Annotated in this window: 65 protein-coding genes (2 of these 65 running past the window's edge); 54 read left to right on the top strand and 11 right to left on the bottom strand. The window is 63.2% G+C overall.

Annotation, left to right across the window (positions count from 1 at the left end; genetic code table 11):
• From rplB to RFM41_RS10845, 33 genes are all read left to right on the top strand, one after another.
• Positions 1–322 carry the end of a 50S ribosomal protein L2 gene (rplB, locus tag RFM41_RS11005; RefSeq protein ID WP_126084116.1) on the top strand. Its footprint begins 512 nt before the window's first position, so the window shows 322 of its 834 coding nt (coding positions 513–834); the start codon falls outside the window, past its left edge; it ends in the stop codon at positions 320–322.
• A gap of 16 nt (positions 323–338) precedes the next feature.
• Positions 339–617: a 30S ribosomal protein S19 gene (rpsS, locus tag RFM41_RS11000; protein ID WP_006205463.1), complete on the top strand. Its 279-nt coding sequence runs from the start codon at positions 339–341 to the stop codon at positions 615–617.
• A 2-nt stretch (positions 618–619) separates the two neighbouring features.
• Complete coding sequence (gene rplV / locus RFM41_RS10995; RefSeq protein ID WP_006205462.1) at positions 620–1,009, top strand: 50S ribosomal protein L22; 390 nt, start codon at positions 620–622, stop codon at positions 1,007–1,009.
• Positions 1,009–1,743 (top strand): 30S ribosomal protein S3, encoded by a 735-nt coding sequence (gene rpsC, locus RFM41_RS10990; protein ID WP_112129139.1) that lies wholly within the window; start codon positions 1,009–1,011, stop codon positions 1,741–1,743. Before rplV ends, rpsC begins: the two co-directional genes overlap by 1 nt.
• Positions 1,744–1,770: 27 nt before the next feature.
• Positions 1,771–2,184 carry a 50S ribosomal protein L16 gene (gene rplP / locus RFM41_RS10985; RefSeq protein WP_027170364.1) on the top strand — a complete coding sequence of 138 codons (414 nt, stop codon included), beginning with the start codon at positions 1,771–1,773 and terminating at the stop codon, positions 2,182–2,184.
• Between the two features lie 12 nt (positions 2,185–2,196).
• Positions 2,197–2,397 carry a 50S ribosomal protein L29 gene (gene rpmC / locus RFM41_RS10980; protein WP_040983026.1) on the top strand — a complete coding sequence of 67 codons (201 nt, stop codon included), beginning with the start codon at positions 2,197–2,199 and terminating at the stop codon, positions 2,395–2,397.
• Positions 2,398–2,408: 11 nt separating this feature from the next.
• Entirely contained in the window at positions 2,409–2,648 is a 240-nt protein-coding gene (gene rpsQ, locus RFM41_RS10975; RefSeq protein WP_023675136.1) for a 30S ribosomal protein S17, read from the top strand.
• A gap of 83 nt (positions 2,649–2,731) precedes the next feature.
• Positions 2,732–3,100: a 50S ribosomal protein L14 gene (rplN, locus tag RFM41_RS10970; protein ID WP_006205457.1), complete on the top strand. Its 369-nt coding sequence runs from the start codon at positions 2,732–2,734 to the stop codon at positions 3,098–3,100.
• Positions 3,101–3,112: 12 nt separating this feature from the next.
• Positions 3,113–3,427 carry a 50S ribosomal protein L24 gene (rplX, locus tag RFM41_RS10965; protein ID WP_040983021.1) on the top strand — a complete coding sequence of 105 codons (315 nt, stop codon included), beginning with the start codon at positions 3,113–3,115 and terminating at the stop codon, positions 3,425–3,427.
• Positions 3,420–3,998 carry a 50S ribosomal protein L5 gene (gene rplE, locus RFM41_RS10960; RefSeq protein ID WP_320245250.1) on the top strand — a complete coding sequence of 193 codons (579 nt, stop codon included), beginning with the start codon at positions 3,420–3,422 and terminating at the stop codon, positions 3,996–3,998. Before rplX ends, rplE begins: the two co-directional genes overlap by 8 nt.
• 26 nt (positions 3,999–4,024) lie before the next feature.
• Complete coding sequence (rpsN, locus tag RFM41_RS10955; protein WP_042642199.1) at positions 4,025–4,330, top strand: 30S ribosomal protein S14; 306 nt, start codon at positions 4,025–4,027, stop codon at positions 4,328–4,330.
• 12 nt (positions 4,331–4,342) lie between these two features.
• Positions 4,343–4,741 (top strand): 30S ribosomal protein S8, encoded by a 399-nt coding sequence (gene rpsH / locus RFM41_RS10950; RefSeq protein WP_042642201.1) that lies wholly within the window; start codon positions 4,343–4,345, stop codon positions 4,739–4,741.
• Between the two features lie 90 nt (positions 4,742–4,831).
• On the top strand, positions 4,832–5,365 hold the full coding sequence (gene rplF / locus RFM41_RS10945) for a 50S ribosomal protein L6 (RefSeq protein ID WP_042642203.1): 534 nt from the start codon (positions 4,832–4,834) through the stop codon (positions 5,363–5,365).
• 138 nt (positions 5,366–5,503) lie between these two features.
• Positions 5,504–5,866: a 50S ribosomal protein L18 gene (gene rplR / locus RFM41_RS10940; RefSeq protein ID WP_140802997.1), complete on the top strand. Its 363-nt coding sequence runs from the start codon at positions 5,504–5,506 to the stop codon at positions 5,864–5,866.
• 127 nt (positions 5,867–5,993) lie between these two features.
• Complete coding sequence (rpsE, locus tag RFM41_RS10935) at positions 5,994–6,563, top strand: 30S ribosomal protein S5 (protein ID WP_027046810.1); 570 nt, start codon at positions 5,994–5,996, stop codon at positions 6,561–6,563.
• Between the two features lie 25 nt (positions 6,564–6,588).
• Positions 6,589–6,786, top strand: coding sequence for a 50S ribosomal protein L30 (gene rpmD / locus RFM41_RS10930; RefSeq protein WP_027170355.1), 198 nt, complete (start codon positions 6,589–6,591; stop codon positions 6,784–6,786).
• Between the two features lie 22 nt (positions 6,787–6,808).
• Positions 6,809–7,282 carry a 50S ribosomal protein L15 gene (rplO, locus tag RFM41_RS10925; RefSeq protein ID WP_320245249.1) on the top strand — a complete coding sequence of 158 codons (474 nt, stop codon included), beginning with the start codon at positions 6,809–6,811 and terminating at the stop codon, positions 7,280–7,282.
• A gap of 254 nt (positions 7,283–7,536) precedes the next feature.
• Positions 7,537–8,877, top strand: coding sequence for a preprotein translocase subunit SecY (gene secY, locus RFM41_RS10920; RefSeq protein WP_320245248.1), 1,341 nt, complete (start codon positions 7,537–7,539; stop codon positions 8,875–8,877).
• The gene (locus tag RFM41_RS10915) at positions 8,874–9,464 is read left to right on the top strand and encodes an adenylate kinase (protein ID WP_320245247.1); all 591 of its coding nucleotides are present in this window, start codon (positions 8,874–8,876) and stop codon (positions 9,462–9,464) included. The genes secY and RFM41_RS10915 overlap by 4 nt, the downstream gene beginning before the upstream one ends.
• Positions 9,465–9,719: 255 nt before the next feature.
• The gene (gene rpsM, locus RFM41_RS10910; protein ID WP_027170351.1) at positions 9,720–10,088 is read left to right on the top strand and encodes a 30S ribosomal protein S13; all 369 of its coding nucleotides are present in this window, start codon (positions 9,720–9,722) and stop codon (positions 10,086–10,088) included.
• A gap of 158 nt (positions 10,089–10,246) precedes the next feature.
• Positions 10,247–10,636 (top strand): 30S ribosomal protein S11, encoded by a 390-nt coding sequence (gene rpsK, locus RFM41_RS10905; protein WP_006205444.1) that lies wholly within the window; start codon positions 10,247–10,249, stop codon positions 10,634–10,636.
• Between the two features lie 97 nt (positions 10,637–10,733).
• On the top strand, positions 10,734–11,744 hold the full coding sequence (locus RFM41_RS10900) for a DNA-directed RNA polymerase subunit alpha (protein ID WP_040994640.1): 1,011 nt from the start codon (positions 10,734–10,736) through the stop codon (positions 11,742–11,744).
• Positions 11,745–11,848: 104 nt separating this feature from the next.
• Positions 11,849–12,280 (top strand): 50S ribosomal protein L17, encoded by a 432-nt coding sequence (rplQ, locus tag RFM41_RS10895; protein ID WP_320245246.1) that lies wholly within the window; start codon positions 11,849–11,851, stop codon positions 12,278–12,280.
• Positions 12,281–12,471: 191 nt separating this feature from the next.
• The gene (locus tag RFM41_RS10890) at positions 12,472–13,959 is read left to right on the top strand and encodes a DegQ family serine endoprotease (RefSeq protein WP_320245245.1); all 1,488 of its coding nucleotides are present in this window, start codon (positions 12,472–12,474) and stop codon (positions 13,957–13,959) included.
• 47 nt (positions 13,960–14,006) lie between these two features.
• Positions 14,007–15,317 (top strand): replication-associated recombination protein A, encoded by a 1,311-nt coding sequence (locus RFM41_RS10885; protein ID WP_320245244.1) that lies wholly within the window; start codon positions 14,007–14,009, stop codon positions 15,315–15,317.
• Between the two features lie 211 nt (positions 15,318–15,528).
• Positions 15,529–16,356: an aspartyl/asparaginyl beta-hydroxylase domain-containing protein gene (locus tag RFM41_RS10880; RefSeq protein ID WP_320245243.1), complete on the top strand. Its 828-nt coding sequence runs from the start codon at positions 15,529–15,531 to the stop codon at positions 16,354–16,356.
• 176 nt (positions 16,357–16,532) lie between these two features.
• Entirely contained in the window at positions 16,533–17,501 is a 969-nt protein-coding gene (locus tag RFM41_RS10875; protein WP_320245242.1) for a GAF domain-containing protein, read from the top strand.
• 160 nt (positions 17,502–17,661) lie between these two features.
• A complete protein-coding gene (adh, locus tag RFM41_RS10870) occupies positions 17,662–19,179 on the top strand; it encodes an aldehyde dehydrogenase (RefSeq protein ID WP_320245241.1) in 1,518 nt (505 codons plus the stop codon).
• A gap of 64 nt (positions 19,180–19,243) precedes the next feature.
• The gene (locus RFM41_RS10865; RefSeq protein ID WP_320245240.1) at positions 19,244–19,609 is read left to right on the top strand and encodes a DUF779 domain-containing protein; all 366 of its coding nucleotides are present in this window, start codon (positions 19,244–19,246) and stop codon (positions 19,607–19,609) included.
• Positions 19,610–19,730: 121 nt separating this feature from the next.
• Positions 19,731–20,711: an RluA family pseudouridine synthase gene (locus RFM41_RS10860; RefSeq protein WP_320245239.1), complete on the top strand. Its 981-nt coding sequence runs from the start codon at positions 19,731–19,733 to the stop codon at positions 20,709–20,711.
• Positions 20,712–20,755: 44 nt separating this feature from the next.
• On the top strand, positions 20,756–21,631 hold the full coding sequence (locus RFM41_RS10855) for a DMT family transporter (RefSeq protein ID WP_320245487.1): 876 nt from the start codon (positions 20,756–20,758) through the stop codon (positions 21,629–21,631).
• 103 nt (positions 21,632–21,734) lie between these two features.
• On the top strand, positions 21,735–22,526 hold the full coding sequence (locus RFM41_RS10850; RefSeq protein WP_320245238.1) for an ATP12 family chaperone protein: 792 nt from the start codon (positions 21,735–21,737) through the stop codon (positions 22,524–22,526).
• Between the two features lie 185 nt (positions 22,527–22,711).
• Positions 22,712–24,601, top strand: a complete 1,890-nt coding sequence (locus tag RFM41_RS10845; protein WP_320245237.1) for an MFS transporter — start codon at positions 22,712–22,714, stop codon at positions 24,599–24,601.
• Between the two features lie 79 nt (positions 24,602–24,680).
• On the opposite strand, the gene RFM41_RS10840 is transcribed toward RFM41_RS10845, so the two are convergent.
• Positions 24,681–24,875: a DUF2735 domain-containing protein gene (locus tag RFM41_RS10840; RefSeq protein ID WP_320245236.1), complete on the bottom strand. Its 195-nt coding sequence runs from the start codon at positions 24,873–24,875 to the stop codon at positions 24,681–24,683.
• A 312-nt stretch (positions 24,876–25,187) separates the two neighbouring features.
• Here RFM41_RS10840 and RFM41_RS10835 point away from each other — a divergent pair, with 312 nt between their 5' ends.
• Complete coding sequence (locus RFM41_RS10835) at positions 25,188–26,228, top strand: glutamine synthetase beta-grasp domain-containing protein (protein WP_320245235.1); 1,041 nt, start codon at positions 25,188–25,190, stop codon at positions 26,226–26,228.
• Positions 26,229–26,412: 184 nt separating this feature from the next.
• Here RFM41_RS10835 and glnA read toward each other — a convergent pair whose 3' ends face one another.
• Both glnA and RFM41_RS10825 read right to left on the bottom strand, forming a co-directional pair.
• A complete protein-coding gene (glnA, locus tag RFM41_RS10830; protein ID WP_320245234.1) occupies positions 26,413–27,822 on the bottom strand; it encodes a type I glutamate--ammonia ligase in 1,410 nt (469 codons plus the stop codon).
• A gap of 42 nt (positions 27,823–27,864) precedes the next feature.
• A complete protein-coding gene (locus RFM41_RS10825) occupies positions 27,865–28,203 on the bottom strand; it encodes a P-II family nitrogen regulator (protein WP_320245233.1) in 339 nt (112 codons plus the stop codon).
• A gap of 348 nt (positions 28,204–28,551) precedes the next feature.
• On the opposite strand from RFM41_RS10825, the gene RFM41_RS10820 reads away from it, so the two are divergent.
• Positions 28,552–30,069 carry an NAD(P)H-hydrate dehydratase gene (locus tag RFM41_RS10820; protein ID WP_320245232.1) on the top strand — a complete coding sequence of 506 codons (1,518 nt, stop codon included), beginning with the start codon at positions 28,552–28,554 and terminating at the stop codon, positions 30,067–30,069.
• 72 nt (positions 30,070–30,141) lie between these two features.
• Here RFM41_RS10820 and waaF read toward each other — a convergent pair whose 3' ends face one another.
• The 3 genes from waaF to RFM41_RS10805 are packed head-to-tail and all read right to left on the bottom strand — an operon-like array spanning position 30,142 to position 33,717.
• Positions 30,142–31,164 (bottom strand): lipopolysaccharide heptosyltransferase II, encoded by a 1,023-nt coding sequence (gene waaF / locus RFM41_RS10815; RefSeq protein ID WP_320245231.1) that lies wholly within the window; start codon positions 31,162–31,164, stop codon positions 30,142–30,144.
• Between the two features lie 59 nt (positions 31,165–31,223).
• On the bottom strand, positions 31,224–32,165 hold the full coding sequence (locus RFM41_RS10810) for a glycosyltransferase (RefSeq protein WP_320245230.1): 942 nt from the start codon (positions 32,163–32,165) through the stop codon (positions 31,224–31,226).
• 19 nt (positions 32,166–32,184) lie between these two features.
• Entirely contained in the window at positions 32,185–33,717 is a 1,533-nt protein-coding gene (locus RFM41_RS10805; RefSeq protein WP_040982977.1) for an acyl-CoA carboxylase subunit beta, read from the bottom strand.
• A gap of 389 nt (positions 33,718–34,106) precedes the next feature.
• Between RFM41_RS10805 and RFM41_RS10800 the strand changes: the two genes are divergently transcribed.
• The gene (locus RFM41_RS10800) at positions 34,107–35,546 is read left to right on the top strand and encodes a DEAD/DEAH box helicase (RefSeq protein ID WP_320245229.1); all 1,440 of its coding nucleotides are present in this window, start codon (positions 34,107–34,109) and stop codon (positions 35,544–35,546) included.
• A gap of 60 nt (positions 35,547–35,606) precedes the next feature.
• Here RFM41_RS10800 and RFM41_RS10795 read toward each other — a convergent pair whose 3' ends face one another.
• Together RFM41_RS10795 and RFM41_RS10790 are read right to left on the bottom strand one after the other, a co-directional pair.
• Complete coding sequence (locus RFM41_RS10795; RefSeq protein WP_320245228.1) at positions 35,607–36,596, bottom strand: alpha/beta hydrolase; 990 nt, start codon at positions 36,594–36,596, stop codon at positions 35,607–35,609.
• Positions 36,597–36,664: 68 nt separating this feature from the next.
• On the bottom strand, positions 36,665–37,513 hold the full coding sequence (locus RFM41_RS10790; protein WP_320245227.1) for an SDR family oxidoreductase: 849 nt from the start codon (positions 37,511–37,513) through the stop codon (positions 36,665–36,667).
• A 192-nt stretch (positions 37,514–37,705) separates the two neighbouring features.
• Here RFM41_RS10790 and RFM41_RS10785 point away from each other — a divergent pair, with 192 nt between their 5' ends.
• From RFM41_RS10785 to RFM41_RS10760, 6 genes are all read left to right on the top strand, one after another.
• Positions 37,706–38,740 carry a cysteine synthase A gene (locus RFM41_RS10785; RefSeq protein WP_320245226.1) on the top strand — a complete coding sequence of 345 codons (1,035 nt, stop codon included), beginning with the start codon at positions 37,706–37,708 and terminating at the stop codon, positions 38,738–38,740.
• On the top strand, positions 38,740–39,483 hold the full coding sequence (locus tag RFM41_RS10780) for an alanyl-tRNA editing protein (RefSeq protein WP_320245225.1): 744 nt from the start codon (positions 38,740–38,742) through the stop codon (positions 39,481–39,483). The genes RFM41_RS10785 and RFM41_RS10780 overlap by 1 nt, the downstream gene beginning before the upstream one ends.
• Positions 39,484–39,573: 90 nt before the next feature.
• Entirely contained in the window at positions 39,574–40,425 is an 852-nt protein-coding gene (sseA, locus tag RFM41_RS10775) for a 3-mercaptopyruvate sulfurtransferase (protein ID WP_320245224.1), read from the top strand.
• Complete coding sequence (locus tag RFM41_RS10770) at positions 40,425–40,988, top strand: GNAT family N-acetyltransferase (RefSeq protein WP_320245486.1); 564 nt, start codon at positions 40,425–40,427, stop codon at positions 40,986–40,988. Before sseA ends, RFM41_RS10770 begins: the two co-directional genes overlap by 1 nt.
• Positions 40,989–41,129: 141 nt before the next feature.
• Positions 41,130–41,687 carry an OmpA family protein gene (locus RFM41_RS10765; protein ID WP_320245223.1) on the top strand — a complete coding sequence of 186 codons (558 nt, stop codon included), beginning with the start codon at positions 41,130–41,132 and terminating at the stop codon, positions 41,685–41,687.
• Between the two features lie 146 nt (positions 41,688–41,833).
• Positions 41,834–42,301, top strand: coding sequence for a DUF1203 domain-containing protein (locus RFM41_RS10760; protein ID WP_320245222.1), 468 nt, complete (start codon positions 41,834–41,836; stop codon positions 42,299–42,301).
• Between the two features lie 440 nt (positions 42,302–42,741).
• Here RFM41_RS10760 and ald read toward each other — a convergent pair whose 3' ends face one another.
• The gene (gene ald, locus RFM41_RS10755; RefSeq protein ID WP_320245221.1) at positions 42,742–43,857 is read right to left on the bottom strand and encodes an alanine dehydrogenase; all 1,116 of its coding nucleotides are present in this window, start codon (positions 43,855–43,857) and stop codon (positions 42,742–42,744) included.
• 212 nt (positions 43,858–44,069) lie between these two features.
• Here ald and RFM41_RS10750 point away from each other — a divergent pair, with 212 nt between their 5' ends.
• Positions 44,070–44,543 (top strand): Lrp/AsnC family transcriptional regulator, encoded by a 474-nt coding sequence (locus RFM41_RS10750; RefSeq protein WP_040994689.1) that lies wholly within the window; start codon positions 44,070–44,072, stop codon positions 44,541–44,543.
• A gap of 141 nt (positions 44,544–44,684) precedes the next feature.
• A complete protein-coding gene (locus RFM41_RS10745; protein ID WP_320245220.1) occupies positions 44,685–45,035 on the top strand; it encodes a hypothetical protein in 351 nt (116 codons plus the stop codon).
• A gap of 98 nt (positions 45,036–45,133) precedes the next feature.
• On the opposite strand, the gene RFM41_RS10740 is transcribed toward RFM41_RS10745, so the two are convergent.
• Entirely contained in the window at positions 45,134–45,793 is a 660-nt protein-coding gene (locus tag RFM41_RS10740) for a 5-formyltetrahydrofolate cyclo-ligase (RefSeq protein ID WP_320245219.1), read from the bottom strand.
• 174 nt (positions 45,794–45,967) lie between these two features.
• On the opposite strand from RFM41_RS10740, the gene RFM41_RS10735 reads away from it, so the two are divergent.
• From RFM41_RS10735 to RFM41_RS10700, 8 genes are all read left to right on the top strand, one after another.
• Positions 45,968–47,233, top strand: coding sequence for an NAD(P)/FAD-dependent oxidoreductase (locus RFM41_RS10735; protein ID WP_320245218.1), 1,266 nt, complete (start codon positions 45,968–45,970; stop codon positions 47,231–47,233).
• A 141-nt stretch (positions 47,234–47,374) separates the two neighbouring features.
• Positions 47,375–49,363, top strand: coding sequence for a bifunctional 2',3'-cyclic-nucleotide 2'-phosphodiesterase/3'-nucleotidase (locus RFM41_RS10730; protein WP_320245217.1), 1,989 nt, complete (start codon positions 47,375–47,377; stop codon positions 49,361–49,363).
• Positions 49,364–49,492: 129 nt separating this feature from the next.
• Entirely contained in the window at positions 49,493–49,621 is a 129-nt protein-coding gene (locus tag RFM41_RS10725; protein ID WP_263497950.1) for a hypothetical protein, read from the top strand.
• Between the two features lie 102 nt (positions 49,622–49,723).
• Positions 49,724–50,014 carry a Dabb family protein gene (locus RFM41_RS10720; RefSeq protein WP_042642267.1) on the top strand — a complete coding sequence of 97 codons (291 nt, stop codon included), beginning with the start codon at positions 49,724–49,726 and terminating at the stop codon, positions 50,012–50,014.
• A gap of 69 nt (positions 50,015–50,083) precedes the next feature.
• Positions 50,084–50,971 (top strand): VOC family protein, encoded by an 888-nt coding sequence (locus RFM41_RS10715; protein ID WP_320245216.1) that lies wholly within the window; start codon positions 50,084–50,086, stop codon positions 50,969–50,971.
• Entirely contained in the window at positions 50,968–51,813 is an 846-nt protein-coding gene (kdsA, locus tag RFM41_RS10710) for a 3-deoxy-8-phosphooctulonate synthase (RefSeq protein ID WP_320245215.1), read from the top strand. The genes RFM41_RS10715 and kdsA overlap by 4 nt, the downstream gene beginning before the upstream one ends.
• Positions 51,814–51,899: 86 nt before the next feature.
• On the top strand, positions 51,900–52,106 hold the full coding sequence (locus RFM41_RS10705) for a dodecin family protein (RefSeq protein WP_073986887.1): 207 nt from the start codon (positions 51,900–51,902) through the stop codon (positions 52,104–52,106).
• A 71-nt stretch (positions 52,107–52,177) separates the two neighbouring features.
• Positions 52,178–52,543, top strand: coding sequence for a PRC-barrel domain-containing protein (locus tag RFM41_RS10700; protein ID WP_320245214.1), 366 nt, complete (start codon positions 52,178–52,180; stop codon positions 52,541–52,543).
• 57 nt (positions 52,544–52,600) lie between these two features.
• Here the strand turns inward: RFM41_RS10700 and RFM41_RS10695 are convergent, their stop codons facing one another.
• Positions 52,601–52,723 carry a hypothetical protein gene (locus tag RFM41_RS10695; RefSeq protein WP_320245213.1) on the bottom strand — a complete coding sequence of 41 codons (123 nt, stop codon included), beginning with the start codon at positions 52,721–52,723 and terminating at the stop codon, positions 52,601–52,603.
• A 200-nt stretch (positions 52,724–52,923) separates the two neighbouring features.
• Between RFM41_RS10695 and eno the strand changes: the two genes are divergently transcribed.
• Together eno and RFM41_RS10685 are read left to right on the top strand one after the other, a co-directional pair.
• Entirely contained in the window at positions 52,924–54,198 is a 1,275-nt protein-coding gene (eno, locus tag RFM41_RS10690; protein ID WP_320245212.1) for a phosphopyruvate hydratase, read from the top strand.
• 157 nt (positions 54,199–54,355) lie between these two features.
• A protein-coding gene (locus tag RFM41_RS10685; protein ID WP_095818097.1) for an FtsB family cell division protein crosses the window boundary here: on the top strand, positions 54,356–54,363 show its 5' end (the start). 316 nt of this gene lie beyond the right edge of the window; only the first 8 of its 324 coding nucleotides appear in the window; its start codon is at positions 54,356–54,358; the stop codon falls past the right edge of the window.

Here is a 54,363-nt window from a genome sequence, read left to right as displayed (position 1 = left end):
GGCGATCCTGCGCCTGAACTCGGGCGAGCAGCGCGTCGTGCACGGCTCCTGCATGGCGACCGTCGGCGCGGTGTCGAACCCCGACCACGGCAACATCAATGACGGCAAGGCCGGTCGCACCGTATGGCGCGGCAAGCGCCCGCACAATCGCGGCGTGGCCATGAACCCGGTCGACCATCCGCATGGCGGCGGCGAAGGCCGCACCTCGGGTGGCCGTCATCCGGTTTCGCCCTGGGGCAAGCCGACCAAGGGCAAGAAGACGCGGTCCAACAAGGCGACCGACAAGTTCATCCTGCGCTCGCGTCATCAGCGCAAGAGCTAAGAAGAGGTAACGCCAAGTGACTCGTTCGATTTGGAAAGGCCCCTTCATCGACGGCTACCTTCTCAAGAAGGTGGACAAGGTTCGTGAAGGTGGTCGCAATGAGGTGATCAAGATGTGGAGCCGTCGCTCCACCATCCTGCCGCAGTTCGTCGGCTTCACCTTCGGTGTCTACAACGGCCAGAAGCACGTCCCGGTCTCGGTGAACGAGGACATGGTCGGCCACAAGTTCGGTGAATTCGCTCCGACCCGGACCTATTACGGTCACGGCGCGGATAAGAAGGCGAAGAGGAAATAATCATGGGCAAGGCCAAAGCTCCGCGCAGGCTTGCTGATAACGAGGCGCGCGCCGTTCTGCGCACGATCCGTATCAGCCCGCAGAAGCTCAACCTGGTTGCCGCGCTGATCCGCGGCAAGAAGGTCGCGACCGCGCTCTCCGACCTCGAATTCTCGGCCAAGCGGATTTCCGGCACGGTCAAGAAGACGCTGGAATCGGCGATCGCCAACGCGGAAAACAATCACGACCTCGACGTCGACGCTCTCATCGTGGCGGAAGCCTATGTCGGCAAGTCGATCGTCATGAAGCGCTTCCACGCTCGTGGCCGCGGTCGCGCCAGCCGTATCGAAAAGCCGTTCTCGCACCTCACGATCGTCGTTCGTGAAGTCGAGGAAAAAGGGGAGGCCGCATAATGGGCCAGAAAGTCAATCCGATCGGGCTGCGTCTCGGCATCAACCGTACCTGGGATTCGCGCTGGTTCGCGAACACCGGCGAGTACGGCCAGCTGCTGCATGAGGACCTCAAGATCCGCAAGTATCTCGAGAAGGAGCTCAAGCAGGCCGCGATCTCCAAGGTCGTGATCGAGCGTCCGCACAAGAAGTGCCGCGTCACCATCCACGCCGCGCGTCCGGGCCTGATCATCGGCAAGAAGGGCGCCGACATCGAGAAGCTTCGCAAGAAGCTGACCGAGATGACGAAGTCCGAGACGCACCTCAACATCGTTGAAGTGCGCAAGCCGGAAATCGACGCCACGCTGATCGCCCAGTCGATCGCCCAGCAACTCGAGCGCCGCATCGCGTTCCGCCGCGCCATGAAGCGCGCCGTTCAGTCGGCCATGCGTCTCGGCGCCGAAGGCATCCGCATCAACTGCTCCGGCCGTCTCGGCGGCGCCGAAATCGCGCGCATGGAGTGGTACCGCGAAGGCCGCGTGCCGCTGCATACGCTGCGCGCCGATGTCGACTACGGCACGGCCGAGGCGAACACGGCCTACGGCATCTGCGGCGTCAAGGTGTGGGTGTTCAAGGGCGAGATCCTCGAGCACGACCCGATGGCTTCCGAGCGCCGTGCAACCGAAGGCGATGCCGCGCATGGCGGCGGCGGTGCCGGTGGCGAGCGCGAACGCGGCCGTCGTCGCGAGAACGCCTGAGACATTTGAGAATTTGGAGTTAGAACGATGCTGCAGCCAAAGCGCACAAAGTTCCGTAAGCAGTTCAAGGGCCGTATCCACGGTACCGCCAAGGGCGGCACCAACCTGGATTTCGGCGGTTTCGGGCTGAAGGCGCTTGAGCCGAACCGCGTCACCGCGCGTGAGATCGAGGCGGCCCGCCGCGCGATCACCCGCGAGATGAAGCGCGCCGGCCGCGTCTGGATCCGGGTATTCCCGGATCTGCCGGTCACCTCGAAGCCGACCGAAGTCCGCATGGGTAAGGGCAAGGGCGCCGTCGACTATTGGGCGGCGCGCGTGAAGCCTGGCCGCATCATGTTCGAGATCGACGGCGTCAGCGAGGAGACCGCGCGTGAGGCGCTGCGTCTCGGCGCAGCCAAGCTCTCGGTCAAGACGCGCTTCGTGCAGCGCATCGCAGAATAAGGACAGGCGATCATGAAAGCCGAAGACATCCGGACCAAGACCCAGGATCAGCTGACCGACGACCTGGCGGCCCTCAAGAAGGAGCAGTTCAACCTGCGCTTCCAGAAGGCCACCGGCCAGCTCGAGAAGACCGCGCGCGTGAAGCAGGTCCGCAAGGACATCGCGCGCATCAAGACCATTGCCGCGGAAAAAGCCGCGGCCAAGAAGGCTTAAGGACGAGAACCATGCCAAAGCGCATCCTGCAGGGCACCGTCGTCAGCGACAAGAACGAGAAGACGGTCGTGGTCAAGGTCGAGCGTCGCTTCACCCATCCGGTGATGAAGAAGACCGTGCGTATGACCAAGAAGTACAAGGCGCACGACGAGAACAACGCCCACAAGGTTGGCGACCAGGTGTTTATCCAGGAATCGAAGCCGATTTCGAAGGACAAGCGCTGGGTTGTCGTCTCTTCGGATCAGGCTTGATCCGGGCGAACGAACCGAATTTTGGACAGACCGGGGAGGGGTGAAAGCACCCGTCCCGTTAGAAAAGAAGAAGGCGGCCAGTCATGATTCAGATGCAAACAAACCTCGACGTCGCGGACAATTCCGGCGCTCGTCGTGTCATGTGCATCAAGGTGCTGGGCGGCTCGAAGCGGAAGTACGCATCCGTCGGCGACATCATCGTGGTGTCGATCAAGGAAGCCATTCCGCGCGGCCGCGTTAAGAAGGGCGATGTGATGAAGGCGGTCGTGGTTCGCACGGCCAAGGACATCCGCCGCCCGGACGGCAGCGTGATCCGTTTCGACAAGAACGCGGCCGTTCTCGTCGACAATAAGAAAGAGCCGATCGGCACCCGTATCTTCGGACCGGTTCCGCGCGAGCTGCGCGCCAAGAACCACATGAAGATCATCTCGCTCGCGCCTGAAGTGCTGTAAGGAGCCGGACCAATGCAAAAGATCAGAAAAGGCGACAAGGTTGTCGTGCTTGCCGGCAAGGACAAGGGCCGTTCGGGCGAAGTCCTGTCGGTGCAGCCGAAGGAAGACACCGCGGTCGTCCGCGGCGTGAACCTCATTCGCCGTCACCAGAAGCAGACCCAGTCCCAAGAGGGCGGGATCATCACCAAGGAAGCGCCGATCCACCTGTCGAACATCGCGCTGGCCGACCCCAAGGACGGCAAGCCGACCCGCGTCGGCTTCACCATCCAGAAGGACGGCAAGAAGGTGCGCGTCGCCAAGCGTTCGGGAGAAGTCATCAATGGCTAAGGCTGAAACCAAGCAGGCGGCTGCCAAGAACGAGCCGCGCCTCAAGAAGGTCTACAACGAGACCATCCGCAAGGCGCTGCAGGAGCAGTTCGGCTACGACAACGACATGCAGGTTCCGCGCATCGACAAGATCGTGCTGAACATGGGTGTCGGCGAAGCGACCGCCGATTCCAAGAAGCCCTCGGTCGCGGCCGAGGATCTCGCGCTGATCGCCGGCCAGAAGGCCGTCGTCACCCGCGCCCGCAACTCGATTGCAGGCTTCAAGGTGCGCGAGAACATGCCGATCGGCGCCAAGGTCACGCTGCGCAAGGAACGCATGTACGAGTTCCTCGACCGCCTCGTGAACATCGCGCTGCCGCGCGTTCGCGACTTCCGCGGACTGAACCCGAAGAGCTTTGACGGCCGTGGCAACTACGCCATGGGCATCAAGGAACACATCGTGTTCCCGGAGATCAACTACGACAAGGTTGATCAGGTCTGGGGCATGGACGTCATCGTTTGTACGACGGCGAAGACGGACGACGAGGCGAGAGCTCTGCTCAAGGCCTTCAACTTCCCCTTCCGCCAGTAACGGCAGCGAAAAAGGAAAAATCTGAAATGGCAAAGACCAGCTCAGTCGAGAAGAACAACCGGCGCCGCAAGCTCGCCGATCAGTACGCCGCCAAGCGCACGGCGCTCAAGGCCATCATCATGGATCAGTCCAAGCCGATGGAAGAGCGTTTCCGCGCCCAGTTGAAGCTTTCGGCGCTGCCGCGCAACTCGGCCAAGATCCGCATCCGCAACCGCTGCGAAGTGACGGGCCGTCCGCGCGCCTATTACCGCAAGTTGAAGCTTTCGCGTATCGCGCTTCGCGATCTGGGCAATACCGGCCAGATCCCGGGCCTGGTCAAGTCGAGCTGGTAAGGAGACACTGAGATGTCATTGAGCGATCCTCTCGGCGATATGCTGACCCGCATCCGCAACGCCTACGGCCGCAAGAAGTCGAGCGTCTCGACCCCGGCCTCGCGCCTGCGCGCCCGCGTTCTCGAAGTGCTGAAGTCGGAAGGCTATATCCGCGACTACAGCCAGACCGATTTCGAAAACGGCAAGTCGGAAATCGAGATCGAGCTGAAGTATTTCGACGGCGCTCCGGTCGTGCGCGAAATCGAGCGCGTCTCGAAGCCTGGCCGCCGCGTTTATGTCTCTGCCAAGTCGATCCCGCAGGTCGCCAACGGTCTCGGCATCGCCATCCTTTCGACGCCGAAGGGCGTCATGGCCGACCATGAAGCGCGCGAGCAGAATGTCGGCGGTGAGATCCTCTGCCAGATCTTCTGATCGGCCAAGAGATTGATGAATGGGCTTCGGTTCTCGGGATCGCGCCCGGGAACTGGAACCTGAAACCAAAGAAGTGACGAGGACAACAAAATGTCTCGTATCGGAAAGAAACCCGTTTCGCTGCCGCAGGGCGTGACCGCTTCCGTCAACGGCCAGACCGTGACGGCGAAGGGCCCGAAGGGCGAGCTGAAGTTCGTGGTGAACGACGAAGTGCTGGTCAAGATGGAGAACAACGAGATCTCCGTCGAGCCGCGCGACCAGACCAAGACCGCCCGCTCCAAGTGGGGCATGTCGCGCACGCAGATCGTCAACATCCTGCAGGGCGTGAAGGACGGCTTCGAGAAGAAGCTCGAGATCACCGGCGTCGGCTATCGTGCGGCGTTGCAGGGCAAGAACCTGCAGCTCGCGCTCGGCTTCAGCCACGACGTGGTCTATGAGACGCCGCAGGGCATCACCATCACGGTGCCGAAGCCGACCGAAATCACGGTCTCGGGCATCGACAAGCAGCAGGTCGGCCAGGTCGCCGCCGAGATCCGCGAATATCGCGGTCCCGAGCCCTACAAGGGAAAGGGCGTGCGCTATGCCGACGAGCGCATCGTGCGCAAGGAAGGCAAGAAGAAGTAATAGGCTTGGCCCCGAGAAGCTGCAGGCTTTTCGGAAGGGGCCAGGCTCGAGACGTGCAACGCCGCGGGGAGCGGCCGCGGGAGGCTTGGCCTACCGCACAGGGTTGCCCCCGTTTTCTGAAGGCAAGGAACTGACATTATGGCAAGCCCTAAAGAAACCATCCAGCGCCGCGCGCAGCGCGTACGCCGCCAGTTGAAGAAGGTCGCCGGCACGCGTCCGCGGCTTTCGGTGCACCGCACCTCGAAGAACATCTATGTCCAGGTCATCGACGATGCCAACGGCCATACGCTGGCTGCTGCCTCGACGCTCGAGAAGGACCTCAAGGGTTCGCTCAAGACCGGCGCCGACACCGCCGCCGCTGCAGCCGTCGGCAAGCTGATCGCCGAGCGCGCTTCGAAGGCAGGCGTCAAGGAAGTCGTCTTCGATCGCGGCCCGTACATCTATCATGGCCGCGTCAAGGCGCTGGCCGAAGCTGCCCGCGAAGGCGGTCTCAGCTTCTGATGCGTGGTCCCGAAAAGTTGCAGACTTTTCGGACAAGATCATGCAAAGGAAAAGTTCGCCGCCGATGACCCAAAGCGGCATCGGCAAACAGTAACCCGTGCTTCCGGAAAAGAACAAGGACTAGGATATGGCACAGGAACGTAGAGAAGGCGGCCGCGGCCGCGAGCGTGAACGCGAAGAGCGTGACGACGGCATGGTGGACAAGCTCGTCCACATCAACCGCGTCGCCAAGGTGGTGAAGGGCGGCCGTCGTTTCGGCTTTGCTGCTCTCGTCGTCGTCGGCGACCAGAAGGGCCGCGTCGGCTTCGGCCACGGCAAGGCGCGCGAAGTGCCGGAAGCGATCCGCAAGGCGACCGAATCGGCCAAGCGCGACATGATCTTCGTGCCGCTGCGTTCGGGCCGCACGCTGCATCACGACGTCGAGGGCCGCTGGGGCGCAGGGCGCGTTCTGCTGCGCGCCGCCAAGCAGGGTACCGGCATCATCGCCGGCGGCCCGATGCGCGCCGTCTTCGAGACGCTCGGCATGCATGACGTGGTCGCCAAGTCGATGGGTTCGTCGAACCCCTACAACATGGTTCGCGCCACCTTCGACGCGCTGAAGAGCCAGATGCATCCGAAGGATGTGGCTGCCGCGCGCGGCATCAAGTACTCGACCCTTCAGGCCCGCCGCGGCACCGCCGTTGCGGCTGAAGAATAGTCGACGCTGACCAGGGATTTCGACCATGGCCAAGAAAGCTACCAAGACCATCACCGTCGAGCAGATCGGCTCCCCGATCCGCCGGCCGAAGGAGCAGCGCGCGACGCTGGTCGGCCTCGGCCTGAACAAGATGCACAAGCGGCGCACGCTGGAAGATACCCCTTCGGTGCGCGGCATGATCGCCGCCGTCCAGCACCTCGTCCGCGTCGTGGACGAGGCCTGAACGGAAGCGCAGGAGAAGAATGATGAAACTCAACGATCTGCGTGACAAGGACGGCGCCACGCATTCCAGGAAGCGCCTCGGTCGCGGCATCGGCTCCGGCTCGGGCAAGACCGCCGGTCGCGGCGTCAAGGGTCAGAAGGCTCGCTCGGGCGTTGCCATCAACGGCTTCGAGGGTGGCCAGATGCCGCTCTACCGGCGCCTGCCGAAGCGCGGCTTCAACAATCTGTTCGGCAAGAGCTTCGCGGTTGTGTCGCTGGCCAAGATCCAGGCGGCGATCGATGCCAAGAAGCTCGACGCCAAGGCGGCCGTGACGGCCGAGACCCTGGTTGCCGCCGGCGTCATCCGCCGCGCCAAGGACGGCGTGCGCGTGCTGTCCGACGGCGAGCTCAAGGCCAAGCTCTCCTTCGACGTCGCTGGCGCCTCCAAGGCCGCTATCGAGAAGATCGAGAAGGCCGGTGGTTCGGTGAAGCTGCCGGAAGCGGCCGCCGCCGAGTAACGGCGATTTGAAGCGCGGCCGACCGGGATGATTTCGCATTTTCCGTCGAACCGCGCTTTGATCAGATGAATTGGGCGGCCGCGTCAACGCGGCCGCTTGCATGTTTACGGTCCGGAGCTTATCTCGTGAGCTTCGGTGACACGCGCCGCCTGAGCTGCGGCATCGAGCGTGACATGGAAATCAAAAGAAGTAGAGCATGACGTTGTCCGAAAACCGCTCCACACTTTTCGGCATGCTCTAGCGGAGAATCAGGCATGGCTTCGGCTGCTGAACAACTAGCCTCCAATCTGAATTTCGCGGCCTTCGCCAAGGCCGAGGATCTCAAGAAGCGCATCTGGTTCACCGTTGGCGCGCTTCTCGTCTACCGCCTCGGCACCTACATTCCGCTTCCCGGCATCAATCCCGACGCCTTCGCACAGGCCTTCTCCTCGCAGAGCAAGGGCGTGCTCGGCATGTTCAACATGTTTGCCGGCGGCGCCGTGCAACGCATGGCGATCTTCGCGCTGGGCATCATGCCTTACATCTCCGCCTCCATCATCATGCAGCTGATGACCTCGGTCATCCCGTCGCTTGAAGCGCTGAAGAAGGAAGGCGAGCAGGGCCGCAAGATCATCAACCAGTACACGCGCTACGGCACCGTGCTTCTGGCGCTGATCCAGGCCTACGGCATCTCGGTCGGCCTCGAAGGCGGTAACGGCATCGTCAACGATCCCGGCATGTTCTTCCGTATCTCGACCGTCGTCACGCTTGTCGGCGGCACCATGTTCCTGATGTGGCTCGGCGAGCAGATCACCGCGCGCGGCATCGGCAACGGCATTTCGCTGATCATCTTCTCCGGCATCGTCGCCGGCCTGCCGCGGGCGATCTCCGGCACGCTGGAGCTCGGCCGCACCGGCGCGCTGTCGACGGGCCTCATCCTCGCGATCATCGTTCTGGCCATCGTCGTCATCGCGCTGATCGTCTTCTTCGAGCGCGCGCAGCGCCGGCTGCTCATCCAGTATCCGAAGCGCCAGGTCGGCAACCGCATGTTTCAGGGCGATACCTCGCATTTGCCGCTGAAGCTCAACACCTCGGGCGTCATCCCGCCGATCTTCGCGTCTTCGCTGTTGCTTCTGCCGGCGACCGTCGCCGGCTTCTCGCAGGCGACCAACTTGCCGGCCTGGGCAAGCACGGTCCTGGCCTCGCTCGGCCACGGTCAGCCGCTCTACATGATCTTCTATGCGAGCATGATCGTCTTCTTCGCCTTCTTCTACACGGCGATCGTCTTCAACCCGAAGGACACGGCCGACCAGCTCAAGAAGCATTCCGGCTTCATCCCGGGCTATCGTCCGGGCGAGCGCACGGCCGAATATATCGACTATGTTCTGACGCGTATCACCGTCGTCGGCGCCATCTACCTGGTGCTGGTATGTCTGCTGCCGGAGTTCCTGATTTCGGCGACTGGCGTACCTTTCTATCTCGGTGGCACATCGCTTCTGATCGTGGTCAGTGTCACGCTCGACACGGTGGCGCAGATTCAGGGCCACCTGATCGCGCACCAGTATGAGGGCCTGATCAAGAAGTCGAAGTTGCGCGGGGGTAAGAGGAGCAGATGAGGCTGATATTGCTTGGGCCGCCAGGAGCGGGCAAGGGGACGCAAGCACAAAGACTGGTAGAACAACACGGCATTCCCCAGCTCTCGACGGGTGACATGCTGCGTGCCGCCGTCCAGGCCGGAACCGAGGTTGGCAAGCGTGCCAAGGCGGTGATGGATGCCGGTGAGCTGGTCTCGGATGCAATCGTCAACGCCATCGTCGCCGAACGTATCGATCAGCCGGATTGCGCCAGGGGTTTCATCCTCGATGGCTATCCGCGCACGCTGGTCCAGGCCGACGCGGTCGAAGCGATGCTTGCCGAGCGCGGTATTGCGCTCGACACCGTCATCGAGCTGGTCGTCGACGACAAGGCGCTGGTTGGCCGAATTGTCAAACGCGCCGAGGACGCCAAGGCCGCCGGCCAGCCGGTGCGCAAGGACGACAACCCGGCGGTGTTCGAGGAACGCCTGCGCGAATACTACAAGAAGACGGCGCCGCTGACTGGCTACTACTACGCCAAAGGTAAGCTCAAGACCGTCGACGGCATGGCCAGTATCGATGGTGTGACTACCGAGATCGGCAAGGTGCTCGCGGCCGCGGCGAAGTAGGCCGGGCCGACAATTAGAGATTGTGCTTGGCGACAATCGAAGGTCGCGCTTGCGACAATTGAAGATTGCGCTTGACTGGAATGGGCCGTTGGGGTATGGCGGCCCGTCTTCCTATCAGGCATGGACTTTGCTTGCCCTTTCGGGCAAGGCATCCGCTTTGAACCAGGAAACTCCCGCAAGGGCCGGCCTCCACCGGACGCGGGGCAACTTTGACAGCGCCGGGCACGCCCGGCCCACATGGAGAAAGAGAAGAAGATGGCTCGTATAGCCGGCGTCAACATTCCGACCAACAAGCGCGTCGTCATTGCGCTTCAGTACATTCACGGCATCGGCAAGAAGTTTGCCCAGGAGATCGTCGACAAGGTCGGCATCCCGGCGGACCGCCGCGTCAACCAGTTGACCGACGCGGAAGTACTGCAGATCCGCGAGACGATCGACCGCGACTACCAGGTCGAGGGCGACCTGCGCCGCGAAGTCTCGATGAACATCAAGCGGCTGATGGACCTCGGCTGCTACCGCGGCCTGCGTCACCGCCGCTCGCTGCCGGTCCGCGGCCAGCGCACGCATACCAATGCGCGCACCCGCAAGGGCCCGGCCAAGGCGATCGCCGGCAAGAAGAAGTAATTAGGGGAATAAGGGAGTAGGGGAGTAAGGCAGTAGGGAATAGTCCGAGAATCGGATCGTTCATTTCCCTACTCCCTTACTGCCTTATTCCCCTACTCCCTTACCAAGGTGGAGCCGCTGGCATTACGGCGGTGTAGAGATCAACTGAAAGGACTACCATGGCCAAGGAAGCCGCTCGTGTTCGCCGTCGCGAACGCAAGAACATCTCGTCGGGCGTTGCCCACGTCAATTCGACCTTCAACAACACCATGATCACCATCACCGACGCGCAGGGCAATTCGATTGCCTGGTCGTCGGCCGGCGCGCAGGGCTTCAAGGGTTCGCGCAAGTCGACCCCTTTCGCTGCCCAGATGGCCGCCGAGGACGTCGCCAAGAAGGCGCAGGAACACGGCATGCGCATGCTCGAGGTCGAGGTCTGCGGACCCGGCTCCGGCCGTGAATCGGCCCTTCGCGCGCTGCAGGCAGCCGGCTTCACCATCACCTCGATCCGCGACGTCACGCCGATCCCGCACAATGGCTGCCGTCCGCGCAAGAAGCGCCGCGTCTGATTTTTAAGCGCCGCGCGAACGCCACGGCGTTCCTCCGCGGTTTTCCGTGTCGCCCGCCACGATTGGATGGTGGCGGGGCAAAGGAAGGAAGACATTTATGATCCAGAAAAACTGGCAGGAACTGATCAAGCCGAACAAGATCGAGTTCTCGTCGAAGAAGAAGACGCTGACCACGCTGGTGGCCGAGCCGCTCGAGCGCGGCTTTGGCCTGACGCTTGGCAACGCGCTGCGGCGCGTGCTTTTGTCTTCGCTGCGTGGCGCGGCTGTGACCGCCGTGCAGATCGACGGCGTGCTGCATGAATTCTCGTCCATCGCCGGCGTGCGCGAGGACGTGACCGACATCGTGCTCAACATCAAGGAAATCGCCATCCGCATGGAAGGCGATGGTCCCAAGCGCATGGTCGTGCGCAAGCAGGGCCCGGGTGCGGTGCTCGCCGGCGACATCCAGACTGTGGGAGACGTCGAGATCCTCAACCCCGACCACGTCATCTGCACGCTGGACGAGGGCGCCGAGATCCGCATGGAGTTCACCGTCGACACCGGCAAGGGCTATGTACCGGCCGAGCGCAACCGCGCAGAGGACGCGCCGATCGGCCTGATCCCGGTCGACAGCCTTTATTCGCCCGTCAAGAAGGTCTCCTACAAGGTCGAGAACACCCGCGAGGGCCAGGTGCTCGACTATGACAAGCTGACCATGACCATCGAGACCAATGGCTCGATCTCGGGCGAGGACGCGGTGGCTTTCGCCGCTCGTATCCTCCAGGACCAGCTCGCGCTGTTCGTCAACTTCGACGAGCCGCAGAAGGAAGTCGCCACCGAAGCCGTCACCGAGCTCGCCTTCAACCCGGCGCTGCTCAAGAAGGTCGACGAGCTCGAGCTTTCGGTGCGTTCGGCCAACTGCCTGAAGAACGACAACATCGTCTATATCGGCGACCTGATCCAGAAGACCGAAGCCGAGATGCTGCGCACCCCGAACTTCGGCCGCAAGTCGCTGAACGAGATCAAGGAAGTGCTGGCAGCCATGGGCCTCCATCTCGGCATGGAAGTGCCGGACTGGCCGCCGGAAAACATCGAAGACCTCGCAAAGCGTTACGAAGACCAATATTGAGCATGAATTCCAAGGATCGGCGGCGTGAGCCGCCCGATCCGACGGTCATGCGGAAAACCATCAGAGGCCGTGGCCTCTTGAACAACTGAAGAAGGAAAAGAGCCATGCGCCACGGTTTCAAAGGCCGTCGTTTCGCCCGCAGCATCAGCCACCGCAAGTCGATGTTCGCCAACCTCGCCGTGTCTCTGATCGAGCACGAGCAGATCGTCACCACCCTGCCGAAGGCGAAGGACCTGCGTCCGATCGTCGAGAAGCTCGTCACGCTCGGCAAGCGCGGCGACCTGCACGCCCGTCGTCAGGTCATCGCCCAGATCGGCAACGAGCCGGTCGTGAAGCGCCTGTTCGACACGATTGCGCCGCGTTACGCGCAGCGCAACGGTGGCTATCTGCGCATCATGAAGGCGGGCTTCCGCAAGGGCGACAACGCCGCCATGGCGGTCATCGAGTTCGTCGACCGCGACACCTCGGCCAAGGGCGCCGCCGACTGCGCCCGCCTCGAGGCGGAAGGCGCCAATGAGGAAACCGCGGCCGCCTGAGGTCGCGGCTTCGTCAATGACTTCAAGGGGCCTACGGGCCCCTTTTGCATTTGGAGCCGGTTTGAGCCGGGTGATCGAAATTTCGCGCCCAGGCTCAAGCTTTTGCGCGACAAGTGTCGCATTTGTGTGCATTAGCCTTTCATTCTGCACATTCGTCAGGACAATGGCGCCCGATCTGGAGGGATTCGAAAATGCACCTCAAACGACTGTTTCTTGTTGCCGCGCTGTCCGTCTTTGCCGCGGCACCGGCCGCAAGGCAGGCTTTTGCCGAGGATGCCGCCAAGCCGGCCGATCCGGGCCTCTCCGATGTGCTTACCGATCTCCTGCATGGCGTCGAGGGCGAGAACGGCACGTCCGGCCCCGACAAGCGCGTGCCGTTCGGCCGTGAGCAGGTCCAGCTCTCTTTCGCGCCGCTGGTCAAGCAGACGGCACCGGCCGTCGTCAATGTCTATGCCTCGCAAACCGCCAAGGTGACGTCGCCCTTCGAGGGCGATCCCTTCTTCGAGGAGTTTTTCGGCCGCGCCCAGCCGCACGCGCAGTCCTCGCTGGGCTCGGGCGTGCTGGTCGATCCGAGCGGCGTCATCGTCACCAACTTCCACGTCATCAAGGACGCAGACGAGGTGAAGGTCGCGACTGCCGACGGACGCGAATTCACCTCCAAGGTCATGCTCAAGGACGAGACGCTCGATCTCGCCGTGCTCAAGATTTCGGCCGACAAGCCGTTTCCGGTGGTCGCCATCGGCGATTCCGACGCGCTTGAGGTCGGCGACCTTGTGCTCGCGATCGGCGATCCGTTCGGCGTCGGCCAGACCACCACCAGCGGCATTGTCTCGGCGCTCGCCCGCAGCCATATCGGCGTTTCGGATTCGGGCTATTTCATCCAGACCGATGCCGCCATCAATCCCGGCAACTCGGGCGGCGCGCTGATCAACATGGGCGGCCAGCTGGTCGGCATCAACACGGCGATCTACAGCCGCAGCGGCGGCTCGATCGGCATCGGCTTCGCCATTCCTTCGAACATGGTGCGCGCCTTCGCCGACGCTGCCAAGGCCGGGCTCGACTTCTTCGAGCGTCCCTATATCGGCGCCGAATTCGAAATGGTGACGCCGCAGATCGCAGAGTCGCTTGGCATGGAGAAGCCGACCGGCGCATTGGTATCGTCCGTGGACGCCACTGGGCCGGCGGGCAAGGCGGGGCTCAAGGCAGGCGATGTCATCCTGTCGCTCAACAACACGCCGGTCGAAAGCATCGAGGCGCTCGACTATCGCATGGCGACGCTGTCGATCGGCACCAAGGCGACGTTCGCCGTGTTGAGCAAGGGGCAGCAGGCGACGCTGGAAATCCCGCTGGAGCGCGCGCCTGAAGGCGCCAAGCCCAGCGAAGTCACCTTGCGTGGCCGCAGTCCCTTTTCCGGTGCCAAGGTGGGGGAACTGTCGCCCAGGCTTGCCCAGCGGCTTGGCCTGCGCACCGATCTCAAGGGCGTCACCGTCATCGATATCAGCCGCGATTCGCCGGCAGCCGATTTCGGCTTCCAGCCCGGCGATATCGTGCGCGAGGTGAACGGCACCACCATCGACACCGCGGCGACGCTGGCACAGGTTGCCCAGCAGGACACGCGCTGGTGGCGCTTTACCGTCGAGCGCGGCGGGCAGATACTGCGCCAGGTGTTGCGCTACTGAGGCGGTCTTCCCATCTCTGAAGATCGCGTTTCAACCAAAAGACTTGCATGGCCGATCTGTTCAGTTCCGATGAGCCGGAAAAGGCGCCGCCCGGGCGGCCGCTGGCCGACCGGCTGCGCCCCAAAAACCTCGGCGAGGTCGTCGGCCAGGAGCACCTGACCGGCCCCGACGGCGCACTGACTAGGCTGATCGATTCCGGTTCGCTCGGCTCGATGATCTTCTGGGGTCCGCCCGGCACCGGCAAGACGACGGTGGCGCGGCTGTTGGCCGGCGAGACCAACCTTGCCTTCGAGCAGATCTCTGCCGTGTTTTCGGGCGTAGCGGACCTCAAGAAAGTGTTCGAGGCGGCGAAGCTCAGACGCGCCAACGGCCGCCAGACGCTGCTCTTTGTCGACGAGATCCATCGCTTCAACCGCGCCCAGCAGGACGGGTTCCTCCCCGTGATGGAGGACGGCACGGTGGTGCTGGTCGGCGCCACCACCGAAAACCCGTCCTTCGAGCTGAATGCAGCGCTTCTGTCGCGAGCGCGCGTGCTGGTTTTCCGTTCGCTGGGCGAGGAAAGCATCGCCAAGCTTCTGGCACGGGCGGAAGAAACCGAGGGCAGGGCGCTGCCGCTCGACGACGAGGCGCGCGCGATGCTGATCCGCATGGCCGACGGCGACGGCCGCGCCTCGCTGACGTTGGCTGAGGAAGTCTGGCGCGCCGCCAAGAAAGGCGAGGTGTTCGGCCCGGAGGGCCTGCAGCGCGTCATCCAGCGCCGCGCCCCGATTTACGACAAAGGCCAGGATGGCCATTACAATCTGATCTCGGCGCTCCATAAGTCGGTGCGCGGCTCCGATCCGGATGCGGCGCTCTATTATCTTGCCCGCATGTTCGATGCCGGCGAGGACCCGCTCTATCTCGGCCGCCGGCTGGTGCGCATGGCGGTGGAGGATATCGGGCTCGCCGATCCTCAGGCGCTTGTCGTCGCCAATGCGGCCAAGGACGCCTATGACTATCTCGGCTCGCCCGAGGGCGAGCTCGCCTTCGCCCAGGCCGCCGTCTATCTGGCCACCGCGCCGAAATCGAACGCTGTCTATACAGCCTTCAAGGCCGCGACCGCGGCGGCCAAGGAGTTAGGCTCGCTGCTGCCGCCCAAGCACATCCTCAATGCGCCGACCAAGCTGATGAAGCAGGAGGATTACGGCGCCGGCTATCGCTACGACCATGACGAGCCGGACGCGTTTTCAGGCCAGGATTATTTCCCGGAGAAAATGGGCCGGCACACTTTCTACGACCCGCCGGAACGCGGTTTCGAGCGCGATATCCGCAAGCGGCTGGAATACTGGGCAAAACTGCGCAGCGAACGGAACAGCTGAGTTGCACGGCCCGGCGATCGGCACCTCGGAGTCAGCCGGTTGAGCGTTGAGATAAGTGGAGTTGCAACTTCAAATATTTATGTAGGCCGCCTGATGGGCCTGCGCGGCGGCATTGTGCCGGGTAACAAAAAATCCTATCAAGACGCACGGCTGGCGGGGGTCGCCGTGATTTTGGCTCATGGAACAGGATCGCGCTCCCGCGCGAACGACAATGACAAAGCAAACCGTCAAGACGCTCCGCAAGGCCGCCATCGCGGTCGTGGTTCTCGCGCTCGCCTTCTACTTCATCCCGATCCTGACCGCCATCTGGGTCGTCTGCGGCCTGATCGATGTCATGCGCAACGACCAGAAGAACCGGAACCTGTTCGAGCGCTATTTCCTCGGCAATGGCCTGTTCACCTGGTTGCTGTCGCCGTTCAACCTGATCGTCGACCTTCTCTGCTACCGCAACCCCGGCGTCTGGAAGCCAGAGCAATTCCCCGAGGACTATCAGCGCGAGATCAACGAAGTGCTGGGCGTCTTCAAGGCCCGCAAGGACGAGATCATCGCCGACATCGACGCCAATTTCGGCGCCGGCCGGCGCGGCATGTATGTCTACCAGTGGTACGGCAAGCACAAGATCGACAACGTTCCTGAATTCAACAAGGACTACAAATACATCAAGACGATCGCCGTATCCGTTTTCAGCAAGCGCGAATCCACGTCCTGGCATTTCGGTCCGCTCCGGCTCAGCCTGCGCATCCTCTACAATCTGATTCCGGTGCAGGCCGAGATTTTCGTCCAGTGCGGCAGCAAGAAGAACTACTGGTACGACAACCCGCTGTTCATCTTCGACGACACGCTGTTCCACCGCTCGGTCAACGAATATGACGGCCGCCGCTACTGCGTCTTCGTCGACATCATCCGGCCGTCTCCGTTCCCGAGGCTGATCGCGGGCCTTCTCTCCATCGTCTCGGTCAGCGTGGAGCGCATCAATTCCGTCTTCTACAAGAACTGGAAGATGATCGGCTCGTCCAAGCCGAAGGCCGCCGCCAACTGATCACGGTGCCTTCTCGTTGTCGCGGTTCGGCCGACATCCGGTCGAACCGGCGGACCCACTCTTGAACCAACGTCGTATAGCGCCGACAGGCTCCGACCGCTAAAACTCTTCCATAGGATATATCCAGATGGATATAACGACGAGCGGAAGGAGGCCCGCTCGCTGGGAGGATTGGTTTGAGCGGACCGCAAGCAGCCGGTCATGCGGACTTCGTCCAGGCTTCGATCGCCAGGAGCGACGCGGCCCGTTCGGCGCTGGTCGCCTCGTGGCGGCGTTCCCTTCAACTGCACCATCTCGACCCGTCCGAGCGCAAGGCGCCCAGGCGGCTGACTGAAGCCGAATTGCGGCAGGCCCGGCAGCACATGGAGCGGATGATCCGCGCCGCCGAGACAAGCCTGAACCGGCTCTATCAGGCGGTCGGCGGCGTCGGTTGCTGCGTGATGTTGGCCGACCGAGACGGCATCCCCGTCGAGCGCCGGGGCGCGGTCGCCGATGACGAAACCTTCGACGAATGGGGCCTGTGGACCGGCACGGTCTGGAGCGAGGACAGCGAAGGCACCAACGGCATCGGCACCTGCATCGCTGAGCAGCGGGCGCTGACCATCCATCGCGACCAGCATTTCTTTTCGCGCAACACGCTGCTCAGCTGCACCACGGCGCCGGTCTACGATCACGAAGGCAATCTGGCGGCCGCGCTCGACGTATCGTCCTGCCGCTCGGACCTGACCGAAGGCTTCGTCCAGCTCATCTCGGTGGCGGTTGGCGATGCCGCGCGCCGCATCGAGGCGGAGAATTTCCGCATGGTTTATTCCAACGCCCGCATCCTTTTGGCGCCAGTCGCGGAGCGCGGCGCCGGCGCGCTGATCGCGGTCGACCAGGATGACCTGGTGATCGGCGCGACGCGGTCGGCGCGCCTTGCACTGGCCATTACGGGCGAAGCCCTGGCCCGGGGCTTGCTGGCTGCCGACGTTCTTGGTGACCAGGCAAGGGTGAAGGAAGACCTCGACGACGCCGAGCGCGGCGCGCTGCAGCGGGCGATGGCGCGCGCCGGCGGCAATGTCTCGGTGGCCGCCCAAAATCTCGGCATCTCGCGCGCGACGCTGCATCGCAAGCTCGCCCGTTTCGAAATCCGCCGTCCGCACTGATTTCTTGATGTAACCTGTCATTTTTCCAAAATGACCTGTCGCAGTTCTGCGACACTCGGCGGCCGTGATCGCTCGACCCCCGGCTGACAAGGCGAGAACCATCCGCAAAATCTTCCGCCAACGCGCCGCATCCCGCGGCGCGCCTTCACGGGAGGAAGATATGAACAAGGTGGAATTCTCGCGCGCAGCCAAGGTTCCGTTCGCCAAGCGTTACGACAACTTCATCGGCGGCAAGTGGGTAGCGCCGCAGTCCGGCAAGTATTTCGAGAACATCTCGCCGGTCACCGGACGGCCCTTGTGTGAAATCGCCCGCTCGGACGCGGCGGACATCGAGGCAGCGCTCGATGCCGCGCACAAAGCCAAGGACGCCTGGGGCAAGACCAGCCCTGCGGAGCGCGCGCTGATCCTCAATCGCATCGCCGACCGCATGGAAGAAAACCTCGACCTCTTGGCGCTGGCCGAGACCTGGGACAACGGCAAGCCGATCCGCGAGACGACCGCCGCCGACCTGCCTCTGGCCATCGACCACTTCCGCTATTTCGCCGGCGTGCTGCGCAGCCAGGAAGGCTCGATCTCCGAGATCGATCACGACACTGTCGCCTACCATTTCCACGAACCGCTCGGCGTCGTGGGCCAGATCATCCCGTGGAATTTCCCGCTGCTGATGGCGGTGTGGAAGCTGGCGCCCGCCCTTGCCGCCGGTAATTGCGTGGTTCTGAAGCCCGCTGAGCAGACCCCGGCCACGATCATGCTGTGGGCCGACCTCATCGGCGACCTTCTGCCCGAGGGCGTGCTCAACATCGTCAACGGCTTCGGCCTGGAGGCGGGCAAGCCGCTCGCCTCGTCGAACCGCATCGCCAAGATCGCCTTCACCGGCGAGACCACGACCGGTCGCCTGATCTCGCAATATGCCAGCCAGAATCTCATTCCGGTGACGCTCGAGCTCGGTGGCAAGTCGCCCAACATCTTCTTCCAGGATGTGACGGCCGAAGACGACGACTTCTTCGACAAGGCGATCGAAGGTTTTGTCATGTTCGCGCTCAACCAGGGCGAGGTCTGCACGTGTCCCAGCCGCGCGCTGGTGCATGAGAAGATCTATGAAAGGTTCATGGAGCGCGCGCTGAAGCGCGTCGAGGCGATCGTCCAGGGCGACCCGCTCGATCCGGCCACCATGATCGGCGCCCAGGCCTCGAGCGAACAGTTGGAAAAGATCCTGTCCTACTTCGACATCGGCCGCCAGGAAGGCGCCGAGGTGCTGACCGGCGGCGAGCAGAACCATCTGCCGGGCGACCTAGCCGGCGGCTATTACGTCAAGCCGACCGTGTTCAAGGGCAACAACAAGATGCGCATCTTCCAGGAGGAGATCTTTGGCCCCGTCGTGTCCGTGACGACCTTCAAGGACGATGACGAGGCGCTGTCGATCGCCAACGACACGCTTTATGGCCTGGGAGCCGGCATCTGGAGCCGCGACGCGAACCGCTGCTATCGCTTTGGCCGCGCCATCCAGGCCGGACGCGTGTGGACCAACTGCTATCACGCCTATCCGGCGCATGCCGCCTTCGGCGGCTACAAGCAGTCCGGCATCGGCCGCGAGACGCACAAGATGATGCTCGACCACTACCAGCAGACCAAGAACATGCTGGTCAGCTACAGCCCTAAGAAGCTCGGCTTCTTCTGATCCTCCCAGGGCGAAGGGAGGGCGCGGTTGACCTGCGTCCTCCCGTCATTTGGACGAGGGTTCGATGGATAAAGCTTCGTTGGGCAAAGTGTCTGCCACGCCGGAGGCCGAGGCGCTGCTTGCTGAGATCATCGCCGATCACGGCCCGGTTCTGTTCCACCAGTCCGGCGGCTGCTGCGACGGCTCGTCGCCGATGTGCTACCCACGCGGCGAATTCATGATCGGCGACAGCGACGTGAAGCTCGGCGAGATCGGCGACACGCCGGTCTATATCAGCGCCTCGCAATATGAGGCGTGGAAGCACACCGATCTCATCATCGACGTGGTGAGGGGCAGGGGCGGCATGTTCTCGCTCGACAATGGCCGCGAGAAACGATTCCTGACGCGCTCGACGATCTGCGCCGTTCCGCCAGCATCTTCCGGCAACTGAGCGAATAGACTGGTCTATCCAGCGCGACGATTGGGGCAATCGTCGCGCTTTGTTGGGTCTTTGGCTCGCAACCTCTTCGCCTTAGTGCTATGGCGCCGCTTTCAAACGGAAAAGCGTATCCATGGCAGCTGTTGAACAGATCACGGTGGAGGCCGGCGAGGCGGGCATGCGGCTCGACCGCTGGTTCAAGGTCCATTATCCGGGCCTCGGCTTCGGCCACCTGCAAAAGCTCTTGCGTTCGGGCCAGATCCGCGTCGATGGCGGCCGCGTGAAGGCCGACACACGTGTCGAGCCCGGCCAATCCGTGCGTGTCCCGCCGCTCGACGTCGACAAGAAGGGCGATACGCCACTCACTGGTCACTCGATCCGCAACCAGGGCGATGCCGACGTGCTCGCCAAGATGCTTTTGCACGAGGACCCGAAAGTCTTCGTCTTCAACAAGCCCGCCGGCCTCGCCGTGCAGGGCGGCTCCGGCGTCACCCGCAATGTAGACGACATGCTGGAGGCCTGGCGGAACCAGAAGGGCGAGAAGCCGCGCCTCGTCCATCGCCTCGACCGCGACACGTCCGGCGTGCTGGTCGTCGCCCGCACCCGTCTTGCCGCGATGAAGCTGTCGGAAGCGTTTCGCGCGCGCGAGACGAAGAAAACCTACTGGGCGTTGGTCAAGGGTGTGCCGGCAAAGCGCGAGGACAAGATATCGACCTGGCTGATCAAGGAGGCAACGCCCGATGGCGACCGCGTGCGCATCGCCAAGCATGGCGAGAAGGGCGCCGATCACGCCGTCTCCTACTACCGCGTCGTCGAGCAGGCGGCGCAATCGCTGTCATGGCTGGAGATGGAACCTTACACCGGCCGCACGCATCAGCTTCGCGTCCACGCCGCCCATATCGGCTGCCCGATCATCGGTGATCCGAAGTATTTCGAAGCCGACACCAATTGGGAGTTCCCAGGCGGCATCCAGAACCGTCTGCATCTCCATGCCCGCCGTATCGTCATCCCGCATCCGGACCAGGGCGTGATCGACGTGACGGCGCCGATGCCGCCGCATATGCGCCAGAGCTGGAACCTGCTCGGCTTCGACGAGCAGAGCGCGGAGGACTGAAATTGACTGCTACGCCCGTACTGGATCGCCGCGATGCGGTCGACATGGCGGCGGCGGCCATCATGGTCGGGCTGACTTTCTCCTGGGGGCTGAACTACGTCGCCGCCAAGGTCTCCTATGCAGGCTATGACCCCGTCTTCGTGTCGATCGCACGCTCGCTCATCGGCGGAGCCTGCGTGTTCGCCTGGTGCCGGCTGCGCGGCATCAAGCTGTTCGAGGCGGATGGGACGCTGGCCGCCGGCATCGTCGTCGGCGTGCTCTTCGGCGTCGAGTTCCTCTGCCTCTATATCGGGCTCGAATACACCACCGTTGCCCGCAACACGCTCCTGGTCAACACCATGCCCTTCTGGGTGCTGATCGGTGGTCATTTCCTGCTCGGCGAGCACATATACGCCCGCAAGCTCGGTGGGCTTGTTCTCGCCTTTTGCGGCCTGGCGGCGGTTTTCTCCGACGGCATCGTTGCAGGCAGCGACGCGACACTGACAGGCGATCTGCTCAGTCTCGGCTCGGGCATTCTCTGGGCGGCGACCAGCATCTTCATAAAGCGGTCGAAGCTGGTCGAGACGCGTGCGGAGAAACTGCTGCTCTACCAGCTGGCCGGCGCCGTCGTCGTCGGTGTCCTGGTGATGCCTTTCGCCGGCCCGCCGATCCGCGCGGTGGCTAGCTTGCCGACACTGGCGCTGCTGTTTCAGTCTTTCTATATCGTCGCCTTCACCTATGTGTTGTGGTTCTGGCTGCTCACGCGCTATCCGGCCGCAAGCCTGTCGAGCTTCGCCTTCCTGTCGCCGGTGTTCGGCGTCCTGTGTGGCGCGGTGCTGTTGGGCGAGCCGCCGACGGTCAGGATAATCCTGGCGCTCGGCCTGATCGCGGCCGGGCTGATCATCGTCAACCGGTCGGCGCGCAGGCAGCCAACACCATAGATCAGCTCGCCGAACGGCAAGCTGATCTATCTCTTCGTCTTGGAGCAATTCCGGACGGAAAACCGCTTCACACTTTTCCTGGAATTGCTCTAAGGAGTTCGGCATGCGCGACATCCTCGAAGACCTCGAAGCCGGAAAATTGCTTTCCGATCCTGATCCGGTGCGGCGCGCCCAGATCCAGATGAAGACGCCGCTGCCGAAGCGTTTCTACAAGGCTGTTTCGGTGGCTCCGGTCGAGAACGGTTTTGCCATCCATCTGGACGGCCGGCCGGTGCGCACGCCGGGCAAGGCCGTGATGGTGCTGCCGACCGAAAAGGCTGCGTCACTTGTGGCCGACGAATTCAGCGCGCAGAGCGAGGTCATCGATCCCGTGACGATGCCCGTCATGCGGCTCGTCAACACCGCCATCGACGGCGTCGCCTCCGATCCGCAGGCGGTGCTGGAAGACGTGCTGCGCTTCGCCTCGTCCGATCTTCTTTGCTATCGCGCCGACGGCCCGCAGGGACTGGTCGACCGACAGAACAAGCTCTGGGATCCGGTGCTCGACTGGGCACGCGGCAGCCTCGGCGCGCGCTTCAACCTTGCCGAAGGCGTCATCCATGTCGAGCAGCCGCGCGAGGCGATCGCCGTGCTAGGCGCGTATCTTGGCCAGCGTGCCGAGCCGATGCGGCTGGCCGCCATCCATCTCATGACGTCGCTGACCGGATCGGCGCTGCTGGCCTTGGCCGTCGATTTCGGCGAGCTCGACGCCGAGGAAGCTTGGGCCGCGGCCCATGTCGACGAGGACTGGCAGATCGAGCATTGGGGGCAGGACGCCGAGGCGGTGGCGCGCCGTTCGGCCCGCAAGCGCGACATGATGGCGGCGGTCAGGCTGCTCGAGGCGCTGCAAGGCTAACGCGGGACCGCTTTCGCAGCGCACCTAATACCAAAGTCATAATCCCATCGTCGCGGTGCCTTTCGCCCGTCCTTTCTGTCATTTTTTCCTTCGTTGGCTGCGTTTTTCGAGTCCGCGCTCGCAGGTGCGCGGATGGTGGCGCGCAGCCTCGGAGGACAGACGGGATCTCACGGGAGGATTTATCAATGGCAATGGCTTCGACCGCCGGCAGAACCAGCCGCGGCATGACGCGGGAGGAGAAGAAGGTCATCTTCGCCTCGTCGCTCGGCACCGTTTTCGAGTGGTATGACTTCTACCTTTACGGCTCGCTCGCCGCCTTCATCGGCTCGACCTTCTTCAGTCCGGCGATCCCGGAGGCGACGCGCAACATCTTCGCGCTGCTGGCGTTTGCGGCAGGCTTCCTCGTGCGCCCGTTCGGCGCGCTGGTGTTCGGCCGCATCGGCGATCTCGTCGGCCGCAAATACACCTTCCTCGTCACCATGACGATCATGGGCCTGTCGACCTTCCTGGTCGGCCTGCTGCCCGGCTACGCCAGCTGGGGCATCGCGGCGCCGGTGATCCTGATCGGGCTGCGCATGCTGCAGGGGCTGGCGCTCGGCGGCGAATATGGCGGTGCCGCGACCTATGTCGCCGAGCACGCGCCGGACGACCGCCGCGGCTACTACACGTCCTGGATCCAGACCACGGCGACGCTCGGCCTGTTCCTGTCGCTGATCGTCATCCTGATCGTCCAGGGCTCGCTCAGCAAGGAAACCTACGCTTCCTGGGGCTGGCGCATTCCCTTCATCGTCTCGTTCTTCCTGCTCGCCATCTCGGTCTGGATCCGGCTGTCGCTCTCGGAGTCGCCGACCTTCCAGCGCATGAAGGATGAGGGGAAGGGCTCCAAGGCGCCGCTGTCGGAAGCCTTCGGCCAGTGGAAGAATGCCAAGATCGCGCTGCTGGCGCTGCTCGGCCTCACCGCCGGCCAGGCCGTGATCTGGTACAACGGGCAGTTCTATGCCCTGTTCTTCCTGCAGAACGTGCTGAAGGTCGACGCGTGGTCGGTCAACATCATGATCGCCATCGCGCTTGCCGTCGGCTCGATCTTCTTCGTCGTGTTCGGCTGGCTGTCGGACAAGATCGGCCGCAAGCCGATCATCATGGCCGGCCTCGCGCTCGGCGTCGTCTGTACCTTCCCGCTGTTCAAGGCGCTGACCTGGGCCGCCAATCCGGCTCTGGCCACCGCGCAGCAGAACACTCGCGCGACGGTGACGGCAGCGCCCGGCGACTGCAAGTTCCAGTTCAATCCGGTCGGCACGGCGAAGTTCACGACTTCCTGCGATATCGCGACGTCGTTCCTGACCAAGAACTCGGTGCCTTACGACGTCGTCGCGACGGCGGCACCCGGCACGGCTGCCACGGTCAAGATCGGCAACGAGACGGTGAATTCCTATGATGCCGTTGCCGCAGGCGATCAGGCCAAGGCGAAGGACGCGGCCTTCGTCAAGGCGGTCAACATATCGCTGCAGGACGGCGGCTATCCGCTGAAGCGCGCCGCGGCCAAGGTGCCGGACCAGAAGCTCGACGCCTTCATCGCGGCCAATCCGGAACTGAAGCTCGACGCCGCGGCCATCCGCGGTGGCGAGAAGACGACGGTGAAGACCGATCAGGCGATCGCCGACAAGCTCCTGACCAAGGACGAGGCAGCCGGCGCGCCGGAAGTCACCGTCTACAACATCCCGGGCGGCGGCGCCTTCGCGATGACCGCCGATCCGGCGGCCATCAACTGGCCGCTGACGATCGGCATCCTGTTCATCCTGGTGCTGTTCGTCACCATGGTCTATGGGCCGATCGCCGCGATCCTGGTCGAGATGTTCCCGACCCGCATCCGCTACACCGGTATGTCGCTGCCTTACCACATCGGCAATGGCTGGTTCGGCGGACTGCTGCCGGCAACGGTGTTCGCGCTCAGCGCCTATAAGGGCGATATCTACTACGGCCTCTGGTACCCGGTGATCATCGCGGCGATGTCGCTCATCATCGGCATGATCTTCGTCAGGGATACGCTCGGCACCGACCTGCATGCCAAGGAGTGATCTCGACCATCCGCTTAAACAGAAAGCCCGGCGCGAGCGATCGCGCCGGGCTTTTCCGTTCCTGAATTCAAAGAGGCGATCAGCTCTTGCGCTGCTTGTTCTCTTCCTCGACCGCCGCTTCGTGGTACCAGCCGTCGAAGTCGGCCAGTTCGCCGCGGAGCGCTGCAAGCTCTGCCGCGAATTTGGCCTTGGCGCCTAAATTTGAGGCAGACTTGCGTGCTGCAAGCGGGAACATCAGAATTTTTGCCGACGGACGCGATGGCGTAACTTGCATTGCGGGTTCTCCTTGTCTTTCCAGGAGCGTGTCGATTCACCTTTCCATCAAAATAGGTTCTGCGATTCCTTTAGGCAATATGCCCATAAAAAGATCATCTTATGCTCGTTATTTGAGCAACATCGGTCTCTGAACGATCCGAAAGCACGGCTGAGACGGCTCAACAAAATCAACGTTTTGCCCTGACCATTTTGCCGCACCCTGCAAGATCGGAGTGGCATACGACTTGCTTTTTAACCATCGGCAGGCCGGCTCGGTCCGGCCATGCGTTGATGCCGCCATGGCGGCATCCAAGCAACGAGAGGCACTGGAATGACCAAATACAAGCTCGAGTATATCTGGCTCGACGGCTACACCCCGACCCCCAATCTGCGCGGCAAGACCCAGATCAAGGAGTTTGCCGAGTTCCCGACGCTCGAGCAGCTGCCGCTGTGGGGCTTCGACGGCTCGTCGACGAACCAGGCCGAAGGCCGCAGCTCGGACTGCGTGCTGAAGCCCGTGGCGGTTTATCCGGATCCAGCCCGCACCAACGGCGCCCTGGTCATGTGCGAGGTGATGATGCCCGATGGCGTCACCCCGCACCCGTCGAACAGCCGCGCGACCATCCTCGACGACGAGGACGCCTGGTTCGGTTTCGAGCAGGAATATTTCTTCTACAAGGACGGCCGCCCGCTCGGCTTCCCGGAGAGCGGCTATCCGGCGCCGCAGGGCCCGTATTACACCGGCGTCGGCTACAAGAATGTCGGCGACATCGCGCGCCAGCTCGTCGAGGAGCATCTCGACCTATGCCTCGCCGCCGGCATCAACCATGAAGGCATCAACGCCGAGGTGGCGAAAGGCCAGTGGGAATTCCAGATCTTCGGCAAGGGCTCCAGGAAGGCCGCCGACCAGATGTGGATGGCGCGCTACCTGTTGCTGCGCCTGACCGAGAAATACGGCATCGACATCGAGTTCCACTGCAAGCCGCTCGGCGACACCGACTGGAACGGCTCGGGCATGCACTGCAACTTCTCGACCAAGTACATGCGCGAAGTCGGCGGCAAGGCCTATTTCGAGGCGCTGATGGCGCAGTTCGAGAAGAACCTGATGGATCACATCGCCGTCTACGGTCCGGACAACGACAAGCGCCTGACCGGCAAGCACGAGACCGCGCCGTGGAACAAGTTCTCCTACGGCGTCGCCGATCGCGGCGCTTCGATCCGTGTGCCGCATTCCTTCGTCAAGAACGATTACAAGGGCTATCTGGAAGATCGCCGCCCGAACTCCCAGGGCGACCCCTACCAGATCGCCTCGCAGGTGCTGAAGACGATCTCGCAGGTTTCGACCGACGCGAAGGTCTCGGCCGCGGCCTGATCCCCTTATCGGCGCGGGCTGCGGCCCGCAGTCAGCCTATCGATGAAGAAAGCCTCGGTGGAAAAGACCACCGGGGCTTTTTTCGTGAACATCCTGCCATGCCGATGGCAACTTCCAAGCATCTGGACATAAAAAGGGCCCCGGCAAAAATTTGCCGGGGCCCTTTTTTCGAAAACGTAGCGGCTCAGACCGAATAGTACATATCGTACTCGACCGGATGCGGCGTCATCTCGAAGCGCATGACTTCCGCCATCTTCAGCTCGATATAGGAGTCGATCTGGTCGTCGTCGAAGACGCCGCCGGCCTTCAGGAAGCCGCGGTCCTTGTCGAGGTTCTGCAGCGCTTCGCGCAGAGAGCCGCTGACGGTCGGGATCTTCTTCAATTCCTTCGGCGGCAGGTCGTAGAGGTCCTTGTCCATCGGCTGTCCCGGATGGATCTTGTTCTTGATGCCGTCGAGGCCGGCCATCAGCATGGCGGCGAAGCCGAGATAGGGGTTCGCGCCCGGATCGGGGAAGCGGACCTCGACGCGCTTCGATTTCGGCGAGGAGCCGAACGGAATGCGGCAGGAAGCCGAGCGGTTGCGCGCCGAATAGGCGAGCAGCACCGGCGCCTCGTAGCCCGGCACCAGACGCTTGTAGGAGTTGGTGAGCGGGTTGGTGAAGGCGTTGATCGCCTTGGCGTGCTTGATGATGCCGCCGATATAGTAGAGGCAGCTCTCCGACAGGCCGGCATATTCGTTGCCGGCGAAGGTCGGCTTGCCGCCCTTCCAGATCGACTGGTGGACGTGCATGCCCGAGCCGTTGTCGCCGAACACCGGCTTCGGCATGAAGGTGGCCGTCTTGCCATAGGCGTTAGCGACCTGGTGCACGACATACTTGTAGATCAGCATCTTGTCGGCGTTGCGCACCAGCGTGTCGAACTTGATGCCGAGTTCGTGCTGGGCGGCGGCGACCTCATGATGGTGCTTTTCGACGCGCACGCCCATCTCGGCGAGCACGGTCAGCATTTCCGAGCGCATGTCCTGGCAGGAATCGATCGGCGGCACCGGGAAATAGCCGCCCTTTATGCGCGGACGGTGGCCGAGATTGCCGGTCTCGTAGTCGGTGTCGTCGTTGGACGGCAGTTCGGTCGAGTCAAGGCGGAAGCCGGTGTTGTAGGGATCGGCCTTGTACTTGACGTCGTCGAACACGAAGAATTCGGCTTCCGGGCCGACATAGATGGTGTCGCCGATGCCTTCGGACTTCATGTAGGCTTCGGCCTTCTTGGCGGTGCCGCGCGGATCGCGGTTATAGGCTTCGCCCGAGACCGGATCGAGGATGTCGCACAGGATGACCATGGTCGACTGGGCGAAGAACGGATCCATGTGAACGGTATCCGTGTCCGGCATCAGCACCATGTCGGACTCGTTGATCGCCTTCCAGCCGGCGATCGAGGAGCCGTCGAACATGACGCCATCGGCGAACATGTCCTCCTCGACCTCGACGACATCCATCGTCACATGCTGCAGCTTGCCCCGCGGATCGGTGAAGCGCAGGTCGACGAATTTCACGTCGTTGTCCTTGATCTGCTTCATGATGTCTTTGGCTGTCGTCATGTCATTTCTTCCCTGTGTGATGACGTGCGGAATGGTTGAAGGTCAGATCGCGTCGATGCCGGTCTCGCCGGTGCGGATGCGCACGACTTCCTCTATGTTGGAGACGAAGATTTTTCCATCGCCGATGCGGCCGGTCTGCGCCGCCTTGCGGATGGCCTCGATGGCGCCTTCGACGGCGTCGTCGCCGAGCACCACCTCGATCTTCACCTTGGGCAGGAAGTCGACGACATATTCAGCGCCGCGATAAAGCTCGGTATGTCCCTTCTGGCGGCCGAAACCCTTGGCCTCGGTGACGGTGATGCCTTGCAGTCCGGCCTCCTGAAGCGCTTCCTTCACTTCGTCCAGCTTGAATGGCTTGATGATCGCTTCGATCTTTTTCATGTAAAAAGTGGCCTCCACTGCCAAGAAGACGGGTTGTGTGCCCCGCTTGCGCCTCCATCAAGCACGAACCGTGCCAATCGTGAGGAGTGCAGGCGGCGAGGGGCGTTTTCGAGTCCATGCCGCATACGGATGCAAATTCGCGTCATCCGCTGCATCGGATGCGTCATGGACGCCCAAACCCTATACATGGCTCCTCCCCACGTCTGCGCAAAAAATGGGCAGACAGCGCAATTTGCAGGCAGACCCCCTCTCGGATGCGACCGCATATGCAAGAAATATCGCGGTCGCTCTGGTTTGCGTCGAACCGAAAACTGGACAATGCTTGATCGCATGGAGATCGGCAATCCCATGCGCAATGAACTTCTATCGCCGGCCGAGATGGCCGAGGCCGACAGGCTGGCAATCGCGGCCGGGCCGCTCGATGGCTATGGATTGATGCAACTCGCCGGCGAGGCGGTCGCGGCTGTCGTGCTGGCACGCTACCCCGGCGCGAAGAGGGTGCACGTGCTGTGCGGCCCCGGCAACAATGGTGGCGACGGCTACGTCGTGGCGCGGCTGCTGGCCGAGGCCGGCGTCGAAGTGGCCCTGTGGGCATCGGGCGAGCCGCGGGCAGGCAGCGACGCCGCGCTCGCGGCGGCTGACTGCACTCTGGAGCAGCACCCGCTCTCGGCCTTCGCCGCGGAAGCCGGCTCGCTGGTCGTCGACGCGATCTATGGCGCGGGCTTGTCGAAACCCCTCACAGGCGACGCCAAGGGCGCGGTCGACATCGCGACGGGAATGAACCTGCCGGTTGTCGCGATCGACCTGCCTTCGGGCGTTTCCGGCGAAAGCGGCGAAGTCCTGGGCTCGGCATTTCGTGCGGTCCTCACGGTTACCTTCGCGCGAAAGAAGCCAGGGCACCTGCTTCTGCCTGGCCGCGAGCGATGCGGCGAGATCGTGTTGGCCGACATCGGCATTCGCGACGAGATTATCGACGAGATCGCGCCGCAGGCCTTCGAGAACCGGCCTGGGCTCTGGATCGCGAACTACCCCGCACCGGCCGTCGACACCCACAAATACAAGCGCGGCCATGCGAGCGTGTTTTCGGGCGGACCATCCGCGACGGGCGCGGCGCGCCTTTCAGCGCTTGCGGCCGCAAGGAGCGGGGCAGGGGCCGTCACCGTGCTGTCGCCGGCGAACGCCATGCAGGTCAATGCGGCGCATCTGACCTCGATCATGCTGCACAAGGTCGATGCGGTGGAGGACGTGCATGACCTTATCGGCGATCGCCGGCCGTCAGCCTTCGTCCTCGGCCCGGGCTTCGGCATCGGCGACAAGGCGCGCGATTTCACCCTCGCCGTGCTTGCCAAGAATTGCCAGGACGGCGGCGTCGAGGGCCTCGTGCTCGATGCCGACGGCATTACGTCTTTCCGCAATGCGGCCTCGACGCTGTTCGGGGCAGCCGGCAGACCGGATGCGCCGGCGTTGATCATGACGCCGCATGAAGGCGAGTTCGGCAGGTTGTTTGCGGACATTGCCGGCAACAAGGCGCTGTCGAAGCTGGCCAAGGCGCGCCAAGCCGCGCAACGCGCCAACGCGGTGATCGTCTACAAGGGCGCCGACAGCGTGATCGCTGCGCCGGACGGTCGCGCGGCGATCAACAGCAATGGCGCGCCCTGGCTTGCCACCGCCGGCTCGGGCGACGTGTTGGCGGGCCTCATTGCGGGCTTGCTCGCGCAAGGCATGCCGGCCTTCGACGCGGCTTGCGCTGGAGTGTGGATCCATGCCGAAGCCGGCAGCCGTTTTGGGCCGGGTTTGATTGCCGAAGACTTGCCTCTGGCCATGGTACCGATTCTACGCGAATTGATGGGAAGCAAAATCCGATAAACGACAGCCCCTCGTCGCTGGCATGCGGACAAAGCTGGAAGTCGGCTTTGGCGCGGTCGCGGAGAAATAAGGTCAGGCTTCCTGCAGGCGGCGCGTCTGCGCCATGGCGTCCGCTAAAGCTGCAAGCACTCTTTCCTCGCTGACGTCGCGCGTATGGTAGACCCAACTCGGCGTCGAAATTGGCGGCTCGATATACCGGACATGATCGTTCACAGGCCCGGTCTCGTAGGAGCGGTTCGATCCGAAGATAAGCACGCAAGGTCCGCCCAAAGCGGCAGCGGCATGGCAAAGGCCGCCATCAACGCCGAGGAAGGCGGTCGAGGCGGCGATCTGGCACATGGCATCGGCGAGCCGCGGGGTCGACGTGAAATCCACGGCCTCGGGGAACGCTGCCCGGATCTGGGCAGCGGCCTCGCGTTCGCGTGGACCGCCGATGAGCCAGACCGACCAGCCGCGCCGGGCGTGATCCTTCGCGATCGAGATAAAACGCTCCGCCGGCCATGAGCGGAAGTTGGTGAATGCCGAGGTGTAAAGCGCCAGCGCCGGCCTCGCCGGTTCGATCCCGTGACGTGCGCGCCAATCCGAAAGTTCCTCGGCCGGAACCGCCATTTGCGGCGCTGGCAACCGCATCCCGTCGGTGGGCTTCTCGCCACGCATGGCAATCGTGCAGACCTGTTCGAACAATCTTGTCTTGCGCGGACCGAACGCCACGAAGCTCTTCAACCAGCCTGCCGGCAGCCGGTTGATGATGCCGAACTGGAATTCACGCGGATAGCCAATGCGTTCGGGAATGCCGGCAAGCCATGGCACAAGAGCGGCCTTTGTGCTGCTGGTGAGCATATACGCGGCTTGGTAGTTCTCCTTGCGGAGTTCGCGCGCCAGACGCGCCCGCTGTTTAAGCCCCGGCCTCCAGTGTTTCTCAACGATCCAGGTCTTGCGGATATGCGGCATCAGCCGCGCCAGCGGCGCGGCGAGCGCCGAAGTGGTGACATCGATCGGGCAGCCCGGAAATTTTTCCGCCAGAACCTGGATCGCCGAATGGCAACGGATGAAGTCACCGATCGCTGGCAGGCAGAAGACGAGGATGGGACGCACCAGGCGCTACCTTTTCGATCCGGACAACCGCTGCCAATGGCAAGCATGACGGTGATTTGTCACGGAAGCGCTTCGCCATCAAGGATGCGGGCATAGAGTTCCAGATAGGCGTTCGCCGTCTTCTCGATTGGGAACCGATCTGCCGCCGATTGGCGGCATCGTTGCGCCGGCAGGCTTTCGATCTCGGCAAGACCGCGGCCGAACTCCTCGTCGGTATCGAAAAAGCGGCCGGTATCCACATCGACCGTTTCCAGCAGCGCGCCGCGTGGCGTAGTGAGCACGGGCGTGCCGCACAGCATGGCCTCGACCTGCGCCATGCCGAAAGGCTCTTCCCAGGAGATGGGGTTGAGGAACGCCTTCGATTCCCCCAGCAGGCGCAACTTGTCCCGGCCATCGACCATGCCGTGAAACCGGTAGCGGGCGGAAAGGCTCTTGAAGAACACGCCTTCGCGGCGCGTCTTGCTGCGACCGAGCAGTTTCCAGCGCGAGCCTCCGGCGATATCGAGGGTGAAGTCGAATTTTCTGGCGAGGTCCACCGCCCGGTTCAGCCCCTTTCCGGCGCGCGCGATGGCCGCCATGAAGAAGAGGTGATCGTTCTTCGAGGGCGCCAGCCGGTAGGCGTCCACGGGAAACCCGTTATAGACGAAGGTCTTGCGGCCATGCAGCGCGGCGTGGCGGGCGCTGAGGAAGTTCCAGTTCTGCCGCGGCCGCGGGTAATCCGGAAGATGGCCGTGTTCGGTGTTGAGCGTCGGGAAGGGGACCTCGATCTTCCAGGCATGCAGGTTGACGATCTGCGTATCGGGCGGGATCGCAGCCAGGCACTCGGCGTCGCTGACCGCATGCCGGACCTCGCACATCGGATGCGATGATCCGGGCGCCGCGATCAGGACCACGTGGTGCCCGAGCTTGACCAGCTCGGTGATCAGCCATTCGACCTGCCGCTGCGTTCCGCCATACCCCTTGGCTGGAATGAGGCTTTGGGCTGCAAGGGTTATTCGCATTTCTTGTCGGCGCGGCTGCTCACAGCGGGATGTTGTCGTGCTTCTTCCAAGGGTTCTGCATGTCCTTGTTGCGCAGCATGCGCAACGCCCGCGCAACACGGCGCCGGGTCGAATGCGGCATGATCACCTCGTCGACATAGCCGCGTTCAGCGGCGACGAAGGGCGATAGGAAGCGATCCTCGTAAGTCTTTGTATGGGCTGCAATTTTCTCCGGGTCGCCGATGTCCTTGCGGTAGATGATCTCGACCGCGCCCCTGGCGCCCATCACGGCGATCTGCGCCGTCGGCCAGGCATAGTTCATGTCGCCGCGCAAATGCTTCGAGGCCATCACGTCATAGGCACCGCCATAGGCCTTGCGGGTGATGACGGTGATCTTCGGCACGGTCGCTTCGGCATAGGCGAAGAGCAGCTTGGCGCCGTGCTTGATCAGCCCGCCATATTCCTGCGCGGTGCCCGGAAGGAAGCCCGGCACGTCGACGAAGGTGACGATCGGAATCGAAAAACAGTCGCAGAAGCGCACGAAGCGCGCCGCCTTGCGGCTGGCGTCGGAATCGAGCACGCCCGCCAGCACCATCGGCTGGTTGGCGACGAAGCCCACGGTGCGGCCCTCGACCCGGCCGAAGCCGGTGACGATGTTCTTGGCAAAGCTCTGCTGGATCTCGAAGAAGTCGCCTTCGTCGGCGACCTTCAGGATCAGTTCCTTGATGTCGTAGGGCTTGTTGGCGTTGTCGGGGATCAGCCGGTCGAGCGACAGGTCGTGGTCCGTCACCGACTGGTAGCACTCGATCTCGGGGATTTCGGCGGTATTGGATGCCGGCAGAAGATCGACCAGCCGGCGCATCTGCAGCAGCGCCTCGACATCGTTGTCATAGGCGCCGTCGGCGATCGAGGATTTGGTGGTGTGCACGCTGGCGCCGCCGAGGCTTTCGGCGGTCACCGTCTCGTTGGTCACCGTCTTCACCACATCCGGGCCGGTGACGAACATGTAGGAGGTATCGCGCACCATGAAGATGAAATCGGTCATGGCCGGCGAGTAGACGTCGCCGCCGGCGCAGGGACCCATGATCAGCGATATCTGCGGGATGACGCCGGATGCCAGCACATTGCGCTGGAAGATCTCCGCGTAGCCGCCAAGCGCGGCCACGCCTTCCTGGATGCGCGCGCCGCCGGCATCGTAAAGGCCGATGATCGGCGCGCGATTGCGCAACGCCATCTCCTGGACCTTGATGACTTTTTCGGCATGCGCCTCCGACAGCGAGCCGCCGAACACGGTGAAATCCTTGGCGAAGATATAGACAGGGCGCCCGTTGACCGTGCCCCAGCCGGTGACGACGCCATCGCCGGCGATCTTGGTCTTCTCCATGCCGAAATCGGTCGAGCGGTGCTCGACATACATGTCGAACTCCTCGAACGAGCCCTCGTCGAGGAAGACCTCGATGCGCTCGCGGGCGGTGAGCTTGCCCTTCTTGTGCTGCGCCTCGATGCGGTCCTTGCCGCCGCCCATGCGGGCAATCTCGCGGCGGCGCTCGAGTTCCTTCAGCACGTCTTTCATCGCGGGTCCCCAAAACGGATAAGTGATTTGTGGTAATGGCGAGGGCAGGGCAGCGCAAGCGCCCTTGTTTTGCTGCATTGCAACATGGCCCCTTGCATTTCGGGCCGGACTCGGCCATATGCGGCGGCATAGGCGCTTGGGCCGGCATGTCCGGCTTTCTCCACGAATGAGACTGGTTGCGTCTGTTTTCCCTCTTTCAAGTCGGCCCCGGTCGATCGGCAAGACGGCGAAAAAGCCCCGGGGCATGAAGCCCGCGGGCACGACAGCGCAGCCGCGCGGACGTTTCCCGTCCGCCGCCTTGTCGTTTCCTGATGATTGTTTCGACGGCAGGTTGCGCCCTGCCGCCATTTGACGTTTGCGGCGATTGCGCCGCTTGAAAGAAGATAAATTTGACCAACGAAAACACTCTCCCCGACAACGACGCTGGGGAACTCTCCGGTTTCGCGGCCCTTGGCATTAGCGGTGCGCTGCTGAAGGCCACGCTTGCCGCGGGCTTCACCGAACCGAAGCCGATCCAGGTGCAGGCGATCCCGCCGCAGCTCGAAGGCCGCGACATCTTCGGTATCGCCCAGACCGGCTCGGGCAAGACGGCGGCCTTCGCGCTGCCGATCCTGTCGAAGATCATCGGCCTCGGTACCAAGCGCCGGCCAAAGACGGCGCGCGCGCTGATCCTGGCGCCGACGCGCGAGCTTGCCGTGCAGATCGAGGACACCATCAAGCTGCTCGCCAAGGGCGCGCATATCTCGACCGCGCTCGTGCTCGGCGGCGTGTCGCGTTTTAGCCAGGTGAAAAAGATCGCCCCCGGCGTTGACGTGCTGATCGCCACGCCTGGACGGCTGACCGATCTGGTGCGCGAGGGCGACCTGATCCTTGCCGACACCAAATGGCTCGTCCTCGACGAGGGCGACCGCATGCTCGACATGGGCTTCATCAACGATGTCAAGCGCATCGCCAAGGCGACCGCGCCGGATCGGCAGACCGCACTTTTCTCGGCCACCATGCCGGATGAGATCGCGGAGCTTGCCAAGGGCCTTTTGAAGAACCCGGTCCGCATCGAGGTCGCGCCGCAAAGCACGACCGCAGGCGAGATCGTGCAGAGCGTGGTGCTCGCCCGCACCAAACAGAAGCGCCAGGTGCTGTCCAAAATGCTGGCCGACGAGGCGATGCGCACGGTGATCGTGTTCTCGCGCACCAAGCACGGCGCCGACCGCGTCACCAAGGATCTCGTACGCGACGGTTTCGAAGCCGCCGTCATCCACGGCAACAAGTCGCAGAACGCCCGCCAGAAGGCGCTCAACGATTTCCGCGAGGGCTCGGTCCGCATCCTGGTTGCCACCGATATAGCGGCGCGCGGCATCGACGTGCCCGGCATCAGCCATGTCGTGAATTTCGACCTGCCGGACGAAGCGGAAAGCTATGTCCATCGCATCGGCCGCACAGGCCGCAACGGCAGGGACGGCATCGCGATCACGCTTTGCGATCCTTCGGAGAACGCCAAGCTGCGGCAGGTCGAGCGCATCATCCGCATGAAGCTGCCGGTCGTTGCCGATCATCTCGGCAGCCCCGATCCGCAGCGCGACCGCCATTTCGAACCGGCCAATGACCGCGAGCATCACGGCGCCCGTCGCGATGGCCGCCGTCCGGGCAATGGCGGCGGCAAGAAGCGTTTCGGCAGCAAGCCTCACGGCGAGCGCGGACCGAAGCCGCAAGGCGAGCGCCCGGCGGCTGCCCAGCCGAATGGCGATCACAAGCCCGGCGGCTTCAAGCGCTTCAAGGGCAACAACAAGCGCCGCTTCGGCGGCAAGCGTCCGGCGAACCGGGCAGCCTGAACCCATCAAGGTTGATCGAGGAAAGAAACGGCCGGAGCGATGCTCCGGCCGTTTTTCGTTTCACTTGCCTGCTTGCTGCTGCATCAGCGCCTTCACCCACACCACGATACGCTGGGTGAGAAAACCCGTGGTCTGCGGCGACAGCACATCGCCGGCGATGACGTGATTGTCCGGATCGCCGGTGTCGTCGACCGGCACCAGCTCGTGCGGAGCGCCCCAGCGTCCGGCGATCTCGCGCGTGCGGTCCGGCCGCACCACCTTGTCCGCATCCGAGAAGATGAACAGGGCGGGGATTTTCGCCTTCTCGACCGGCGCGCCATAGGCGAGGTTGGTGAGCGCCGCCATCGGCAGCACCGCCCTCATGGGATATCTGGTGGTCCAGAACTTCTCGTGCAGCGCGTTGCGCGCCGGAAAACTGCGCTCCTTGCCGCCGACAAGCTCAGCTATCTGCTTGCCCCAGGGCATGGTCAGCAACTCGGCGCCGGAGGCCTTGACACCGAAATTCGGCGATATGAACGCGATGGCCGTGACATCATCGGATGTGCCCGGCTGCGTCGCGGCCCAGGCCGCCAACGAGCCGCCGGTCGAGGTTCCGATGACGATCACCTTGTCGCCGATCGCCCGGCCGATGGCCAAGGCCTCCTCATAGTCGTTGATCCATGCGTTGACGCTGCCTTGCGCCATCGCCGCGCCGTCCTGACCGTGACCGGTCAGGCGCGTGTAGAAAAGGTTGGCGCCCAATTCGTCCGCGATATCGTCCGGCAAGGGGCGAACCTCGCCCTTCGAGGCGGAAAAGCCATGGATGTAGACGATGGCCAAAGGCGTCTTGGCATGGACCATCGGGTTCGCCCAGATGATCTCCTTGTCGAGCCCGTCGCGAATGTTGGGCACGGCGGCCTCTTCACGTGCAAGATAGGCCTGCGGATCATCGCCGATCACCGATGGATTGAAGCGGATTGTGGTGTCGACCGGCACGCGCGGGCCGAGAAAGAAGCCGGCGACCAGGATGACTGCAAGGCCAAGCACCGCCAGCACGATCCGCCGCCCCATTACAGTCTCCAAGCAATGATTCTCAACCTATGGCCGTCCCCGCCGGCAGGCAATCGCCGTTCGTCGGCTTATGTTGCCTTGTCGCGGGACGGATCTTTTCGGCCGGGCAGCCCGCGGTCGAAATGCAACGGCCTCGCCCACCAGTGGGTGGTGAGGCCGATGACGAAGCGGCCGATCGAGCGCGGCAGCAGGCCGAGCAGCTTCAACGGCCAGCTTATGTGATACGGGAAGGTGACTTCGAAGCCGCCCTTCCTGATGCCGCGCGCCATGCGGCGCGACGCGCGATGCACAGGCATGAGGCCCGGCATCGGCAGCTTGTTCTTTTCGGTCAAAGGTGTGTCGATGAATCCCGGGTTGATGACCTGGACACGGATGTTCATCTTGTCGAAGTCGTATTTCAGCGACTCCGCCAGGATGTTGATCGCGGCCTTGGTGCCGCCATAGGCCGCCGTTGTCGGCCAGCCGGAATAGGCGGTGACCGATCCGACCAGAACGACATGGCCCCGTCCGCGCAGGCGCATATGCTCGACGACAGGCACCAAGCCATTGATGATGCCGAAATAGTTCACGGCGAAGGAGCGATGGAAATCGCGCACCACCAGATTCTCGCCGGGGGTGGCGATGTAGTTGCCGGCATTGAAGACGGCGAGCACGATCGGGCCTATCTGCTCTTCGATCGCGGCGGCCGTGCGCGCCATGCCATGCTCGTCGGTCACGTCGCAGGGAAAGGACCTCACATGCCCGGGCATTTGCGCCGTTTCGACGATCAGCGTGTCGGCCGGATCCTGCGGCAGCGACGTCACCGCGACGGCATAGCCTTGATTGGCGAGATCCCTGGCCAATGCCCGGCCAAGCCCGCTGCTGCCGCCCGTGATCCAGGCGACACCGTCTTTCGGATTGGCCCGGTAGAGTGCCATGGGAAGTCCCGCGAATGTTCCGGTCTGCTCTAGCGGCGGAGAAATCCGTTGAAAAGAGCGGTTCTTGCCCCACCTGTTGAAATGATCGCGAGCATTGCACCATCCGGAATGCAACTGGACCAGGCAAAATCTTGCCTTGAAACCGCGGCGTCCGGTTTTTAGGGTCTCGCCGCACACACGAAGGAATCCCGCATGCCCCGTTCTGTGATCGAAGCGATCGGCAACACGCCACTGATCCGGCTCAACAAGGCCTCGGAGGCGACCGGCTGTGAGATCCTGGGCAAGGCCGAATTCATGAATCCGGGGCAATCGGTGAAGGATCGCGCGGGCCTGTTCATCATCAGGGACGCCGAACAGCGCGGGTTGCTGCGGCCGGGCGGAGTCATCGTTGAAGGGACCGCCGGCAACACCGGCATCGGCCTGACGCTGGTGGCCAAGGCGCTCGGCTACCGCACCGTTATCGTCATTCCTGACACGCAGAGCCAGGAAAAGAAGGACGTGATCAAGATCCTGGGGGCCGAGCTCATCGAGGTGCCGGCCGTGCCCTACAAGAACGCCAATAATTACATAAAACTGTCGGGCCGCCTTGCCGAGCAACTGGCGCGCTCCGAACCCAACGGCGCGATCTGGGCCAACCAGTTCGACAATGTCGCCAACCGCGACGGCCACGTCCGCACGACCGCGCAGGAAATCTGGGCCCAGACCGACGGCAAGATCGACGGCTTTGTCTCGGCCGTCGGCTCCGGCGGCACGCTCGCCGGTATCGCGCTCGGACTCAGGGGCAAGAGCAAGGACGTCAAGATCGCGCTCGCCGATCCGCTGGGCGCCGCGCTCTACAGTTTCTACACCAGCGGCGAGTTGAAATCGGATGGCAACTCGATCACCGAGGGCATCGGCCAGGGCCGCATCACCGCCAATCTCGAAGGCTTCACGCCGGACTTCTCCTACCAGATCCCGGATGAGGAGGCGTTGCCGATCATCTTCGACCTGATCCAGGAAGAGGGGCTCTGCGTCGGCGGCTCGACCGGTATCAACATCGCCGGCGCCATCCGGCTGGCGCGCGAGCTCGGACCCGGCCACACCATCGTGACGATCCTTGCCGACTACGGCACGCGCTACCAGTCCAAGCTCTTCAATCCGGAATTCCTGCGCGGCAAGAATCTCCCGGTGCCGGGCTGGATGGAAGAGAAGGCCGACATTTCCGTGCCGTTCGAAAAGGTGGCGTGATGGCGCACAAGACCGAAGCGCTGTTTCGCGACGACGCCTATCAGAAGACGGCTGAGGCCGAGGTCGTCGCCATCAACGATCGTGGCGGCATCCTTCTCGACCGTACGATCTTCTACGCCACGTCCGGCGGACAGCCGGGCGATACCGGCATGCTCGAGCGGACGGATGGCGGCCGCGTCGCGATCGCCGCCACCATCACCGGCGAGACCAAGGACGAGATCATCCATGTGCCGGCGCCGGAGCAGGCGCTGCCCGTTGTCGGGGAAAAGCTGAAGCTTCTGATCGACTGGGAGCGGCGGCACCTCCTGATGCGCATGCATTCCGCTTGCCACCTGCTGACCGTGGTTTGCCCCTTCCCAATCACCGGGGCAGCGGTCGCCGAGGATGACAGCCGCGTCGACTTCGATATTCCCGACGCCGGCTTCACCAAGGAAGATGTGACGGCCCGGCTGATGGAGCTGGTGCGCGCCGACCATCCGATCTTCACCCGGCTGATCACCGACGAGGCGCTGGCCGCCAATCCCGGCCTGGTCAAATCGAAGAACGTCCGCCCACCCGTCGGCACCGGCAAGATCCGCCTGGTCTGCATCGGCGACAATGGCTCGATCGACAGCCAGCCTTGCGGCGGCACGCATGTGAAGTCGACCGGCGAGGTCGGCGAGATACATATCGGCAAGATCGAGAAGAAGGGCCGTGAGAACCGACGCTTCCGCATACGCTTCGGACCGATGCCGGCGAACTGACGCTTGAGAGATAGAGCATGATGTCGCCCGAAAGCCGCTTCACACTTTTCGGCATCATGCTCTAAAGCAGGGCGGGGCAGGGAGAACAAAATGGCGCAGGACAGTCCCTTCATCGTCGACGCCGATTGGCTGCAAAAGCGGCTTGGCGAGCCCGGCCTCACCATTATCGACGCCTCCTGGTATCTGCCGGCGCAAAACCGCGACGCCCGCGCCGAATACGACGCCGCTCACATTCCCGGAGCGCGCTTCCTCGACCAGGACGCGGTTTCCGATCCGGATTCGAAACTGCCGCACACACTGGCCTCGCCGCAGCACTTCGCCCAATATGTCGGCGCGAGGGGCATTTCGGCCGACGACACCATTGTCGTCTATGACGGGCCAGGCCTGTTCTCGGCGCCGCGCGCCTGGTGGATGTTCCGTGTCATGGGCGTCTTTCAGGTCTACATCCTGAATGGCGGCATCGACCGATGGAAGGCCGAGGGGCGGCCGGTGACTTCTGAGCCGACACGGACCGCGCCGAGTGTCTTCCATGCTGATTTCGACAAAAGCCGGGTCGTTAGCCTCGACGAGATGCGCAGGATCGTTGCCGGCCAAGAGAGCCAGATCGCCGACGCGCGCTCGGCCGGCCGCTTTGCCGGCACCGATCCGGAGCCGCGCCCGGGCGTCCGTTCGGGCCATATGCCGGGCGCGCGCAATGTCCCGATCACGGCGCTTGCCGAGAATGGCGAGCTGCTGCCCAAGGACCGCTTGCGCAAGGTGGTCGAGGGTGCCGGCATCGACCTCTCGAAGCCCGTTGTCACGTCCTGCGGCTCGGGCATCACGGCGGCGGCGATCACCCTGGCGCTGGAGACGCTCGGCCATAGCGACAACCGGCTTTACGACGGGTCCTGGACGGAATGGGGCGGTCTCAGCGACACGCCGGTGGTGACGGGGAAAGAATGATGGAAAACGGCGCGCCGCAAGATATCGATGTCACGGTCACGTTCCTGGAGATGCATGCGGCGCCGGCGGTCTCGCCGCCGATCCCCTACAACCGCCAGATCGCGCTGCTGAAGACGAAAGATATCCCGCTCCATTTCTACCGCTATCTGATGGATCGCGTTGGGCGCAAATGGCACTGGGTCAATGTGCTCAGGCTGAGCGACGAGGAGCTTGCCGCCGGCCTGCACCGCGAGGACCGCGACATCCGCGTGCTCTACCTCGACGGTGCTCCCGCCGGCTTCTTCGATCTCAAGCCGCATCTGCCGGACGAGGTGGAGCTCGCCTATTTCGGCATGATGGAGCATGCGCACGGCCAGGGCATCGGCCGCTGGTTCCTGGGCGCCGCGATTTCGGCGGCTTGGGCGTATGGGCCAAGGCGCGTCACCGTGCAGACCTGCACGCTCGACCATCCGGCGGCTCTGCCGCTCTACCAGAAGCTCGGCTTCACGCCGGTGGCGCAGAAGAAGGAGGTCGTGCATCCGCTGACCTTCGCCGAGCGCTCGGCCAGTGTCATGCGAGGCTAAAGTCGTTCAGGCAATTCCAGAAAAACCGCAACACGCTTCTTCTGGAATTGCCTTGCGCCTGAACATCCCGTTCATCGCCGCTTCAGACTGTCTTTGCCATTGTCCGGCCGCATTACGAGGCCGAACTTATTGGAGAAAGACATGTTGACCCGACGTACATTTGCCGTGGCCGTAATCGCGGCAATTGCCATGCCGAGCCTGGCATCCGCGCAGGCGACCACGCCTTCGGCCGCAACGATCGAGCGGCAGCTCGACGCTGCACCCATGAAGAAGCCGCGCCCGAACGAACGCGTCACCATTCGCGAGTTCAAGCGCCGGCCGGACCTGCGGCGCATGGCGCGCTCGATCGACATCCAGTCGATCAATTTCGAGTTCGGCTCGGCCGCTATCGCCCCCTCGCAATACGGCAAGGTCGAGACCATTGCCGACGCGCTCCATCGCATCCTGCGGCGCGACCGCGGCGCCCGCATCCTGATCGAGGGCCACACCGACGCCGTGGGTTCCTTCGAATCGAACCAGGTCCTGTCCGAACGCCGCGCCGCATCGCTGAAGCGGACGCTGGCGGGTGAGTTCGGCGTGCCCTCCTTCGCATTGGACACTGTCGGCTATGGCGAGGAATTCCTGCTTGTGCCGACGCAGCAGGAAAACTGGCGCAACCGCCGCGTGACGTTGCGCCGCTTCGACGAGTTCGTGCGGTAGCGCCCAGGGCCGATAATGCCGATGGTCGAGGGCCCGGTTGTTCAAAGCAGCCGGGCTCTTTCATATGCGCGCCGGCAGTCAGGAATCGGGTGGGAGGCGCTGTTGCCAAGGCATAGTTTCCGAACATAGACACCGGAGATTTCGCCATGAGCATCCAGTTCAAAGCCTTGCCGACCGAAGCCGTGCGCGCCTTGCAGCGGGGAGGGCCCGATGCCTATGGCCGCCCCCCGGAGCACCGGATTTCCGATGGCGACGGCGTGCCATGCAGGCATTGCCTGAAGAACGTCGCCGAGGGTGACGGCTATCTGATCGTTGCCTACCGACCATTCCCGGACCTGCAGCCCTATGCCGAAACCGGCCCGATCTTCCTGCATGCCGAGGAATGCGAACGTGCCGCCGGAGGCGATGCGTTGCCGGAAATGCTCGAAAGCAGCGACTATATCGTCAGGGGCTACGGCAAGGACGATCGCATCGTCTATGGCAGCGGCGCCGTCACGCCGACCGGCGAGATTGCCGCCCGGGCGCGGACGCTGTTCGGGCGCGACGACATCGCCTACATCCATGTCCGCTCGGCGCGGAACAATTGCTACCAATGCCGCATCGAGCGGGCCTGAACCCAAACCGGCATGACCCCAAAAAGAAGCCCGCCGATGGTCAGGCGGGCTGTTGGAGGGTCTGACAGAAGCTGTCGGCAAGTGCTGTCCGGGCCGGACTCGTCCGACCCGGAAAGCAGCTCAGGCCGCCAGTAACGGCGCGTGTCTAGGCGCCTTTCCTGACGGGCGAATGTGAAGCATTTCACACAAGCGGCATAATGGCCGGAAAGAGAAACCCGGCGTTCCAAGACTGTCGTATTCCCGTCGTACTCCTTTGCTAGAAAGTAATGGTTGATGATGTGTCGACCGCGGATGGACCGGCGGCGGATCGCAACTTCGAGGAAGCGGGGCTTTTGCTCCGCTTTTTTGTTGCCCGGATTTTCTTGGTGCGACCAGTGCGCACAAGAAAAAGCCCGCCGGAATGACCCGGCGGGCGACTGAAGGAAATCTTCGCGGATTTATCAGGCGGCAAGGACCGCCTTCGGCTCGACCATTTCGTAGCCGAGTGCTTCGGCGACGGCGCGGTTGGTGATCTTGCCCCTATGGACATTGAGGCCGTTGCGCAGGTGGTGGTCATCGACCAGTGCCTTGAGGCCCTTGTCGGCGAGCTGCAGGCCGTAATGCAGCGTCGCGTTGTTGAGCGCGTGCGCCGAGGTGACCGGCACGGCGCCCGGCATGTTGGCGACGCAATAGTGGATCACGCCGTCGACCTCATAGGTCGGATCGGCATGTGTCGTGGCATGCGAGGTCTCGAAGCAGCCGCCCTGGTCGATCGCAACGTCGACCAGCACCGAGCCCTTCTTCATGCCGGAAAGCATCTCGCGGGTGACGAGCTTGGGCGCGGCGGCGCCCGGGATCAGCACGGCGCCGATGACGACGTCGGCCGAGAAGCATTCTTCTTCCAGCGCTTCGACGGTCGAGTAGCGCGTATGCACGCGGCCGCCAAAGATGTCGTCAAGCTGGCGCAGGCGCGGGATCGAACGGTCGATGATGGTGACGTCGGCGCCGAGGCCGGCAGCCATCTTGGCCGCGTGCAGGCCGACGACGCCGCCGCCGAGCACGGTGACCTTGCCGGGCAGCACGCCGGGCACGCCGCCGAGCAACACGCCGCGGCCGCCATTGGCCTTCTGCAGCGCGGTCGCGCCGGCTTGGATCGACAGGCGGCCGGCGACTTCCGACATCGGCGCAAGCAGCGGCAGGCCGCCGCGGTCGTCGGTCACGGTCTCATAAGCGACCGCGGTGACGCCCGAGCCAAGAAGACCCTTGGTCTGCTCCGGATCCGGAGCCAAATGGAGGTAGGTGTAGAGGATCTGGCCGTCGCGCAACTGGACCCATTCGTTGGGCTGCGGCTCCTTGACCTTGACGATCATGTCCGACTTGGCGAACACGTCGGCCGCCGTCTTGGCGATGGTGGCGCCGGCGGCGCGATAGGCGTTGTCATCGGCGCCGATGCCGGCGCCAGCGCCGGTCTCGACCAGCACCTCGTGGCCATGCGCGACATATTCGCGGACCGAGCCGGGCGTCATGCCGACGCGGTATTCATGGTTCTTGATTTCCTTGGGGCAGCCGACACGCATTCTTCTTCTCCTCTGCGCGCCCTTCGAAGGGCGCTCTCCCTGTCATTTGTGCGTGCCATCAGCTCCAAACGCCGCGCGATCCGGAGGCGACACGCAATAATGGCAGTCAACCACGAATCGTTCCGTATGTGTTTGCGAATGCACTTGCGGCAATGGCTGGTCTTCGATAATCGTTGCGCAAAAGATCAAAAAATTCGCAGGAACCACGAAGAATGCCGCTCGACAGGATTGATATCGCCATTCTGGAGACTTTGCAGAAGGATGGCCGGATCCCCAATGCGGCGCTTGCCGAGAAGGTCGGTCTTTCCCAGTCGGCCTGTTCGCGCCGGCTCGACAATCTGGAGAAGTCCGGAACCATCCGCGGCTACCACGCGCGGCTGTCCAACTCCGCGCTCGGCCACCAGATGACGGCGATCGTGCACATATCGCTGTCAGGGCAATTCGAGAAGACGCTGTCGGATTTCGAGGCGGCGATCAAGCGCTGCCCCAACGTGCTCTCCTGCCATCTGATGTCGGGCGAATACGATTACATCCTGCGTATCGCGGCGAAGGACCTCGTCGACTATGAGCGCATCCACAAGGAATGGCTGTCGGCCATGCCGCATGTGACGAAGATCAACTCATCTTTCGCGCTGCGCGAGATCGTCGATCGCACGGCGGTCGGGCTGCGGCCCGAGATGGCCTAGCAAGGTTCATCGCTTGACGGAACGGTCGACCTCTTTGTTCACATTGATTTGACGCCATTTCCGGACGAAACCGTTTCACGCGTTGCCTGGAATTGCTCTAGCTTCCGGCCTCAACACCATCAAAGAGGCAGCGGCTGGACCATGACAGAAAGAGTCACCCTGGCCGAGTCGTTGCCGGCAACCTCCGTCGTCCGCATCTCGCGCGCCACTTTCGAGCCGGTTCGGTTCGCCGAGGTCGACGCTGCGAGCAAGAAGACCTCGCAGTACATAATCCCGGCCGTCAGACGGCTGCCGGGGCTCCTCCACTTTTATTCAGGCGTCTCGCCGAAGGGCGAGATGGTCCAAGTTAGTGTCTGGGATACCGACGAGCATGCGGCGCAGCTCAACACGCTGAAGGAGATGGTCGTCGACGGCCGCGGGGACATGGAGGCGGCCGGCGTCACTTTCACTCCGATTTTCCACTACCCGATCGACTGGACCTGGACCGTTTAAAGCATGTCTCCCGAAAGTGGGAACCGGTTTCGGGATAAAGACATGCGTAAATCAAAACCTAAAGCGCATGGAGCGAATCTGAAAGATCGCGACGCGCTTTAGGCGGTATTCGCCTCCGTAACCACGGTCGTCATTGGAATGTCGTGCGGTTGCGGATAGATGGTAGGTATGCGCTGCAATTCGTAGCCGACGCCGATGACCAGCGGCCTGAACGGCATTGCGGCAAGCGTGCGATCGTAAAAGCCGCCGCCATAGCCCAGCCGATACTTGCCGGCATCGATACCGACGATCGGCGAGATCACGATATCGGGCAGGACCGGATCGCCTGCGGCTGGGATCGGAATGTTCCAGACGCCCTTTTCCAGCCGATCGCCCGGTTTGTAGGCGCGAAACACCAGCGGCTGTCCCTTCTCGATGACGACAGGCAGCGCGGTGCGGGCGCCGCGCTCGTTGATTGCGGCCATCCAGCCGCGCAGATCCGGTTCGCCGCGAAACGGCCAGTAGAGGCTGACCATCCGGCCGTCTATGTCGCCGATCAGCGCGTCGATGCCGTCCGCAATGCGTGCCGACATGGCGGCGCGCGCGTCGGCTGATACGGCAAGGCGGGCATTGATGAGCCGCTCGCGCTCGGCCTTGCGCCATCGCCTGACATCCGTCCAATCGGAAAGCGGCTCGCGATATTCCGGGTCCAGTTCATGCATGAAGCAGGGCGGTGATGCGTATTGGGCAGGCCCGTCGTCGTCGCGATTATCAGCCATGATAGGTTCCTGTCGTGCTGTCTCACGCTATACCTGCGGCAAGGCGCGCTACATGTGCATTCACGACGCCGCGCGACGACTCTGGGGCATGTTTCCTGCCCGGCAAGATGTTGTTGCAGCGCACAAAAATACTTACATCTCTGTGTGGTAGTTTTACGTCGCGAGGTGAATGAAATGAGCGAAGCCGGGCATCATGTCGTGGTCGTCGGCGCCGGGTTCGGCGGGCTCGAGCTCACCCGCGCATTGTCTGGGGCGCCGGTGCGCATCACCATGATCGACAAGCGCAATCACCACCTGTTCCAGCCGCTGCTTTACCAGGTGGCGACGACGTCGCTGGCGACCTCCGAGGTCGCCTGGCCGATCCGCCATTTGCTGCGCAGGCGCAAGGACGTGACGACGCTTCTCGGCAACGTCACGGGCGTCGACCGCGCCGGCAAACGCGTGCTGCTCGAAGACGGCAGTTCGATGCCCTACGATACGCTCGTGCTCGCCACCGGCGCGCGCCACGCCTATTTCGGCCATGACGAGTGGGAACCGTTCGCGCCGGGGCTGAAGACCCTCGAGGATGCCACCGCGATCCGCCGCCGCGTCCTGCTCGCCTTCGAGCAGGCGGAGCGCGAGGCCGATCCAGCAAAGCGCCAGGCGCTGCTGACGCTGGTCATCGTCGGCGGCGGGCCGACCGGCGTCGAGCTCGCCGGCACCATTGTCGAGCTTGCGCATGACACGTTGCGTGGCGAATTCCGCAACATCGACACACGTCAGGCGCGCGTCGTGCTGATCGAGGCCGGCGACCGTATCCTGGCCAATTTCGCGCCGCAGCTTTCGGACTATGCCCACAAGGCGCTGGAACGGCTGGGCGTCACCGTCGAGCTCGGGCGCCCCGTCACGCAACTCGATGCCGAAGGCGTGGTCTTCGGCGACAAGCAGCTGCCGGCAAGGACGATCATCTGGGCGGCCGGCGTTGCCGCTTCGCCGGCGGCCGAATGGCTTGGAGCGACGGCCGACCGGGCGGGCCGGGTGATCGTCGAGCCCGACCTCACCGTGCCCGGCAATCCAGACATCTTCGTCATCGGCGACACCGCGCATGTGCTGCGACCGGACGGAAAGCCGGTGCCGGGCGTGGCGCCCTCGGCCAAGCAGGAGGGCAAGCATGTCGCCGCGACGGTCAAGGCGCGACTTGCCGGCGACACGGCGACGCGTCCTTTCCAGTACCGGCATGCCGGCGACCTCGCGACGATCGGCAAGCGCGCCGCCGCAATCGATTTCGGCTGGATCAAGCTCACCGGCTGGCTCGCCTGGTGGCTCTGGGGCATAGCCCACATCTATTTCCTGATCGATTTCCGCAACCGCCTGGCGGTCTCGCTTAGCTGGCTATGGATTTATCTCACCGGTCAGCGCAGCGCGCGCCTGATCACCCAGGGCGACGACGACAAGAGCTGATTTCGTCGCCGTCACCTGCTTCATCGACGCGTCACCTTCTCATGATTGAAAGGCTTTTCGCGCACGTGGACTCGAAACGTCTTCAGCGCCATGCTCCGCTGCTGGGGCAAGGGTTATCGCGTTGTCGAAGAGGAGAAGAAAATGTCACGGCTGCCCGTCTCCCGTCGCGGATTCTCCCGCCGCGAATTCCTGGCCGGCGCGGCTGCCGGCACCGCGCTGATCATGCTGCATCCGTTCTCCGCCCGCGCCGCGCCCAATCAAGCGCATCTCAGGATCATGGAGACCACCGACATCCATGTGAACCTGCTGCCGTACGATTACTACGCCGACAAAGCGAACGACACGATGGGCCTGTCACGCACGGCTTCGCTGATCGACGCCGTGCGCAAGGAAGCCGCCAATTCGATGCTTATAGACAATGGCGACCTCCTGCAGGGCAGTCCGATGGGCGACTACGTTGCCTACGAGAAGGGCATGAAGGATGGCGACCTGCATCCGATCATGAAGGGCATGAACCTGCTCGGCTATGAATGCTCGACGCTTGGCAACCATGAGTTCAATTACGGCCTGTCCTTCCTCGACAAGGTGCTGGCCGGCGCCAATTTCCCATTCGTCTGCGCGAACCTGATCCGCGGCACCACGCTTGCGACCAACCCGCGCGACGACAAGCTCTATCTCAAGCCGTATGTGATCCTCGACAGGAAGATCAAGGACGGCTCTGGCGCCGAGCAACCGATCAGGATAGGCGTCATCGGCTTCGTGCCGCCGCAGATCATGGTCTGGGACCTGAAGAACCTTGATGGCAACGTCCAGACGCGCGATATCGTCGAGGCGGCCAAGGCCTGGGTGCCGCAGATCAGGGAAGAAGGCGCCGACATCATCATCGCGCTCTCGCATTCCGGCATCGATATCAAGCAGGGCGACAAGATGGAGAACGCCTCCTTCTTCGTCGCCGGCGTCGAGGGCATCGACGCCGTCTTCACCGGCCACCAGCACCTGGTCTTCCCCGGCAAGAAGGATTTTCAGGCGCTCGCAGGCGTCGACACCGAGAAGGGCACGCTGCAGGGCAAGCCGGCCGTCATGGGCGGCTTCTGGGGCTCGCATATGGGCCTCATCGACCTGCTTCTGGAGCGCGACGGCTCGAAATGGCGGGTCGTCTCGGCCACCTCCGAGGCGCGGCCGATCTACGAGCGCGTCGATAACAAGAACAAACCGACGGTCGGCGACGACAAGCGCATCATCGCGGCGCTAGAGCAGGACCACGAGGCGACACTCGCCTATGTCCGCCGCCCCGTCGGCAAGACATCGGCGCCGCTCTATTCCTATTTCGCTCTGGTCGCCGACGACCCGTCCGTGCAGATCGTCAATCAGGCGCAGACCTGGTATCTCAAGGACATATTGAAGAGCACTGAGTGGAAGGATGTACCGCTCCTGTCGGCGGCGGCGCCCTTCAAGGCCGGCGGCCGCAACGGCGCCGACTACTATACCGACGTTCCCGTGGGCGACATCGCCATCAAGAACGTCGCCGATCTCTATCTCTACCCGAACACGGTGCGCGCCGTCGAAATCACCGGGGCCGAGGTGAAGGAATGGCTGGAGATGTCTGCCGGCATCTTCAACCATATCGAGCCGGGCAAGGCGGATCAGGCTCTCATCAACACCGACTTCCCGTCCTATAATTTCGACGTGATCGACGGCGTCACATACCGGATCGACCTGTCGCAGCCGCCGAAATACGATGCCAAGGGCGGCGTGGCGAACGCCGGTTCCAACCGTATCGTCGACCTGAAATTCGACGGAAAACCGATTGATCCCGCAGCGAAATTCGTCGTCGCCACCAACAACTACCGCGCCGGCGGCGGCGGCAATTTCCCCGACATCAACGCCTCGAAGATCATCTACGAGGCGCCGGACACCAATCGCGACGTGATCGTGCGCTATGTCGTCAGCGAGGGCACCATCAACCCGTCTGCGGACGACAACTGGTCCTTCGCGCCGCTGCCCGGCACCAGCGTCGTCTTCGAGACCGGACCGAGGGCCAAGAATTTCATCGCGGAGGTCAAGTCGTTGAAGATCGAGCCTGCCGGCGATGGCGAAGCAGGCTTCGCCAAGTATCGCATTACCCTTTGATCCGGCGCTGCCAGCCGATCTGTCCGCTGGCGCAAAGGCAAAAGCGGCACCCGGCAAAAAGCGGTGAACTGACAAAATCGCCGCCGCTGCCGCTCTGGTTCCGGCCATTCACATGCGATAGTTTTAGCCATGCGTTATGTGATCGTCATCGCCGCCATCACCTTCTTCCTGTTCTGGGACGGCCTCTACAATCGCGGCCACTACCTTGATGTGACCGTGCGGGAGATGTCGCGCATCGTGCGCTACGTCACCGGGTGAGATTTCGCCGGCTTCGCATCGCGGGCGCGACATCGTTGCGGGTTGACGCCTGGGCGTTGCTCCCACAAAAACGCTGCTGAATCGAAGACCAGGGAGGCTGGCTTGATCCGGCACATCGTTTTCTTCAGCGTGCGGCGCAAGGAAGATGTCGAGGCTGTGCGCTCGGGCCTGCTGGCGCTTGGCAAGATTCCGCATTCGAAGCATTTCGAGGTGACGCTCAACACCAAGGTCGATCTTTTCTCCAACGCGATCGATGTGGTCGTCTATGCCGAGTTCGAGGATGAGGCCGCCCTTGCCGCTTATAAGGCGCATCCGATTTATGCCGATACGACCAGCAAGGTGAAGCCGCTGCGCGAACTGCGCTATTCCGCGGATGTCGTGGCCGCTGCCTGAGCGGGCAAAGCGCGCTCTGTCGGTCCGCGCTCTTGAACCGCGGGCCGGAATGAGGCACACCGCGCCGGCATGATCGAAAGCTCCGCCAATCCGCTCGACCATCTCGTGCTGCCGACCAGAAGCCTCGATGCTGTGCGGTTGCGTCTGGCCTCGCTCGGCTTTGTCGTCGCTCCGACAGGCGTCCATCCGTTCGGCACGGAGAATGCCTGCGTCTTTTTCACTGACGGCACCTATCTGGAGCCGCTGGCGGTGGGAAATGCACAGGCGACGGAACAGGCGATCGCGGCCGGCAATGTCTTCATAGCGCGCGACCGCCTCTATCGCGAACGGCTGGGCGAGGAGGGTTTTTCCGCCGTCGTGCTCGGAACCGGCAATGCCGATGCCGACCACAGGCGCTTTGTCGAAGCCGGCCTGTCGGCTGGGGACATGCTGAGTTTTTCACGCGTCTTTACTGACGCGAGCGGGAAGAGCGATACGGCGTCCTTCAAGCTGGCCTTCGCGGCCGGCTTGGCGGCGTCGGACGCCTTCCTCTTCGCCTGCGAGCGCGTCAACCCGCCCAAGATCGACCGCACGGCGCTCCAGGCGCACGCCAACGGCGTGACCGGTATTGTCGAAGTGGTCGCGGTCAGCGATGCGCCGGCCGCGCAGATCGGGCTGATTGCGATCGCCGCCGTCGCGATTACCCACAAGCTGAGTGCGGGTGACGCTGCGGTGGGGCTGCCGAATGCGATCCTGAGCGTGGTCACGCCGGAAAGCTACGCGCGGCTCTTCGGCCTGACGGCCAAGCCCTCGTCGCATTTGCGATTTGAGGCAGTTGTTTTCTCGATCCGCGACAAAGCGTCAGTTGCGCACGCGCTTGCGGCAGGGGCGATCGATCACAACATGAGCGGCAGCGATATCGTCGTTCCACCGGCGCCCGGGCAGGGCGCTGCCTTCATCTTCCGGGAGACCCCATGAGCAAGCCCCTGGCGCCCAATTCGTCGGTAACCATCGGCAAGGTCGTCTTCGCCAACAACGCGCCGCTGTCGCTGATCGCCGGCCCGTGCCAGCTTGAATCGCGCCAGCACGCTTTCGACATGGCCGGCGCGCTGAAGGAACTGACGCAACGCCTGGGGATCGGCCTCGTCTACAAGAGCAGCTACGACAAGGCCAACCGCACCTCGCTGTCGGCAACGCGCGGCGCCGGCCTCGAAGCGGCGATGCCGATCTTCGACGACCTGCGCAAGGAGTTCGGCCTTCCTGTGCTGACCGACGTCCACACCGAGGAGCAATGCGCTGTTGTCGCGCCGCATGTCGATGTCCTGCAGATCCCGGCCTTCCTGTCTCGGCAGACCGACATGCTGGTCGCCGCCGCAAAAACCGGCAAGGTCATCAACGTGAAGAAGGGCCAGTTCCTCGCGCCTTGGGACATGAAGAACGTCGTCGCCAAGATCACCGGCTCCGGCAATCCGAACGTGCTTGCCACCGAGCGCGGCGTCTCCTTCGGCTACAACACTCTGGTCTCGGACATGCGCGCCCTGCCGATCATGGCCGAGATCGGCGCCCCGGTGATTTTCGACGCGACCCATTCGGTGCAGCAACCAGGCGGGCAGGGCGGCTCTTCCGGCGGCGAACGGCGCTTCGTCGAAACGCTCGCGCGCGCGGCCGTTGCCGTCGGCGTCGCCGGTGTCTTCATCGAAACCCATCAGGACCCCGACAACTCGACATCCTCCGACGGTCCGAACATGGTCCCGCTGAAGGATATGCCGGCGCTGCTGGAAAAGCTGATGGCCTTCGACCGCATCGCCAAGGGTCACTGATCCGGGCCAATCCTGCGCCGGCTTGTGGTTGCACCGAGCCGGCGCTACGCTCGTTTCGTAACTGAGCGTCTTGGCAGGAGGAAGCCATGTCCGTTGCCCGCGTTACCGAAATCACGTCGTCGTCCAAGAAGAGCTTTCAGGATGCCATCGAGAAGGGCATCGCACGCGCCGCAAAGACCCTGAAGAACGTCGAGGGCGCCTGGATCCAGGACCAGAAGATCGTCGTCGAGGACGGCAAGATCGCCGCCTACCGGGTCAATATGAAAGTCACCTTCATCCTCACCGACAGCTGAGCAAGATCGTCGGAACCTTCGTCCGCTCCTCTCATTGTCAATACAGGCATTCAACCGAGAGGAGCACCACCATGACCACCCCGTCCGGGCACACCGAAGCCATTGCCGCCTCGCGCGTTATCGGCACGTCTGTCTACAACACCGAAGGCAGGAGCATCGGCAGCGTCGAGGATGTCATGCTCGACAAGATGTCGAACGGCATCATGTTCGCCGTGATCGGCTTTGGCGGCTTTCTCGGAATGGGCGAGAAGTATCACGCCGTTCCCTGGGCGACGCTCGACTACGACAAGGAAAGAGGCGGCTATGTCGTGCCGTTCACCAAGGAGCAGCTCCAGGCCGCGCCCGCCTATTCGATCAAGGAACTGACCGGCGCGGATGGCGAGGCCGCGCGCGACGCCTCCTTCGATTATTATCAGGTCACGCCTTACTGGCACTGACCGGCCAGCAGGAATCGCAAAGGCCCTCGGCAAGCCGAGGGCCTTTGCGCCTTGGCGCTACCGCGCCGCTTCGAGGGTGAATAATTCCACCGAGCTCTGCTGGGGTTTCTGGTCGTCGCATGACGTCAGAAACGCCGCCGCGATCAGGAACAAACTCACGATACCGCTCAACTGGGACATGGCGAAACTCCTCCTGTTTCGCCCCGCGCGAACGCGACCATAGATGAGATGGTCGCGCAGCGCGCATGACTTATGATGACAGAAATTTGCGCTTCGTGAATCCCGCCCGCGGCAATAATTGCGGCGCCGCCGATTGCCTTTTGCGCCGCTTTGGCTAAGAGGGGCGCGACGCTTCAATCGATCAATCGGGGACATCGCAAATGACCGCCATCATCGACATTGTCGGGCGTGAAATCCTGGACAGCCGTGGCAATCCGACCGTCGAGGTCGACGTGGTGCTGGAAGACGGCTCGATGGGCCGCGCCGCTGTGCCCTCGGGCGCATCGACCGGTGCGCATGAGGCGGTCGAACTGCGTGACGGCGGGCCGCGCTATCTCGGCAAAGGCGTTCAGCGCGCGGTCGAGGCCGTGAATGGCGAGCTGTTCGAGGCGATCGGCGGCATGGAAGCCGAGAACCAGATCCATATCGACCAGACGATGATCGAGCTCGACGGCACCCCGAACAAGAGCCGCCTCGGCGCCAATGCCATCCTCGGCGTATCGCTGGCGGTCGCCAAGGCCGCGGCCGAAGCCGCCGGCCTGCCGCTCTACCGCTATGTCGGCGGCACCAAGGCGCATGTCCTGCCGGTGCCGATGATGAACATCATCAATGGCGGCGCCCATGCCGACAACCCGATCGACTTCCAGGAATTCATGATCCTGCCCGTTGGCGCGCCGACGCTGCGCGACGGCGTGCGCTGGGGCTCGGAGATTTTCCACACGCTGCGCAAGAAGCTCAAGGACGCCGGCCACAACACCAATGTCGGCGACGAGGGCGGTTTCGCTCCCAATTTGAAGAGCGCGCCGGCGGCGCTCGATTTCATCATGGAATCGATCGAGAAGGCCGGCTTCAAGCCGGGCGAGGATGTCGCGCTCGGACTCGACTGCGCCGCCACCGAGTTCTTCAAGGACGGCAACTACGTCTATGAAGGCGAAAAGAAGACCCGCGATCCGAAGGCGCAGGCCAAATATCTCGCCAAGCTGGCTGCCGATTACCCGATTATCACCATCGAGGACGGCCTTGCCGAGGATGACTGGGAAGGCTGGAAGATCCTGACCGACCTGATCGGCAAGAAGATCCAGCTCGTCGGCGACGACCTCTTCGTCACCAACACGGCGCGGCTGCGCGACGGCATCCGCATGGGCGTCGCCAATTCGATCCTGGTCAAGGTCAACCAGATCGGCTCGCTGACCGAGACGCTCGACGCGGTCGAGACTGCGCACAAAGCCGCCTACACCGCGGTCATGTCGCACCGTTCGGGCGAGACGGAAGATTCGACCATCGCCGACCTGGCGGTCGCTACCAATTGCGGACAGATCAAGACCGGATCCCTGTCGCGTTCGGACCGCATGGCCAAGTACAACCAGCTTATCCGCATCGAGGAAGAGCTCGGCAAGCAGGCGCGCTACGCCGGCAAGTCGGTGATCAAGGGCTGATCCGGCCTGTTCGAACAGTCTGAAAAAAGGGCGGGTCATTCCCGCCCTTTTTCGTCTCCGGGGATCCTGCGACAGGCCGCCGTAACCGTCCATTAAGCACAATCGGGCGAAATACGACTCATGGCCGCTTGCGTTCGCGGTCGCGAGGGTTCGGGTCATGTGGAC

The organism is Mesorhizobium vachelliae (genome assembly GCF_033977325.1).
GTDB classification, from domain to species: domain Bacteria; phylum Pseudomonadota; class Alphaproteobacteria; order Rhizobiales; family Rhizobiaceae; genus Mesorhizobium; species Mesorhizobium vachelliae.
This window is presented reverse-complemented; position numbering and strand designations above follow the sequence as displayed.

Coding starts and splice junctions, on each gene's coding strand:
- RFM41_RS10725 (WP_263497950.1), top strand. CDS start 49,493: ATGCGTTATGTGATCGTCATCGCCGCCATCACCTTCTTCCTGTTCTGG.
- rpmD (WP_027170355.1), top strand. CDS start 6,589: ATGGCCAAGAAAGCTACCAAGACCATCACCGTCGAGCAGATCGGCTCC.
- RFM41_RS10880 (WP_320245243.1), top strand. CDS start 15,529: ATGACAAAGCAAACCGTCAAGACGCTCCGCAAGGCCGCCATCGCGGTC.
- rpsH (WP_042642201.1), top strand. CDS start 4,343: ATGTCATTGAGCGATCCTCTCGGCGATATGCTGACCCGCATCCGCAAC.
- RFM41_RS10890 (WP_320245245.1), top strand. CDS start 12,472: ATGCACCTCAAACGACTGTTTCTTGTTGCCGCGCTGTCCGTCTTTGCC.
- RFM41_RS10810 (WP_320245230.1), bottom strand. CDS start 32,165: ATGCGAATAACCCTTGCAGCCCAAAGCCTCATTCCAGCCAAGGGGTAT.
- rplO (WP_320245249.1), top strand. CDS start 6,809: ATGAAACTCAACGATCTGCGTGACAAGGACGGCGCCACGCATTCCAGG.
- rplR (WP_140802997.1), top strand. CDS start 5,504: ATGGCAAGCCCTAAAGAAACCATCCAGCGCCGCGCGCAGCGCGTACGC.
- rpsC (WP_112129139.1), top strand. CDS start 1,009: ATGGGCCAGAAAGTCAATCCGATCGGGCTGCGTCTCGGCATCAACCGT.
- RFM41_RS10760 (WP_320245222.1), top strand. CDS start 41,834: ATGAGCATCCAGTTCAAAGCCTTGCCGACCGAAGCCGTGCGCGCCTTG.
- RFM41_RS10695 (WP_320245213.1), bottom strand. CDS start 52,723: ATGTCCCAGTTGAGCGGTATCGTGAGTTTGTTCCTGATCGCGGCGGCG.
- glnA (WP_320245234.1), bottom strand. CDS start 27,822: ATGACGACAGCCAAAGACATCATGAAGCAGATCAAGGACAACGACGTG.
- RFM41_RS10885 (WP_320245244.1), top strand. CDS start 14,007: ATGGCCGATCTGTTCAGTTCCGATGAGCCGGAAAAGGCGCCGCCCGGG.
- RFM41_RS10845 (WP_320245237.1), top strand. CDS start 22,712: ATGGCAATGGCTTCGACCGCCGGCAGAACCAGCCGCGGCATGACGCGG.
- rplX (WP_040983021.1), top strand. CDS start 3,113: ATGCAAAAGATCAGAAAAGGCGACAAGGTTGTCGTGCTTGCCGGCAAG.
- RFM41_RS10750 (WP_040994689.1), top strand. CDS start 44,070: ATGCCGCTCGACAGGATTGATATCGCCATTCTGGAGACTTTGCAGAAG.
- RFM41_RS10730 (WP_320245217.1), top strand. CDS start 47,375: ATGTCACGGCTGCCCGTCTCCCGTCGCGGATTCTCCCGCCGCGAATTC.
- rplV (WP_006205462.1), top strand. CDS start 620: ATGGGCAAGGCCAAAGCTCCGCGCAGGCTTGCTGATAACGAGGCGCGC.
- RFM41_RS10780 (WP_320245225.1), top strand. CDS start 38,740: ATGGCGCACAAGACCGAAGCGCTGTTTCGCGACGACGCCTATCAGAAG.
- RFM41_RS10785 (WP_320245226.1), top strand. CDS start 37,706: ATGCCCCGTTCTGTGATCGAAGCGATCGGCAACACGCCACTGATCCGG.
- RFM41_RS10745 (WP_320245220.1), top strand. CDS start 44,685: ATGACAGAAAGAGTCACCCTGGCCGAGTCGTTGCCGGCAACCTCCGTC.
- rplP (WP_027170364.1), top strand. CDS start 1,771: ATGCTGCAGCCAAAGCGCACAAAGTTCCGTAAGCAGTTCAAGGGCCGT.
- sseA (WP_320245224.1), top strand. CDS start 39,574: ATGGCGCAGGACAGTCCCTTCATCGTCGACGCCGATTGGCTGCAAAAG.
- RFM41_RS10700 (WP_320245214.1), top strand. CDS start 52,178: ATGACCACCCCGTCCGGGCACACCGAAGCCATTGCCGCCTCGCGCGTT.
- ald (WP_320245221.1), bottom strand. CDS start 43,857: ATGCGTGTCGGCTGCCCCAAGGAAATCAAGAACCATGAATACCGCGTC.
- RFM41_RS10795 (WP_320245228.1), bottom strand. CDS start 36,596: ATGGGGCGGCGGATCGTGCTGGCGGTGCTTGGCCTTGCAGTCATCCTG.
- RFM41_RS10715 (WP_320245216.1), top strand. CDS start 50,084: ATGATCGAAAGCTCCGCCAATCCGCTCGACCATCTCGTGCTGCCGACC.
- rpsK (WP_006205444.1), top strand. CDS start 10,247: ATGGCCAAGGAAGCCGCTCGTGTTCGCCGTCGCGAACGCAAGAACATC.
- RFM41_RS10820 (WP_320245232.1), top strand. CDS start 28,552: ATGCGCAATGAACTTCTATCGCCGGCCGAGATGGCCGAGGCCGACAGG.
- RFM41_RS10740 (WP_320245219.1), bottom strand. CDS start 45,793: ATGGCTGATAATCGCGACGACGACGGGCCTGCCCAATACGCATCACCG.
- rplQ (WP_320245246.1), top strand. CDS start 11,849: ATGCGCCACGGTTTCAAAGGCCGTCGTTTCGCCCGCAGCATCAGCCAC.
- RFM41_RS10805 (WP_040982977.1), bottom strand. CDS start 33,717: ATGAAAGACGTGCTGAAGGAACTCGAGCGCCGCCGCGAGATTGCCCGC.
- rplE (WP_320245250.1), top strand. CDS start 3,420: ATGGCTAAGGCTGAAACCAAGCAGGCGGCTGCCAAGAACGAGCCGCGC.
- RFM41_RS10825 (WP_320245233.1), bottom strand. CDS start 28,203: ATGAAAAAGATCGAAGCGATCATCAAGCCATTCAAGCTGGACGAAGTG.
- rpmC (WP_040983026.1), top strand. CDS start 2,197: ATGAAAGCCGAAGACATCCGGACCAAGACCCAGGATCAGCTGACCGAC.
- RFM41_RS10770 (WP_320245486.1), top strand. CDS start 40,425: ATGGAAAACGGCGCGCCGCAAGATATCGATGTCACGGTCACGTTCCTG.
- RFM41_RS10900 (WP_040994640.1), top strand. CDS start 10,734: ATGATCCAGAAAAACTGGCAGGAACTGATCAAGCCGAACAAGATCGAG.
- RFM41_RS10915 (WP_320245247.1), top strand. CDS start 8,874: ATGAGGCTGATATTGCTTGGGCCGCCAGGAGCGGGCAAGGGGACGCAA.
- secY (WP_320245248.1), top strand. CDS start 7,537: ATGGCTTCGGCTGCTGAACAACTAGCCTCCAATCTGAATTTCGCGGCC.
- eno (WP_320245212.1), top strand. CDS start 52,924: ATGACCGCCATCATCGACATTGTCGGGCGTGAAATCCTGGACAGCCGT.
- rplN (WP_006205457.1), top strand. CDS start 2,732: ATGATTCAGATGCAAACAAACCTCGACGTCGCGGACAATTCCGGCGCT.
- RFM41_RS10840 (WP_320245236.1), bottom strand. CDS start 24,875: ATGCAAGTTACGCCATCGCGTCCGTCGGCAAAAATTCTGATGTTCCCG.
- RFM41_RS10735 (WP_320245218.1), top strand. CDS start 45,968: ATGAGCGAAGCCGGGCATCATGTCGTGGTCGTCGGCGCCGGGTTCGGC.
- RFM41_RS10865 (WP_320245240.1), top strand. CDS start 19,244: ATGGATAAAGCTTCGTTGGGCAAAGTGTCTGCCACGCCGGAGGCCGAG.
- rpsE (WP_027046810.1), top strand. CDS start 5,994: ATGGCACAGGAACGTAGAGAAGGCGGCCGCGGCCGCGAGCGTGAACGC.
- RFM41_RS10765 (WP_320245223.1), top strand. CDS start 41,130: ATGTTGACCCGACGTACATTTGCCGTGGCCGTAATCGCGGCAATTGCC.
- kdsA (WP_320245215.1), top strand. CDS start 50,968: ATGAGCAAGCCCCTGGCGCCCAATTCGTCGGTAACCATCGGCAAGGTC.
- RFM41_RS10860 (WP_320245239.1), top strand. CDS start 19,731: ATGGCAGCTGTTGAACAGATCACGGTGGAGGCCGGCGAGGCGGGCATG.
- rpsN (WP_042642199.1), top strand. CDS start 4,025: ATGGCAAAGACCAGCTCAGTCGAGAAGAACAACCGGCGCCGCAAGCTC.
- RFM41_RS10835 (WP_320245235.1), top strand. CDS start 25,188: ATGACCAAATACAAGCTCGAGTATATCTGGCTCGACGGCTACACCCCG.
- rpsQ (WP_023675136.1), top strand. CDS start 2,409: ATGCCAAAGCGCATCCTGCAGGGCACCGTCGTCAGCGACAAGAACGAG.
- RFM41_RS10705 (WP_073986887.1), top strand. CDS start 51,900: ATGTCCGTTGCCCGCGTTACCGAAATCACGTCGTCGTCCAAGAAGAGC.
- RFM41_RS10850 (WP_320245238.1), top strand. CDS start 21,735: ATGCGCGACATCCTCGAAGACCTCGAAGCCGGAAAATTGCTTTCCGAT.
- RFM41_RS10790 (WP_320245227.1), bottom strand. CDS start 37,513: ATGGCACTCTACCGGGCCAATCCGAAAGACGGTGTCGCCTGGATCACG.
- rpsM (WP_027170351.1), top strand. CDS start 9,720: ATGGCTCGTATAGCCGGCGTCAACATTCCGACCAACAAGCGCGTCGTC.
- adh (WP_320245241.1), top strand. CDS start 17,662: ATGAACAAGGTGGAATTCTCGCGCGCAGCCAAGGTTCCGTTCGCCAAG.
- RFM41_RS10855 (WP_320245487.1), top strand. CDS start 20,756: ATGGCGGCGGCGGCCATCATGGTCGGGCTGACTTTCTCCTGGGGGCTG.
- rplF (WP_042642203.1), top strand. CDS start 4,832: ATGTCTCGTATCGGAAAGAAACCCGTTTCGCTGCCGCAGGGCGTGACC.